The 57,671-nt window shown below is 54.6% G+C and carries 49 protein-coding genes, 2 other RNA genes and 2 pseudogenes; 35 read left to right on the top strand and 18 right to left on the bottom strand.

The window, feature by feature from the left end:
- Positions 1-418 precede the first annotated feature (418 nt).
- From FAZ14_RS04755 to FAZ14_RS04730, 6 genes are all read left to right on the top strand, one after another.
- Positions 419-1,519: a 5-methyltetrahydropteroyltriglutamate--homocysteine S-methyltransferase gene (locus FAZ14_RS04755; RefSeq protein WP_016941741.1), complete on the top strand. Its 1,101-nt coding sequence runs from the start codon at positions 419-421 to the stop codon at positions 1,517-1,519.
- A gap of 313 nt (positions 1,520-1,832) precedes the next feature.
- Entirely contained in the window at positions 1,833-2,879 is a 1,047-nt protein-coding gene (locus tag FAZ14_RS04750) for an asparaginase (protein ID WP_016941742.1), read from the top strand.
- A 154-nt stretch (positions 2,880-3,033) separates the two neighbouring features.
- Positions 3,034-3,183 (top strand): hypothetical protein, encoded by a 150-nt coding sequence (locus FAZ14_RS04745; RefSeq protein WP_153508112.1) that lies wholly within the window; start codon positions 3,034-3,036, stop codon positions 3,181-3,183.
- A 53-nt stretch (positions 3,184-3,236) separates the two neighbouring features.
- Positions 3,237-3,758, top strand: coding sequence for a shikimate kinase AroL (gene aroL / locus FAZ14_RS04740; RefSeq protein ID WP_016941743.1), 522 nt, complete (start codon positions 3,237-3,239; stop codon positions 3,756-3,758).
- Positions 3,759-3,793: 35 nt separating this feature from the next.
- A complete protein-coding gene (ppnP, locus tag FAZ14_RS04735) occupies positions 3,794-4,078 on the top strand; it encodes a pyrimidine/purine nucleoside phosphorylase (protein WP_016941744.1) in 285 nt (94 codons plus the stop codon).
- Positions 4,079-4,559: 481 nt separating this feature from the next.
- Positions 4,560-6,350, top strand: coding sequence for a methyl-accepting chemotaxis protein (locus FAZ14_RS04730; RefSeq protein ID WP_016941745.1), 1,791 nt, complete (start codon positions 4,560-4,562; stop codon positions 6,348-6,350).
- Positions 6,351-6,402: 52 nt separating this feature from the next.
- Here the strand turns inward: FAZ14_RS04730 and rdgC are convergent, their stop codons facing one another.
- On the bottom strand, positions 6,403-7,314 hold the full coding sequence (gene rdgC / locus FAZ14_RS04725; RefSeq protein WP_016941746.1) for a recombination-associated protein RdgC: 912 nt from the start codon (positions 7,312-7,314) through the stop codon (positions 6,403-6,405).
- 210 nt (positions 7,315-7,524) lie between these two features.
- On the opposite strand from rdgC, the gene mak reads away from it, so the two are divergent.
- The gene (gene mak, locus FAZ14_RS04720; protein WP_016941747.1) at positions 7,525-8,436 is read left to right on the top strand and encodes a fructokinase; all 912 of its coding nucleotides are present in this window, start codon (positions 7,525-7,527) and stop codon (positions 8,434-8,436) included.
- A 79-nt stretch (positions 8,437-8,515) separates the two neighbouring features.
- Here the strand turns inward: mak and FAZ14_RS04715 are convergent, their stop codons facing one another.
- Both FAZ14_RS04715 and sbcD read right to left on the bottom strand, forming a co-directional pair.
- Complete coding sequence (locus FAZ14_RS04715) at positions 8,516-12,199, bottom strand: AAA family ATPase (RefSeq protein ID WP_153508111.1); 3,684 nt, start codon at positions 12,197-12,199, stop codon at positions 8,516-8,518.
- On the bottom strand, positions 12,196-13,428 hold the full coding sequence (gene sbcD, locus FAZ14_RS04710) for an exonuclease subunit SbcD (RefSeq protein ID WP_016941749.1): 1,233 nt from the start codon (positions 13,426-13,428) through the stop codon (positions 12,196-12,198). Before sbcD ends, FAZ14_RS04715 begins: the two co-directional genes overlap by 4 nt.
- Positions 13,429-13,750: 322 nt before the next feature.
- On the opposite strand from sbcD, the gene phoB reads away from it, so the two are divergent.
- From phoB to proY, 6 genes are all read left to right on the top strand, one after another.
- On the top strand, positions 13,751-14,440 hold the full coding sequence (gene phoB / locus FAZ14_RS04705) for a phosphate response regulator transcription factor PhoB (RefSeq protein ID WP_012883719.1): 690 nt from the start codon (positions 13,751-13,753) through the stop codon (positions 14,438-14,440).
- Positions 14,441-14,467: 27 nt separating this feature from the next.
- Positions 14,468-15,790 carry a phosphate regulon sensor histidine kinase PhoR gene (gene phoR / locus FAZ14_RS04700; protein ID WP_038903649.1) on the top strand — a complete coding sequence of 441 codons (1,323 nt, stop codon included), beginning with the start codon at positions 14,468-14,470 and terminating at the stop codon, positions 15,788-15,790.
- Between the two features lie 97 nt (positions 15,791-15,887).
- Complete coding sequence (locus tag FAZ14_RS04695; protein ID WP_016941751.1) at positions 15,888-16,862, top strand: PstS family phosphate ABC transporter substrate-binding protein; 975 nt, start codon at positions 15,888-15,890, stop codon at positions 16,860-16,862.
- 247 nt (positions 16,863-17,109) lie between these two features.
- A complete protein-coding gene (locus tag FAZ14_RS04690) occupies positions 17,110-18,225 on the top strand; it encodes a cobalamin-independent methionine synthase II family protein (protein ID WP_029456384.1) in 1,116 nt (371 codons plus the stop codon).
- A 399-nt stretch (positions 18,226-18,624) separates the two neighbouring features.
- On the top strand, positions 18,625-19,944 hold the full coding sequence (gene brnQ / locus FAZ14_RS04685) for a branched-chain amino acid transport system II carrier protein (protein WP_016941753.1): 1,320 nt from the start codon (positions 18,625-18,627) through the stop codon (positions 19,942-19,944).
- Positions 19,945-20,042: 98 nt separating this feature from the next.
- Positions 20,043-21,392: a proline-specific permease ProY gene (gene proY / locus FAZ14_RS04680; protein WP_033581413.1), complete on the top strand. Its 1,350-nt coding sequence runs from the start codon at positions 20,043-20,045 to the stop codon at positions 21,390-21,392.
- Positions 21,393-21,488: 96 nt separating this feature from the next.
- Here proY and FAZ14_RS04675 read toward each other — a convergent pair whose 3' ends face one another.
- The gene (locus tag FAZ14_RS04675; protein ID WP_029456385.1) at positions 21,489-22,544 is read right to left on the bottom strand and encodes a zinc-binding alcohol dehydrogenase family protein; all 1,056 of its coding nucleotides are present in this window, start codon (positions 22,542-22,544) and stop codon (positions 21,489-21,491) included.
- A 20-nt stretch (positions 22,545-22,564) separates the two neighbouring features.
- Complete coding sequence (locus tag FAZ14_RS04670; RefSeq protein WP_038926513.1) at positions 22,565-23,755, bottom strand: serine hydrolase domain-containing protein; 1,191 nt, start codon at positions 23,753-23,755, stop codon at positions 22,565-22,567.
- A 138-nt stretch (positions 23,756-23,893) separates the two neighbouring features.
- On the opposite strand from FAZ14_RS04670, the gene FAZ14_RS04665 reads away from it, so the two are divergent.
- Positions 23,894-24,805: a LysR family transcriptional regulator gene (locus tag FAZ14_RS04665; protein ID WP_153508110.1), complete on the top strand. Its 912-nt coding sequence runs from the start codon at positions 23,894-23,896 to the stop codon at positions 24,803-24,805.
- Positions 24,806-25,025: 220 nt separating this feature from the next.
- Here the strand turns inward: FAZ14_RS04665 and FAZ14_RS04660 are convergent, their stop codons facing one another.
- Positions 25,026-25,628, bottom strand: coding sequence for a peroxiredoxin C (locus FAZ14_RS04660; RefSeq protein WP_016941758.1), 603 nt, complete (start codon positions 25,626-25,628; stop codon positions 25,026-25,028).
- Between the two features lie 188 nt (positions 25,629-25,816).
- Positions 25,817-26,422 (bottom strand): ACP phosphodiesterase, encoded by a 606-nt coding sequence (locus FAZ14_RS04655; protein ID WP_016941759.1) that lies wholly within the window; start codon positions 26,420-26,422, stop codon positions 25,817-25,819.
- A gap of 162 nt (positions 26,423-26,584) precedes the next feature.
- Between FAZ14_RS04655 and queA the strand changes: the two genes are divergently transcribed.
- From queA to secF, 5 genes are all read left to right on the top strand, one after another.
- Positions 26,585-27,652 carry a tRNA preQ1(34) S-adenosylmethionine ribosyltransferase-isomerase QueA gene (gene queA, locus FAZ14_RS04650; protein ID WP_016941760.1) on the top strand — a complete coding sequence of 356 codons (1,068 nt, stop codon included), beginning with the start codon at positions 26,585-26,587 and terminating at the stop codon, positions 27,650-27,652.
- 87 nt (positions 27,653-27,739) lie between these two features.
- On the top strand, positions 27,740-28,903 hold the full coding sequence (gene tgt / locus FAZ14_RS04645) for a tRNA guanosine(34) transglycosylase Tgt (protein WP_016941761.1): 1,164 nt from the start codon (positions 27,740-27,742) through the stop codon (positions 28,901-28,903).
- A 66-nt stretch (positions 28,904-28,969) separates the two neighbouring features.
- On the top strand, positions 28,970-29,305 hold the full coding sequence (gene yajC, locus FAZ14_RS04640; protein WP_012770768.1) for a preprotein translocase subunit YajC: 336 nt from the start codon (positions 28,970-28,972) through the stop codon (positions 29,303-29,305).
- A 28-nt stretch (positions 29,306-29,333) separates the two neighbouring features.
- Positions 29,334-31,181 carry a protein translocase subunit SecD gene (gene secD / locus FAZ14_RS04635; RefSeq protein WP_016941762.1) on the top strand — a complete coding sequence of 616 codons (1,848 nt, stop codon included), beginning with the start codon at positions 29,334-29,336 and terminating at the stop codon, positions 31,179-31,181.
- Between the two features lie 10 nt (positions 31,182-31,191).
- Positions 31,192-32,163: a protein translocase subunit SecF gene (gene secF, locus FAZ14_RS04630; RefSeq protein ID WP_016941763.1), complete on the top strand. Its 972-nt coding sequence runs from the start codon at positions 31,192-31,194 to the stop codon at positions 32,161-32,163.
- A 94-nt stretch (positions 32,164-32,257) separates the two neighbouring features.
- Here the strand turns inward: secF and FAZ14_RS04625 are convergent, their stop codons facing one another.
- Positions 32,258-32,827 carry a SadB/YajI family lipoprotein gene (locus tag FAZ14_RS04625; protein WP_153508109.1) on the bottom strand — a complete coding sequence of 190 codons (570 nt, stop codon included), beginning with the start codon at positions 32,825-32,827 and terminating at the stop codon, positions 32,258-32,260.
- Positions 32,828-33,005: 178 nt separating this feature from the next.
- Positions 33,006-33,434: pseudogene (locus tag FAZ14_RS04620) on the bottom strand (cation transporting ATPase C-terminal domain-containing protein); the annotation flags it as partial.
- 152 nt (positions 33,435-33,586) lie between these two features.
- On the opposite strand from FAZ14_RS04620, the gene nrdR reads away from it, so the two are divergent.
- The 6 genes from nrdR to pgpA all read left to right on the top strand — a co-directional run bounded on the left by nrdR (position 33,587) and on the right by pgpA (position 37,794).
- Positions 33,587-34,036 carry a transcriptional regulator NrdR gene (gene nrdR, locus FAZ14_RS04615; RefSeq protein ID WP_016941765.1) on the top strand — a complete coding sequence of 150 codons (450 nt, stop codon included), beginning with the start codon at positions 33,587-33,589 and terminating at the stop codon, positions 34,034-34,036.
- A gap of 79 nt (positions 34,037-34,115) precedes the next feature.
- Positions 34,116-35,228: a bifunctional diaminohydroxyphosphoribosylaminopyrimidine deaminase/5-amino-6-(5-phosphoribosylamino)uracil reductase RibD gene (gene ribD, locus FAZ14_RS04610; RefSeq protein ID WP_153508160.1), complete on the top strand. Its 1,113-nt coding sequence runs from the start codon at positions 34,116-34,118 to the stop codon at positions 35,226-35,228.
- Between the two features lie 121 nt (positions 35,229-35,349).
- Positions 35,350-35,823 (top strand): 6,7-dimethyl-8-ribityllumazine synthase, encoded by a 474-nt coding sequence (gene ribH / locus FAZ14_RS04605; protein WP_016941767.1) that lies wholly within the window; start codon positions 35,350-35,352, stop codon positions 35,821-35,823.
- A gap of 22 nt (positions 35,824-35,845) precedes the next feature.
- Positions 35,846-36,265, top strand: a complete 420-nt coding sequence (gene nusB, locus FAZ14_RS04600; protein WP_016941768.1) for a transcription antitermination factor NusB — start codon at positions 35,846-35,848, stop codon at positions 36,263-36,265.
- Positions 36,266-36,326: 61 nt separating this feature from the next.
- Positions 36,327-37,301 carry a thiamine-phosphate kinase gene (gene thiL, locus FAZ14_RS04595; RefSeq protein ID WP_153508108.1) on the top strand — a complete coding sequence of 325 codons (975 nt, stop codon included), beginning with the start codon at positions 36,327-36,329 and terminating at the stop codon, positions 37,299-37,301.
- Positions 37,282-37,794, top strand: coding sequence for a phosphatidylglycerophosphatase A (pgpA, locus tag FAZ14_RS04590; RefSeq protein WP_016941770.1), 513 nt, complete (start codon positions 37,282-37,284; stop codon positions 37,792-37,794). The genes thiL and pgpA overlap by 20 nt, the downstream gene beginning before the upstream one ends.
- Positions 37,795-37,880: 86 nt before the next feature.
- On the opposite strand, the gene dxs is transcribed toward pgpA, so the two are convergent.
- Genes dxs through xseB form a run of 3 tightly spaced genes read right to left on the bottom strand, consistent with a single transcriptional unit; the run spans position 37,881 to position 40,932 of the window.
- On the bottom strand, positions 37,881-39,743 hold the full coding sequence (gene dxs / locus FAZ14_RS04585) for a 1-deoxy-D-xylulose-5-phosphate synthase (RefSeq protein WP_153508107.1): 1,863 nt from the start codon (positions 39,741-39,743) through the stop codon (positions 37,881-37,883).
- A gap of 32 nt (positions 39,744-39,775) precedes the next feature.
- Positions 39,776-40,687: a (2E,6E)-farnesyl diphosphate synthase gene (gene ispA, locus FAZ14_RS04580; protein WP_016941772.1), complete on the bottom strand. Its 912-nt coding sequence runs from the start codon at positions 40,685-40,687 to the stop codon at positions 39,776-39,778.
- On the bottom strand, positions 40,684-40,932 hold the full coding sequence (gene xseB, locus FAZ14_RS04575; RefSeq protein WP_012883745.1) for an exodeoxyribonuclease VII small subunit: 249 nt from the start codon (positions 40,930-40,932) through the stop codon (positions 40,684-40,686). Before xseB ends, ispA begins: the two co-directional genes overlap by 4 nt.
- 266 nt (positions 40,933-41,198) lie before the next feature.
- Here xseB and thiI point away from each other — a divergent pair, with 266 nt between their 5' ends.
- Positions 41,199-42,647: a tRNA uracil 4-sulfurtransferase ThiI gene (gene thiI / locus FAZ14_RS04570; RefSeq protein WP_016941774.1), complete on the top strand. Its 1,449-nt coding sequence runs from the start codon at positions 41,199-41,201 to the stop codon at positions 42,645-42,647.
- Positions 42,648-42,761: 114 nt separating this feature from the next.
- On the opposite strand, the gene hemL is transcribed toward thiI, so the two are convergent.
- A complete protein-coding gene (hemL, locus tag FAZ14_RS04565) occupies positions 42,762-44,042 on the bottom strand; it encodes a glutamate-1-semialdehyde 2,1-aminomutase (RefSeq protein WP_153508106.1) in 1,281 nt (426 codons plus the stop codon).
- A gap of 177 nt (positions 44,043-44,219) precedes the next feature.
- Here hemL and clcA point away from each other — a divergent pair, with 177 nt between their 5' ends.
- Both clcA and erpA read left to right on the top strand, forming a co-directional pair.
- Positions 44,220-45,617: a H(+)/Cl(-) exchange transporter ClcA gene (gene clcA, locus FAZ14_RS04560; RefSeq protein WP_153508105.1), complete on the top strand. Its 1,398-nt coding sequence runs from the start codon at positions 44,220-44,222 to the stop codon at positions 45,615-45,617.
- Positions 45,618-45,696: 79 nt separating this feature from the next.
- A complete protein-coding gene (gene erpA / locus FAZ14_RS04555; RefSeq protein WP_012885775.1) occupies positions 45,697-46,041 on the top strand; it encodes an iron-sulfur cluster insertion protein ErpA in 345 nt (114 codons plus the stop codon).
- Positions 46,042-46,174: 133 nt separating this feature from the next.
- Here the strand turns inward: erpA and btuF are convergent, their stop codons facing one another.
- Both btuF and mtnN read right to left on the bottom strand, forming a co-directional pair.
- The gene (gene btuF, locus FAZ14_RS04550; protein ID WP_153508104.1) at positions 46,175-47,008 is read right to left on the bottom strand and encodes a vitamin B12 ABC transporter substrate-binding protein BtuF; all 834 of its coding nucleotides are present in this window, start codon (positions 47,006-47,008) and stop codon (positions 46,175-46,177) included.
- 55 nt (positions 47,009-47,063) lie between these two features.
- Positions 47,064-47,765 (bottom strand): 5'-methylthioadenosine/S-adenosylhomocysteine nucleosidase, encoded by a 702-nt coding sequence (gene mtnN / locus FAZ14_RS04545; protein WP_038926526.1) that lies wholly within the window; start codon positions 47,763-47,765, stop codon positions 47,064-47,066.
- A gap of 182 nt (positions 47,766-47,947) precedes the next feature.
- Between mtnN and dgt the strand changes: the two genes are divergently transcribed.
- From dgt to FAZ14_RS04510, 7 genes are all read left to right on the top strand, one after another.
- Entirely contained in the window at positions 47,948-49,465 is a 1,518-nt protein-coding gene (gene dgt / locus FAZ14_RS04540; RefSeq protein WP_153508103.1) for a dGTPase, read from the top strand.
- A gap of 164 nt (positions 49,466-49,629) precedes the next feature.
- The gene (gene degP, locus FAZ14_RS04535) at positions 49,630-51,078 is read left to right on the top strand and encodes a serine endoprotease DegP (RefSeq protein ID WP_016941781.1); all 1,449 of its coding nucleotides are present in this window, start codon (positions 49,630-49,632) and stop codon (positions 51,076-51,078) included.
- 203 nt (positions 51,079-51,281) lie between these two features.
- On the top strand, positions 51,282-52,439 hold the full coding sequence (locus FAZ14_RS04530) for a CdaR family transcriptional regulator (RefSeq protein ID WP_016941782.1): 1,158 nt from the start codon (positions 51,282-51,284) through the stop codon (positions 52,437-52,439).
- Positions 52,440-52,735: 296 nt separating this feature from the next.
- Positions 52,736-53,746: a sulfate ABC transporter substrate-binding protein gene (locus tag FAZ14_RS04525; protein WP_026358122.1), complete on the top strand. Its 1,011-nt coding sequence runs from the start codon at positions 52,736-52,738 to the stop codon at positions 53,744-53,746.
- 97 nt (positions 53,747-53,843) lie between these two features.
- The gene (gene cysT, locus FAZ14_RS04520; RefSeq protein WP_016941784.1) at positions 53,844-54,656 is read left to right on the top strand and encodes a sulfate ABC transporter permease subunit CysT; all 813 of its coding nucleotides are present in this window, start codon (positions 53,844-53,846) and stop codon (positions 54,654-54,656) included.
- A 17-nt stretch (positions 54,657-54,673) separates the two neighbouring features.
- Positions 54,674-55,558 (top strand): sulfate ABC transporter permease subunit CysW, encoded by an 885-nt coding sequence (gene cysW / locus FAZ14_RS04515; RefSeq protein WP_080647368.1) that lies wholly within the window; start codon positions 54,674-54,676, stop codon positions 55,556-55,558.
- Positions 55,548-56,540 (top strand): sulfate/molybdate ABC transporter ATP-binding protein, encoded by a 993-nt coding sequence (locus FAZ14_RS04510; RefSeq protein WP_016941786.1) that lies wholly within the window; start codon positions 55,548-55,550, stop codon positions 56,538-56,540. The genes cysW and FAZ14_RS04510 overlap by 11 nt, the downstream gene beginning before the upstream one ends.
- A 15-nt stretch (positions 56,541-56,555) precedes the next feature.
- Here the strand turns inward: FAZ14_RS04510 and FAZ14_RS04505 are convergent.
- From FAZ14_RS04505 to FAZ14_RS04495, 3 genes and pseudogenes are all read right to left on the bottom strand, one after another.
- Positions 56,556-57,019, bottom strand: a pseudogene (locus tag FAZ14_RS04505) (DoxX family protein).
- A gap of 358 nt (positions 57,020-57,377) precedes the next feature.
- A non-coding RNA gene (locus tag FAZ14_RS04500) (RtT sRNA) lies at positions 57,378-57,502 on the bottom strand.
- A gap of 46 nt (positions 57,503-57,548) precedes the next feature.
- A non-coding RNA gene (locus FAZ14_RS04495) (RtT sRNA) lies at positions 57,549-57,671 on the bottom strand.

Genomic DNA, 57,671 nt, shown 5'->3' with positions numbered 1-57,671 from the left:
TTGCGAGCAAGCGCGCACAATCGATATGAGATACAACAAGCTGATTGACGAAAATCATCCGTTGAATCATAAAGATGGCGGTCAGTTTGTGGGTATTTTTATCTTATAAATGCTTTACTGCGGGTAGACCAGCGGTTTGGCAACCCGCGATGGCAGGCAGTTATGATTTCACCAAGCGGCTTAATTGATGGCGGAAAAATAATTAATTTTTGTTATTTGTTCTGGTGAAGTAATCAATGCGACAATCACCCGCTTTCATCTATTGACCTCGGTGGGCTGAATGGTGACAGTTCACCAGCTCAATAATGATAACCCGAACAAACTAAAGCGCATTGAAGCGCTGACAATGTTGTGTAAACCCTCGTGTAAGCCAACAGTGTCGTCTAAACCAGTCGTCTAAACCAAAAGAACGCGTGAGATGCGCACAGTAAAGAAACCTTACCCGTCGTTTCATGCTGAACATGTAGGCAGTTTTGTGCAGCCACCTCGTTTAAAGCAGGCTCGTCTGGCATGGCGGCAAGGGCTCATGACCCGTGATCGGCTAACTGAAATCGAAAACGAAGAAGTGCTGAATGTGGTCGAGCGCCAGAAAGAGTGCGGTTTGCACGCGATTACCGACGGCGAACTGCGTGTTCACAATGGTATTGGGGATTTCTTCTCTTGTCTGACGGGGATCGAGGTTGATGAGACCATTTCCTCTGACGGTGATATGCCCCACCCATTACGTATCGTGGGCAAACTTGATTTTGGCGACAGTCACCCCTTTCTGACCCATTACCGCTTTTTGCATCAGGCGGTGGGTGAGGGCGGGGAAAACCTGGCGAAACAGACCCTGCCCAGCCCAAATATGCTGATGTACCCGGCGATTCGCACCAATGAGGTTTATCCGTCATTGGATGCATTTTGTGATGATCTGGCTGCGGTGTATCGCAAAATTATCCAGGTGTTTTATCGCCAGGGTTGCCGTTATATCCAGCTCGACGATCTGTTTTGGGCTCGCCTGTGCGACAGTCAAATGATGGAGCGGGAAAATGCCGCCGGGTTTGAATTATCTGAGTTACTTGAGCGTTGCACCCGTACTCTGAATCAGGCACTGGCGCAACGTCCACAGGATATGTTTATCAGCCTGCACATGTGTTGTCGCCGTTTTTCACCCAATTGGGTGCATGGCCGTGGGCGTGAGGTCATGGGGCATGCGATGGCGAACCTGTCGGTAGACAGCTTGTTTATCGAGTACGACGACCGCCGCCCGGTTGGGCTGGAGCCGTTACGCCAGGTGAGTTGCCAAAAGGTGGTGCTGGGGGTCATCGATTCCCACTGTGCTGAGCTGGATGCGCCGCAGTCAGTCAGGATGGCCGTTAATACCGCATCGTTGTATGTACCGTTGCAACAGTTAGCCATCAGCCCGAAGTGTGGCTTTGGACACGGCGAACAGCAGGGGATCACGGAAGAACAGCAGTGGGCCAAGTTACGGCATATGGTGGATATCGCTCATAACGTCTGGACCATGCCGGAATAGCCAGCCTGGTAAAATAGCTCTGCGATATCGCATCAGCGTTGATGACATGCGCTACCTGATGCAGGTTCGTCAATCGTTCGTCTTTTTCCTCCCCTGAAACGTGTTGGTTGAAAATAATTAGGTCATTCAGTGATCTGGCTCTCCTGTTGATTATTAGGTGATATACATAATTCTTATGGCACTGCAACATAAACGCCGATGCCAGTCCTGCAGACTGGCAGCTAATGCGTTTTACGAGAAAAAATGATCGGCTAGTGCTGGTGTTATGGCAAAACAGACCGATCATCCTCTGACCAAATAAAGAGAATCTGTTATGGAAAGATGGTTTAAATCTCTGTTTGTTCTGGTTGTATTTTTTGTTTTTACGGCGAGTGCCGCAGATAAACTGCCCAATATCGTTATCCTGGCGACCGGCGGTACAATTGCCGGCTCAGCGGCAACGGGTACCCAAACCACAGGTTACAAGGCTGGCGCGCTTGGCGTGGATACGCTCATCAACGCTGTGCCTGAGGTGAAGAAACTGGCCAATGTGAAGGGGGAGCAGTTCTCCAACATGGCCAGCGAAAACATGACCGGTGATGTGGTGCTCAAGCTGAGCCAGCGAGTGAATGAACTGCTGGCACGGGATGATGTGGATGGTGTGGTGATCACCCACGGGACCGATACTGTGGAAGAGTCGGCCTACTTTCTTCATCTGACGGTAAAAAGTGACAAGCCGGTGGTGTTTGTCGCCGCGATGCGTCCGGCAACGGCCATCAGTGCTGACGGTCCGATGAACCTGCTGGAAGCGGTACGCGTGGCGGGTGACAAGCAGTCTCGCGGTCGTGGCGTGATGGTGGTGATCAATGATCGGATCGGCTCTGCCCGCTACATCACCAAGAGCAATGCCTCAACGCTGGATACGTTCCGCGCGAATGAAGAAGGCTACCTGGGCGTCATCATTGGTAACCGCATTTACTACCAAAACCGTATCGACAAGCTGCATACCACCCGGTCTGTGTTCGACGTGCGTGGCCTGACTTCACTGCCGAAAGTCGACATTCTTTATGGCTATCAGGATGACCCGGAATATCTGTATGACGCGGCTATCCAGCATGGCGTAAAAGGTATCGTCTATGCCGGTATGGGCGCGGGCTCAGTGTCCGTTCGCGGTATTGCCGGTATGCGCAAGGCGCTGGAGAAAGGCGTTGTTGTGATGCGTTCTACCCGCACAGGTAATGGTATTGTGCCGCCGGATGAAGAACTGCCAGGTCTGGTTTCTGACTCTCTTAACCCGGCACATGCGCGCATTCTGTTGATGCTGGCATTGACTCGAACCAGTGATCCGAAAGTCATTCAAGAGTATTTCCATACTTATTGATTGTCTTTAGATTGATTGTCTTTATGTTGATTGCCTTCGCGTTGATCGCTTTAGCGTGTGAGTGCGATTTGAACTATGCAGGCCGCCTTTGGGCGGCCTTATTGTTGGTAACAGAACCATCAATAGCAGTCGATGTTTCATGGGAAGATTAGCCATGTCTGGTGTAAATCGTGGCGTGTTGTGCTGGATTTGTGCGGAAAGCTGGCGTGAAGTGGCTTTCCCCGTACCAGAGCCGTACGGAGGCTTTCTTAATGAGGATTATTGCCTGTATGATTCTGCTCTTGGTTCGACAGGCGCAGGCTGACGGCAACGTTGTTGCGCAGAGCTAGCCTGAGAAAAAGAAGGACAGGTCGTGACATGACAGAACCCATTTTTATGGTCGGCGCCAGAGGGTGCGGAAAAACCACCGTCGGCCGTGAGCTGGCACGGGCGCTTGGCTATGAGTTTGTCGATACGGATATTTTTATGCAGCACACCAGCGGCATGACAGTGGCGGACGTGGTGGCAGTGGAAGGCTGGCCGGGGTTTCGTCGCCGGGAAAGCGAGGCCTTGCAGGCTGTCGCGACACCGAATCGTGTGGTGGCAACCGGTGGCGGCATGGTGTTGTTGGAGCAAAACCGCCAGTTTATGCGTGCGCACGGAACGGTCGTCTATTTGTTCGCGCCAGCCGGGGAACTGGCGTTACGCTTGCAGGCAAGCCCACAGGCACACCAGCGGCCGACATTGACCGGGCGGCCTATTGCTGAGGAAATGGAGGCGGTACTCCGTGAACGCGAAGCGTTGTATCAGGATGTCGCGCACTATGTGGTCGATGCGACCCAACCCCCCGCCGCGATTGTCTGCGAACTGATGCAGACGCTGCGTCTGCCTGCGGCCTGACGGACAACTGATTTTTTAACAGAAGGGTTGGCATTATGCTGAATGTAAATGAGTATTTTGAAGGAAAAGTAAAATCCATCGGGTTTGACGGTAGCCGCATCGGTCGTGCCAGCGTTGGGGTGATGGAAGCAGGAGAGTACACGTTTGGTACCGGTCAGGCGGAAGAAATGACCGTCGTTAGCGGTGCATTGAACGTGTTGCTGCCGGGGGCACAGGAATGGCAGTTGTTCGAAGCTGGTGCCGTGTTCAACGTGCCGGGAAAAAGCGAATTCAAACTGAAAGTATCCGAGCCGTCCTCTTATCTGTGCCGCTATCTGTAATCCCTACTGGTTTCTTTTCGTGATAAGCGGCTGCCGTAATCGGTAGCCGTTTTCTTTTGGGGCCAGTGGTGCATTTTGCACATTCTGTGTCCCCGTAATCTGTTGATCATGTTGTTGTCATATTTCCGTCGAAACGTTTTGCTATTTCGTTTTATAGCGATAGTGACGTTTGGTTATTATCAGAAAAACCGATGGTGATAGTGAGAATATATATTTCCCTATATTGTTTTTTTGTTATTAATTTGGAAAGCAATATTCTTTTCTTATAGAAAAAATTTCAGATAAGTCTGTAAATCTGGTGTCAGCCATTGTATTTTCCTGTAACGATACCTTGCTTTGGGCTCCGATGTCGTGAGTCCGCGTGATGGTAAGTGATACTTATGGCTGATGGTTTCCTTTTTCTTCGAATGGAATGCCTCGTCACCAATGAGGCGATCGGTGTAGTTATCTAGGGAAGCATTTCAATAATAACGTGGTCATTATGCTCAAAACTATTCGCGCTCGAATTCTGGCTGTGTGTACGGCTATCATTGTGGTTGCCTTGGTCATTAATACGTTTTTAAATTACCGGGTAACCGATAAATATAACGATGAATCTATCAATAACCTGCTTGTTGCCGTAACCGCTGGTCATAGTCTGGCGATCAGTGATTGGGTTGCCTCTAAAAAACAAATTATTACTTCACTCAACGCCGTTGCGTTAACCAATGACGACCCCATCCCGGTATTCAAACAGATGGCGGCCGCAGGCAGTTTCATCAATGTTTACATGGGGTATGCCAATCACACGGCGAAATTTTCAGACCCTGGCGGTATCCCACCCACTTATGACCCGACCGTTCGCCCCTGGTATCAGCAGGCGGTGAGAGAAGGGAAGGCTGTCGCGACAGCACCTTATCTGGACATGGCCACCAATACCATCGTGGTATCGTTTGTTGCTCCGGTGCTGGATGGCGGTAACGTCAAAGGGGTGTTGGGCAGTGATGTGACGATGGACAGCGTCATCGCCAACGTCAAAGCCATCCATCCAACCCCGTCCAGCTATGGCATTCTGATTCAGGCTGATGGCACGATTATCGCCCACCCGGATGCCAAACTGACACTGAAAAAGCTGACTGAGATAGCCCCACAGTTGAATCTGGCACAGGTGCTGAAATCCAGCAGCCCGGCACAACTGAATATCAGTGGCCGTGACATGCTGGTGAGAACTCAGCCAGTAGCGGGCACCGACTGGTATGTGCTGGTCGCGCTGGATAAGGCGGAAGCCACGGCGGGGATGGGGTCGCTGTTGTGGACGTCGGTTATCGCGCTGGTGATCATCAGTATTCTGGGTTCGGTGGTGCTGGGGCTGCTTATCAGCGCGTCGCTGCGTCGTCTGCTGCAGATTCGTGACGCCATGGATGACATCAGCCACGGTAATAACGATCTGACCCAGCGTCTGCCGGATGAGGGCCACGATGAGGTGTCGCAGATCGCCCGTTCGTTCAATAGCTTTGTCGATAAGCTCAGCATGATCATGCTGCAGATTCGCGATATCAGTACATCGCTGCAAATGGCGACCGATGAAGTAGCGACCGGCAACAACGATTTGGCCTCCCGTACCGAAGCTGCTGCTGCCAGCCTGCAACAGACCGCTGCCGCGTTGGAGCAGATTTCCGCGACTGTTACCCAGTCAGCCAGTTCTGCCCAGCAGGTGAATGACCGGGCGCTGGCGCTGGCGAACGATGCCAGTGTCGGGGGCAAAGTGGTATCCGAAGTCATCAATACCATGGAAGAGATTGAGGTGGCGTCCGGCAAGATTGGCGACATCATCGGGGTTATCGACGGCATTGCCTTCCAGACTAACATTCTGGCGCTGAATGCGGCGGTGGAAGCGGCCCGTGCGGGTGAGCAAGGGCGTGGTTTCGCCGTGGTGGCCGGTGAGGTGCGTAATCTGGCGCAGCGCAGTGCGCAGGCGGCGAAAGAGATTAAGGCGTTGATCGAATCTACCGTTGAGAGCGTGAATGTCGGTTCGCGTCAGGTTCGCCAGGCCGGGAACACCATGACGGAGATTGTCGGCGGCGTATCGTCGGTAACGACGGTCATGTCAGAAATCACACATGCATCGGGAGAACAGATGCGCGGGATTCAGGAGATTAACAAGGCTGTCGCGCAACTGGATTCGATGGTGCAACAGAATGCGGCCATGGTGCAGGAAGCGGCGTCTGCGTTCGCATCGTTGCAATCGCAATCTGAAGAACTGCACTCCTCCATCAGCCACTTCAAGCTGTAAATCAACAGGGCGCCGGGTTACCCGGCGTCCAGAGGCTGACGTTGATTACCGGTCAACGTTGTGCCTCGCCACCTAAGGCTTCGGTGAGGCTGGCTATCAATGCGGCGACTTCACCGGTCATCAGCGTAAAATCTGCATCAAACCGTTGTGCCACGTCTTCCCGGTCGATATCGTCGTTTTGTTCACGTAGCGTATCGGCGAATTTCAGCCGTTTGAGTGAGCCATCATCCGCCAGCACCAGTTGGATGCGCTCCTGCCAGTCCAGCGCCAGTTTGGTGACCACTTTGCCAGCTTCGATGTGGGTGGCTATCTCGTCACTGACCAGTTCCTGCTTCTTACAGCGGATCACGCCGCCATCTTCCAGCACAGCTTTCAGTTCGGCTTCGTCCTGCAAGGTAAAACCGGCGGGCGTTTGACCGGAGCGGACCCATTCGGTCAACGTCAGTTCAATCGGGTTTTCCATCGTGAGTGGGACCACCGGCAGCGACCCCAGCGTTTTACGCAGCAGCGCCAGTGTATCTTCCGCTTTCTTGGCGCTGGCGGCATCCAACATAATCAGATGATTGACGGTGTCTATCCACAGCGAAATCTGGCTAAAACGACTGAAGGCGCGAGGCAACAAACTGTGCAATACGTCGTCTTTCAGCGCGTCTTTTTCAGTTTTCTTCAGTTTACGGTGCTGTTCACCTTCCAGTTTGTCGATTCTGGCCTGCAGTGCCTGTTTGATGACGGGAGCTGGCAGGATTTTCTCTTCTTTGCGCGCACAGATCAGAATCTGACCATTAGTCACGTGCGTCAGGGCATCACCGTGAGGGCCCATCGGCGATACCCAGCCGGTTTTGGCCATATCCTGACTGCCGCAGGGGGTGAACGCGAAGGAGGCCAGCTGTGTCTCCATGGCATCCGCAGAGAGGCTGATATCGCGACTCAGGCGATAGATCATCACATTTTTAAACCACAGCATTTTTCTTCCCAGACTGGCGCGTCTCTGGCGCGCTTTCTCGTGATAACACGAAGCGAGTTTCAAGACGCAAGGGTTAATCGCAGCGGGCATAATAACGAATTGTGGTGAGAGGCGGTACGATTACGATAATGTCATCGTCAGTCATACGTGAGTTTGGTAGACCATTATCGACATCTACCTAATGGGCTCGGTAGATAAACAGGAGACAACGTGCGAATAGGTATTGATTTGGGCGGCACCAAAATCGAGGTGATCGCGTTGACGAATGACGGTGAGGAAGCCTTTCGTTATCGAGTGGCGACGCCGCGCCACGATTATCGTCAAACCCTGCTTGCTATCGCCAACCTGGTCGAGATGGCGGAGCAGGCCACCGGGCAAGGCGGCAGTGTGGGTATTGGTATTCCCGGTACGTTGTCACCGGTAACCGGGCTGGTCAAAAACGCCAACTCGGTCTGGCTGAATCAGCAACCGCTGGATCAGGATCTGGCGCAACGGTTGGGCCGACCGGTACGGGTGGCGAATGACGCCAACTGCTTTGCGGTATCCGAAGCGGTGGATGGTGCCGCGGCAGGAGCCAGTAAGGTGTTCGCGGTGATTATCGGTACTGGCTGTGGCGCGGGTATGGCGTTGGATGGACGGGTACACAGTGGGCGCAACGGTGTTGCGGGTGAGTGGGGTCATAACCCATTGCCGTGGATGGATGAGGACGAATGGCGCGACCAGCAGGCCATGCCCTGTTATTGCGGCCGTACCGGGTGTATCGAAACGTTTATTTCCGGGACTGGCTTTGGCATGGATTATCAACGTTTGAGCGGTCATGCACGGCATGGTCATGAGATTATTGCGTTGGCTGAACAGGGCGACCGACTGGCGGAGCAGGCATTGCAGCGCTATGAACAGCGGCTGGCGAAGTCGCTGGCGCACATCGTTAATGTGCTGGATCCTGATGTGATTGTGCTGGGTGGGGGAATGAGCAACGTGAAGCGGCTGTATGACACCGTCCCCGCGCTGTTAAAGCAGTGGGTATTTGGCGGTGAGTGTGACACCCCGGTTCGACAGGCGATGCACGGCGACTCCAGCGGTGTGCGCGGTGCGGCCTGGTTGTGGCCGCGAGAATCATAACCGAAAATCATAACTGAGAAGCATGTCGATGACAGGGGACGTCGTCGACGTCCCCTGATGACTCATTTGACGGCATGACTCATTTTACTGCGTAGACGCTGTCGAGCTGGCTGATGCCGAGGCCGTTGCGCTTTTTGACCCGAATCTGTACCTGTATGCGCTCTTTCATCGCTTCCACATGGCTGATAACGCCGATGGTTTTGCCGGAAGCATTGAGGTTGTCCAGCACGTCCAGCGCGGTATCCAGCGTTTCGCCATCCAGTGTGCCGAACCCTTCATCAAGAAACAGCGAATCGATACGGGTTTTCGCGCTCACCAGGTCGGATAACGCCAGCGCCAGCGCCAGGCTGACCAGAAAACTTTCGCCGCCGGACAAGGTTCGGGTGTCGCGTACCGCGTCAGCCTGCCAGGTATCGACCACCTGCAACTCCAGCGTGTCAGACGCTTTGCGATGCAACAGGTAGCGCCCATGCAGCCGCGAGAGCTGGCGGTTGGCCAGGAACACCAGGTGATCCAGCGTCAATCCTTGTGCGAAGCGGCGGAATTTATCGCCTTTTTGCGAACCGATTAGCTGATTGAGATAGCCCCAGTCATCACACACGTGCTGACCACGTTCGATAGCTTCAAGTAACTGACGTTGCTTATCGCGGCGTTGCTGGTCACTGACCAGTTGCTGGCGTAACTCGCCTTGTCGTTCGGCTTCGACTTTTACCATATCGCCGAGTCCGGAAAGTAACTGGCGGATATCCCAGTCGTTGATGCCTTCCGGCATGGACTCCGGTCGCGACGCCAGATGGTGTTCCAGCGCGCTATTCGCCTGTTGTAGCAAGGCATCGACCTGTTGCTGGCGCTGGTTAAGACGCTCTTTTAAGGTGACGAGCTGCTGGCGTTCAGCCTCATCCAGCAAGGCCTGACGAAACGCGGTTTCGTCATCGAACCCGGCGGCGGCCAGTTCTTCGGCAAACTGGGCCTGAAGCTGTTGTAACGCCGTATCGGCATGCTGGCTTTGTTGTTCCAGACTGTCGATTTCCCCGCCAAGACGGCTTTGCAGTGACTGGCCTTGTTGCCACTGCTGCTGCGCTTGCAGGCCTTCCTGCTCCAGTGTCTGGCTGACCTGCCGCAATTGCTTGAGCACGTCGTTGACCGCCTGATTGCCCATCAATTGCCAGCGTTGTTGCTGTGCCTGTTCCAGCGTGTGTTGGGTTTCTGTCAACTGCAACTGGCCGGTTTTGATGGCGTTCTCGGTCTCTTCCAGTCGCCGCTGGCTGGCGATGATTTCCGCTTCCAGCGCGGCCAGTTGTGGGCGGCACTGATTCTGTTCGTGCTCGTTTTCCTGCCAGCGTAACCATTCTGTCTGGCGCTGGCGTAACCACTCTTCCTGCTGCGCCAGTGTCGGCGCGGTCAGCCCGAAGGTTTCCATCGTTTGGCTCAGGCTGTCGTGCAGCCGAGCCAGTTCACGTTCGGTTTTATCCAGTAATAACCGCAATTCATCCCGTGATGCCTGCAACGCCTCCTGCTGCTGGCTGTTCAGCGCCAGCTGTTGTACGGTTTGCGCCAGCAGTTGCTGGGCAGACGTGAGTAAATCCTTACTTTCCTGAATGTGACGTTGGTTGCGCTCACGACTGGCAATTTGCGCCTGCAGCGACTGTTCTTGAGCATCGCAGGATTCAATCCACTGGTGTAGCGTCGGCAATTGAAGTGGATCGAAGCTCACCAGTAAACGCTCACTCACCGACTGGCACTGTTGCCGCAGTGACTCGTAATCACGCTGGACGCTTTCAAGAGCGTTTTGTTGCTGCTGGCGGTGCTGTTTTTGCAACTGAAGCTGGGTTTCGGTTTGCACGACGTTGGCTTTCAGCGTCTCGACTTCCTGACGCAGCGCGTGCAATCGAATCTGGGTTTCTGAGGGGCGCAACGCCTGATAAAGCTCCACCGCCGGGTGATGCGTTGAACCGCACAGCGGACATTCTTTGCCCGGTTGCAATTGCTGGCGTTCTTTCTCCAGGCTAACGATGTGCAGTTCCAGCTCGTGACGTTTATCGAGATCCGCCAGATGGCTGGCCTGATTTTGATAATCCCGACGTTGCTGCACTTGCAGTTCTTCCAGCGTTTGAATCCGTTGTAGCGTCTCTAGCTGTTGCGCTTCCAGTAGGGTGCGCTGGCTAATCAACCGTTGCAGCACCGCTGCGCTGGTAGCCAGTTGCTGACGCTCCGGACGTTCCGCCATGCGCCGTGCCAACTGCTGACGCAAGCCTGCCAGCGGGTGTTCCGCTTCCATCTGTTCATCCTGCTTCAGATGGTCATTCAGCAGTTGTTGGGCGCGCTCACTGGCATTTTGCTGCGCCTGCTGTTTCTCAACCAGCGAAGCGCGCTGCTGGTCAAGGTATTCCGCCTGAATCTGCTGCTGCGCCGCCTTTTCCTGCACGACGTGCAGGTCCTGCTGCCATTTCTGCTGTTGCGGGAATTGCGCCTGCCACAGTGGAATATGGCTGCCCAGATACTGGTGGCGGCTATGCTGCTGGCGATAGGTATCAATATCTTCCAGCCGTTGCCGTGTTTGTTCTTGCTGGCGCTGCAATCGGGCCAGCGTGGTTATCAGCATTTTTTGCTGTTCAACCAGATTATCTGACGCTTGCTGTTGCTGGTTGCGCTGTGTCTGCAGGGTGGCGATGTGATGATCAAGCGGCAGAATTCGCTCGTTGATCAGGGTTTCTTGTTGCTGGCGGTAGTCCGCATGTTGCTGGCGTGCAGACAGCGCTTTTTCCAGCTGTGTTTTCAGTTGGTTCAGCGCTTCCTGCTGGCGGCTGATTTGCTGGCGCACATTCGTCAACTGTTGGCTCAGCCGCTGTTTTTCCCGTTGCGCCCGCCCACGCTCGTCGAAGCGGGGGCGTAGTTTTTCCGCCGGTTCGCCACGTTCCAGTTTATCCAGTTGCGGTTGTGACTGTTGCTGTAATTGTTGCTGTGCCGCATGCTGTTGTTGCGCGTGCTGTTGTGCCTGCTGGAGCTGTAGCAGCGTGTCGTACCAGCGTTGATGCGCCAGGACCTCTTCCCGGTGTATCGATAGGGATTGCTCCTGTTGGCGGATGGCCTCCAGTTGCTGTTCCAGCGCCTGGCGTTGCTCGTCGCTCAATAATTCCAGCGTGGCGACCTTCGCCCGTAAGGTTTCCAACTGGCTTTGGGCTTCTTTGTGTTTCTCAAAGACGCGTTCGGAGATCTGTCCATAAATATCGGTGCCGGTCAGCTCTTCGAGTAATTCTGCCCGTTGATTGGCATCGGCGTTGAGGAACGCGGCGAACTGCCCCTGAGATAACATCATCGACTTGGTGAAACGATCGAAATCCAGCCCGGTGAGGTCGGCTATCATCGTCAGCTTGTCATTCACTTTATCGGTCAGGATCTTGCCGTCGGCGCACAGTGCCAGCTCAACCTTGGGAGGCTGCAGATTGCCTTCCGGGCTGTTGTGGGCGCGACGCTGGCTCCAGAACGCACGGTAAGCGACATTTTTTACCTCGAACTCCACCTCAGCCAGGCATTCTGCCGTGTGGCGGGTCATCAATTCGTTATGGCTGGGGCTGACTTTCAGGCGTGGTGTCTGGTGGTAGAGCGCCAGACAGATGGCGTCCAGCAAGGTGGTTTTCCCGGCACCGGTCGGCCCGGTGATGGCGAAAAGGCTATTGCTGACAAACGGCTCGCGCGTGAAGTCGATTTTCCACTCGCCCTGCAATGAGTTGAGGTTTTTCAGGCGCAGGCTAAGAATTTTCATGCGGACGTCTCCTGTCGCTGTGCGTCAATCTCCTGCATAACCCGATTGAACAATCCTTTTAGACGTTGCTGGCGAGCCTCATCCAGACCGTCTTCCAGCGCCAGACGTCGTTCAAATACTTCAGCCGGTTGTAACTCTTCCAGCGTCTCTTTTTCCAATTGCACCAGCATTTGTTGCTGCTGTTCCCGGGCACGACGCAGCAGGATCACGTCCACATTGAGTGGCTCGGTCAGTGCCTGAATATGTTGCTGGATATCGCTCAGGTAGTCCTGTGTGGCGATTTCAATATCCAGCCATACCGGTTTGTCGCCATGATAATCGCGAAACCCGGCCAGACGGCGCTCTATCTCTGGCAGGTTGCCTTTCACCAGTTGCATCGGCTGTTCGCTCGGTATCGTCAGCGCGGTGACTTCTTGCAATTTCCCCTGCTCAAAGTGCACCAGATAGACCGATTTCTCATGATTGAGCTCATCAAAACTCAGGGGGATAGGTGAGCCGCTGTAGCGGATATGTTCGCATTGCGCCACACGCTGTGGACGATGAATATGCCCAAGCGCAATGTAGTCAGCCGGTGGGAAAGCCTGTGCCGGGAAGGCATCCAGCGTACCGATGTAAATATCGCGCACGGAATCGGAGGTGGCGACGCCCACGGTGGTGAGGTGCCCGGTGAGTACAATCGGCAGTTCTTTCCCCAAGGCGGCACGCTGCTCGCAGGCGAGCTGGTAGCAGCGCTGATAATGGCTGGCGATTGCGTCCTGTAACGCCTGCTGTTTTTGCGCGCCAGACTGGCCCGCCTGACTGGTGAGTACATCGCGCGGGCGCAGGAACGGAACAGCACACAGCATCGCGCCGGGCTCGCCGTCGCGGTTATTCAGTATCCGCACCTGCTCATGGATATCGCCGTCAAAACCGGCGAATACCTGGGTATTCAGGCAGGCCAGCAACGCGCGGGATTCGTTCAGGGTCGCAACGGAGTCATGATTACCGCCGAGTACCACCAACTGGCAACCGGTACGCTGCAACGCCACCACAAACTGGTTATACATTTCTCGGGCGTAGCTGGGCGGTGCGCCGTTGTCGAACACATCACCTGCTACTATTACTGCATCGGCCTGATATTGCTCAACCTGCTGCACCAGCCAGTGCAAAAAAGCCTGATGCTCAGGCGCACGGCTACGGGTATAAAAGTACTGACCGAGATGCCAGTCAGACGTATGAATAATTCGCATGAGACTCCCTGCAGGTGAGTGCAAACGAGATGTTGTTTTTGGCGGTGTTCAGACAACGGCACAAGGCGGGCACCGTAGTTAATGGCGAAACGCCGCGTCTTTATCATCGGCGATTATAGGCGTGCAGTTTAGGGCATGTCCCATAATATCTGTATGAACATGGCAACATAGCGTGGTAGAGCGGAGAAAATCAGCCGGGCGGAGGTGCTGGCAAGGCCGCGTCAGGGGCGTGGTTTGTCGGGGGATTTTTCATAAATCTGTCATAAAACTGACGCATAATGCACACCGCACGCTAACCGTGACGATTAACGGCAGGATTGATATGGCAAGACGTATTTTGGTGGTGGAAGATGAAGCGCCGATTCGCGAGATGGTGTGCTTCGTGCTTGAGCAGAACGGCTATCAGCCGGTTGAGGCCGAGGATTACGACAGTGCGGTAAACCGTCTGGCTGAGCCTTATCCTGAGCTGGTGCTGCTGGACTGGATGCTGCCCGGCGGGTCCGGTTTACAGTTTATCAAGCACATGAAGCGTGAAGCGCTGACGCGGGATATTCCGGTCATGATGCTGACGGCCCGTGGTGAAGAAGAAGATCGTGTTCGCGGTCTTGAAGTCGGTGCCGATGATTACATCACCAAACCGTTTTCACCTAAAGAGTTGGTGGCGCGCATCAAAGCGGTGATGCGTCGGATTTCGCCGATGGCGGTGGAAGAAGTGATCGAAATGCGTGGCTTAAGTCTGGATCCTTCCTCTCATCGTGTGACCACGGAAGAGCACGCGCTGGACATGGGGCCGACGGAGTTCAAACTGCTGCATTTCTTTATGACTCACCCTGAACGGGTATATAGTCGTGAGCAGTTGCTCAATCACGTGTGGGGCACTAACGTTTATGTTGAGGATCGTACTGTGGATGTCCATATCCGTCGTCTGCGCAAGGCGTTGGAGACCAGTGGACACGACAAGATGGTTCAGACCGTTCGGGGAACTGGATACCGTTTCTCAACACGTTATTGATAGCGTGAGTCCCGGAGAAAATCTGACGTGCTAGAACGTTTGTCCTGGAAAAAGCTGGCGCTGGAGCTGGCTTTTTTTTGTTTGCCCGGCTTATTGCTGGGGCTGATAATCGGTTATCTGCCCTGGTTTTTACTGGCGTCGGTGCTGGCGGCGCTGTGCTGGAACTTCTATAACCAACTGCGCTTGTCCTACTGGTTGTGGGTTGACCGCAGTATGACCCCGCCGCCCGGCCGCTGGAGCTGGGAGCCGTTATTCTACGGTTTATACCAAATGCAGTTGCGTAATCGCCGTCGGCGGCGCGAGCTGGCGTTGCTGATCAAACGTTTCCGCAGTGGGGCGGAATCGCTGCCAGATGCGGTGGTCATCACCACCGAAGAGGGCGTCATCATTTGGTGTAACCGGCTGGCGCAGCACCTGCTGAGTTTTCGCTGGCCGGAAGATAATGGACAGAATATCCTCAACTTGTTGCGCTACCCCGAATTTACCCAGTATATGCAACAGCAAGATTTCAGCCGCCCGCTGACGCTGACGCTGAAAAATGCGCATCATGTCGAATTCCGGGTGATGCCGTATTCAGAAGGGCAGTTGCTGATGGTGGCGCGTGATGTCACCCAAATGCACCAACTCGAAGGGGCGCGGCGTAACTTTTTCGCCAACGTCAGCCATGAGCTGCGCACGCCGTTGACGGTGTTGCAAGGCTATCTGGAAATGATGAACGACGAATCGCTGGATGGTGCTTTGCAGGCGAAGGCGTTGCACACCATGCAGGAACAAACCCGCCGGATGGATGGGCTGGTGCGGCAACTGTTGACACTGTCGCGTATTGAAGCGGCCGCGGCTATCGATCTTAGCGAGAAGGTGGATATTCCGCTGATGTTGCGGGTGCTCAAACGCGAAGCGGATACCTTGAGTCAGGGGCGTCATGAGATTGTGTTTCGCGTCAATGAACAGTTACAGGTGTTCGGCAATGAGGAACAGTTGCGTAGCGCGGTGTCGAATTTGGTATATAACGCGGTGAACCACACGCCGCAAGGCACGCGTATTGAGGTGTGCTGGCAGCAAACGCCGCAGGGCGCGCAGTTCCAGGTTAGCGATAACGGTCCGGGCATTGCCGCAGAACATCTTCCCCGTCTGACGGAACGTTTTTATCGTGTCGACAAAGCCCGTTCGCGCCAGACTGGCGGCAGTGGACTGGGGCTGGCTATCGTCAAACATGCACTCAGTCATCATGACTCTCGTCTGGAGATCCTCAGCGAAGAAGGCGCGGGATCCCGCTTCATGTTTACATTGCCAAATCGGCTGATTGTCCGCTCGGTATTAAATCAGAATGCCGCGAATCCGCTGCGCTAAGCCATGCGGCGGGGCTTGATTGTCCCCGCCGCAGTGCCGAGAATAGTGCGTTCTTGTCTTTCACTTCTTTCACTTTTCACTCCGATGGAAAGCGCACATGAGACCCATCTATTACCTGTTTGCTTTGCTGTTGTGCCTGTCTGGTCAGCTTGCTGCTGCGCCACAGGCGATGCTGGCGGGTAACCTTTCCAGTGCGGGTTCCGACACACTGGCGAATCTGATGACGTTCTGGGCGGCGGATTTCAGCCAGCATCATCCCGGTGTTAATCTTCAGGTTCAGGCGGCGGGGTCATCCTCAGCGCCAACGGCACTGGCAGCAGGGGCGGCGCAACTGGGGCCGATGAGTCGGCCAATGAAAAGTAGCGAAATCGAAGCGTTCGAGCAGCATTATGGCTATGCGCCAACGGCCGTGCCGGTCGCACTGGATGCACTGGTGGTGTTGGTCAATCAGGATAACCCGTTAACCGGACTAACGGTGCGTCAACTGGACGCCATTTTCTCCATAACCCGCCGCTGTGGCGCGGGGAAAACGGTGCAGCGCTGGCAGGAGTTGGGGCTAAGCGGCGTTTGGCAACAGCGCTCGCTACTGCGTTATGGCCGTAATTCTGCGTCTGGCACGTATGGCTTTTTCAAGCAACAAGCGTTGTGCGGTGGCGACTTTTTGCCGCAGGTCAATGAGCTTCCTGGCTCAGCTTCAGTCGTGCAGGCGGTGGCAGCATCGGTGAATGCCATCGGTTACGCCAGTATTGGTTTTCGCGCCAGTGGGGTGCGGGTGATGGCACTGGCTGCCAGCGACAAAGACGACTATGTGTTACCGACCGCCGACACTATCCGTAGCGGACGTTATCCTTACACCCGCTATCTCTATATCTACGTGAATAAAGCGCCGGGCCGGCCGCTGGAACCACTGACAGCCGCATTTTTGGACCGGGTGCTGTCAGTGTCAGGGCAGGCGCTGGTCAGCCAGGACGGCTATCTGCCCTTGCCAGAACAGGTACGTGAGCAAACCAGACAAGCACTCGGTCTTGATGACCTGACGTCTTCCTCAACGAGTGTTTCTGCAACAAATTGAAGATGAAAATGAATTTATTTCATGTGTCGTGAAAATTCCTCCATTGTCGTTGAGAAAAATGCATGACAGGATAGTTTTACTTCTAGCCGTCTGGATGGCTGTAAAATTCAGTGGCGAAATTATTTTTATTAAAAACTATTTATATAGAAAACTATTTCTACTGAAAACGCATTCATCTAAAAATCGACTTGTCTGAAACCAAACGCCTGAAGTCGGCCATTTGGGGTCAGACGTGCAGGAGCAAAACATGACACAAGCCCTTCCTCCGTTTCGTGCCGATGTGGTCGGCAGTTTGTTGCGTCCGGCGGCTATCAAGCAGGCACGTTTACAGTTTCAGGCCGGTGAGATCGATGCCGCCGCGTTACGCCATGTCGAAGATCAGGAAATCCAGCGTGCTGTGGAATTGCAGCGTGCCGCGGGTCTGCAATTGGTGACCGATGGCGAATTCCGTCGTGCCTGGTGGCACTTTGACTTTTTCGACAGCCTCAATGGTGTGGAACGTTATGAAGCGGAGCAGGGCATCCAGTTCACTGGTGTACAGACGAAAGCCCGTGGCGTAAAAGTCACCGGCAAAGTGAGCTTTAATCCCCAGCATCCGATGCTGGAGGATTTTCGTTTCCTCCAACGAGTGTCTGGCGATGCTGTCGCTAAAATGACGATCCCCAGCCCGAGCGTGTTGCACTTCCGTGGCGGTCGTAAAGTGATTGATAGCACTGTTTATCCTGATCTGGCCGACTACTTCGACGACCTGGCGCTGACCTGGCGTGATGCCATCCGTGCCTTCTATGATGCAGGTTGCCGTTATCTGCAACTGGACGATACGGTGTGGGCTTATCTGTGCTCTGAAGACCAGCGACGCCAGATCCGTGAGCGTGGCGATGACCCGGATTATCTGTGCCGTACCTATGCGCAAGTGCTTAATAAAGCGCTGGAAGGCAAACCGGCCGATTTAGTGGTGGGCCTGCATGTCTGCCGTGGTAATTTCCGCTCCACCTGGATTTCCGAAGGGGGCTATGAACCTGTGGCGGAAACACTGTTCGGGACAGTGAATGTGGATGCCTTTTTCCTCGAATACGATACCGAACGGGCGGGTGGATTTGAGCCGCTGCGCTTCATCAAGCCAGGTCATCAGAAAGTGGTGTTGGGGCTTATCACCACCAAAAATGGGCAATTGGAAAACGCCGATGAAGTACAAAAGCGCATTACTGAAGCAACACGTTATGTAGCGCTGGACCAACTGTGCCTGAGTCCGCAGTGTGGCTTTGCTTCTACCGAAGAGGGCAATACGTTGTCGGAAGAGCAGCAATGGGAAAAACTCAAACTGGTCGTGAATATCGCTAACCACGTTTGTCATTGCTGTTAGTCTGTGCGCTGTGCTTTTTTATAACGCCGATATACCCTATCGGCGTTTTTTATTACCATAAGTTTTTAATATGGTTGCTTGTTGCTCTTTGATGGAAATTTGAGCTTATCTTTCGCGCTGAAAACTGTTTTCATGCACAAATCATGTATAGTCTGTGGGTGAAAATATAAATTCTAATGCTGACTTTATATTGAAGATCAGATTAATGTTCTGGTTTACCGATCACGTATTGCCTTTTATTGCTATAAACGTTTTACTTAGCCCCCATTAACGCTGTGCAATAAAACCTCACATCATAATCCTGCACATCGCTTGGCTGTCTCGCTACTTGCGTGCGCCGCTTTACGCGCCCGGCTTGTGCCGGCAACACCATTTTTACAGGCAACAACAACATACATTATGAGTCATCGTTTAACTTCCAAAGATATCGTGGCATTGGGCTTCATGACCTTTGCCTTGTTCGTCGGTGCCGGGAATATCATTTTTCCGCCGATGGTGGGTCAACAGGCTGGCGAGCACGTGTGGGTAGCCGCACTCGGCTTTCTGATTACCGCTGTCGGCTTGCCAGTGTTGACGGTGATAGCACTGGCGCGTGTGGGCGGTGGTATTGATACGCTCAGTAGCCCGATCGGCAAGAAAGCGGGCGTACTGTTGGCGACGGTTTGCTATCTGGCTGTGGGGCCGCTGTTTGCTACGCCGCGTACCGCGACGGTCTCGTTCGAGGTCGGTATTGCGCCGCTGGTGGGTGAGGGGGCGACGCCTCTGCTGGTTTATAGCCTGATCTACTTTGCCATCGTGATCGCGATTTCGCTCTATCCCGGTCGTCTGTTAGACACCGTTGGCCACATTCTGGCTCCGGTGAAGATTATCGCGTTGACTGTACTGGGGATTGCGGCGTTGGTATGGCCGGCAGGTACGCCAGCGCCGACTGCGGAAGCCTACCAACAGGTACCATTCTCCACCGGTTTCGTAAATGGTTATTTGACCATGGATACGCTGGGGGCGCTGGTGTTCGGTATCGTCATCGTCAATGCGGCTCGTTCTCGTGGCGTGAGTGATGCTGGGTTGTTAACCCGTTACACCATTTTGGCCGGGCTGATTGCGGGGCTGGGATTAACGCTGGTTTATCTGAGTTTGTTCCACCTCGGCTCCTTCAGTGGCTCGCTGGTGCCGAACGCGCAAAACGGCGCTGAAATCCTGCATGCGTATGTACAGTACACCTTCGGTAATATGGGCAGCAGTTTCCTGGCGTTGCTGATCTTCATTGCTTGTATGGTCACTGCGGTGGGGCTGACTTGCGCCTGTGCTGAATTCTTCGCGCAGTACCTGCCATTGTCTTACCGTGCACTGGTGTTTGTGCTGGGATTGTTCTCGATGGTGGTGTCCAATCTCGGGTTGAGCCACCTGATTCAACTGTCTGTGCCTGTGTTGACCGCTATTTATCCGCCGTGCATCGTGCTGGTGCTGTTGAGTTTTACCCGTCGTTGGTGGAATAACAGCACGCATGTTATTGCTCCGGTGATGCTGGTCAGTCTGGTCTTTGGTCTGCTGGACGGTATCAAGTCATCAGCTTTTCAGTCATTACTGCCCGGCTGGACACAGAGCCTGCCGATGAGCGAGCAGGGGCTGGCCTGGTTGCCGCCATCCTTACTCGTTCTGCTGGTGGTCGGGATTTATGACCGTATCACTGGTCGTCAGGAACTCACTGCACATTCCTGAATGAAGTGGGATGGATGCTTTTCACCACAGGCGTTTGCCTGTGGTTTTTTCGTTTGTAAAGACAGGGTTGCTCATTTATGGAACAACAATCCAAACCTATGGAACAACAATCCAGACTCAAGCGTGGCTTAAGTACGCGGCATATTCGTTTTATCGCGCTGGGCTCCGCCATTGGTACCGGGCTATTTTACGGTTCAGCCAGCGCTATTCAGATGGCTGGCCCCAGCGTGCTGCTGGCGTATCTGATTGGCGGCGTGTTCGCTTATATCATTATGCGGGCACTGGGGGAGATGTCCGTCAACAATCCGCAAGCCAGTTCCTTTTCCCGTTATGCCCGCGACTACCTCGGCCCGTTGGCTGGCTATATCACCGGGTGGACCTACTGCTTTGAGATGCTGATCGTCGCGATTGCCGATGTGACCGCTTTCGGCATTTACATGGGGGTTTGGTTTCCGGAGGTGCCGCACTGGATTTGGGTATTAAGCGTGGTGCTGATTATCGGTGCCATAAACCTGATGAATGTGAAAGTGTTTGGCGAACTGGAGTTCTGGTTTTCGTTTTTCAAGGTCGCGACCATTGTTGTCATGATCGTGGCCGGGATTGGCATCATCGTTTGGGGGATTGGCAACGGCGGCGAGCCTACCGGTATTCATAATTTGTGGAGCAATGGCGGTTTCTTCAGTAATGGAGTAATAGGGATGATCCTGTCATTGCAGATGGTGATGTTTGCCTATGGTGGTGTCGAGATCATCGGGATCACCGCAGGTGAGGCCAAAGAACCGCACAAGTCCATTCCGCGCGCCATCAATTCTGTACCCTGGCGTATTCTGGTGTTCTACGTCGGCACCCTGTTCGTGATTATGTCGATTTACCCGTGGAATCAGGTGGGCACCAACGGTAGTCCGTTTGTACTGACCTTCCAGCACATGGGGATCACGGCGGCAGCCGGTATCCTGAATTTCGTGGTGATTACCGCCTCGCTGTCTGCCATCAACAGTGATGTGTTTGGCGTGGGGCGTATGCTGCACGGCATGGCGGAGCAAGGCCATGCACCACAGGTGTTCGCCCGATTGTCCCGTCGTGGAACCCCTTGGGTAACGGTGGTGGTGATGGTGATGGCGTTGCTGGTGGCGGTGTACCTCAACTACATCATGCCGGAGAAAGTGTTTTTGGTGATTGCCTCGCTGGCCACCTTTGCCACCGTATGGGTATGGATCATGATCCTGTGCTCACAGATTGCGTTTCGCCGCAGACTGAACCGCGAGCAGGTGAACGCGCTGGCGTTTCCTCTGCCGGGCGGTGCGGCGACCGCAGTGGTTGGCGTGGTGTTCCTGGTCTTTATCATCGGCCTGATTGGTTACTTTCCGGATACCCGCATTGCGTTGTACGCGGGGATGGCATGGATCCTGCTGCTACTGGCAAGCTACGCCCTTCGCCGTCGGCGCTGAGTGATAATCGTATTATCGTCGTTTACTTGCTGACCTGATACGACGGAGCCGCAAGCAGCAGCATGATTTACGGCGGGCGGTGTTGTGCAACGGCACTCATGCCAGGTTCTCTTTGGCGCCTTGCCGTTGCACATCCTGTGCGGAACGGGCTACCACCACTTTGCCGGTGATGCCTCCATGCTCCACCAGTCGATGTGCCTCGCGCAGCCGTGCTGCGTCTAGCGGATGCAGCACGCGGCAGGCAGTCGAACGCAGCACGCCTGCATCCACCAGCGCGGCGACGTCGTCGAGGATGCGGTGCTGCGCGATCATGTCCGGCGTACCGAACAACGGGCGTGTGAACACCATTTCCCAGTGTAGCGACACGCTCTTGGCCTTGAATGGCACTGCGTCCAGTGTCTCGTGATCAGTAATAATGCCCAGTTGCCCTTGTGGCGCGATTAAATCTGCCAGTTCGGTCCAGTGCTCGGCTGTGTTCGACAGAGCCGCCACATGCGTGACAGGCGTTACCGGCAGTGCGCGGATCTGTGCTGGTAACGGCTGCCGATGGTCAATGACGTGGTGGGCACCCAGGGCGAGGCACCAGTCGCGGCTTTCTTCGCGCGAGGCTGTGGCGATTACCGTCAGGCCAGTTAGCCGTCTGGCAAGCTGGATCAGCATGGAGCCGACCCCGCCAGCGCCGCCCAGCACCAGAAGGCTGCCGGCATTGGCCGGTTTACCCGGTGGCACGCCAAGGCGGTCGAACAGCAGTTGCCAGGCGGTTAGCGAGGTTAGCGGCAGAGCCGCTGCTTCGGCGAAACCCAGAGTTTCGGGCATGTGGCCGACGATACGCTCGTCTACCAGTTGAAACTGGGCATTGCTACCACTGCGATCGAAGGAACCAGCGTAGTAGACGGCCTCACCCGGCCGGAACAGTGTGACTGCTTCACCAACGGCTTCGACGATCCCCGCAGCATCCCAGCCCAGCGAGCGGACGCTGTCGGGGGCAGCCACTAAACCAGCCCGTATTTTGGTATCAACCGGATTGACCGAAACGGCACGGACCGCCACAAGCAGGTCGTGCGGTCCCGGTTTCGGGCGCTCGGTGTCGATGTCGGTCAGGCTGTCTGGATCGGTTAGGATGGTACCGCGGCGAAACGCAACGGCGGCCATGTGTGCAGGTATCGTTTTCATCAGCGCACCTCCAGCGCGCCATACACGGCATCGCGTAGCTCGGTGATGAAGCGGCCGCACATGCCTTCGTACAACGTGTTGGTGAAGGCCACGACGCACAGACCCTGCGCCCGGTCCATGAACCACGAGTGTCCGTAGGCACCGCCCCAGCGCCAGGTGCCTTCGGATTCTGGTGACGCCGCCAGACCGCGATCACGCAGTACCGAGAAACCCAGACCGAAACCGAAACCAGGGGCATCGGGCAATTCTAGTCCGCCGGTCTGGTCACGTCCCATTTCCTCGACCAGTTCAACGGGTAGCAGTGTGCCGCCGCCTTGTCGCAGGATTTCCAGCAAACGTAGAAAGTCACCCGCCGTACCGGCCATACCGGCACCCCCCGATGGGAAGGCCTGAGCGTCGAAGATGCGGGCCGGACTATAGGTAATACCAACGGCTCCTTCGAAGGCGGAGACGGTTTCGCCCTCGGCGAGCCGGTGCGGCTTCGGCGCATCGTTGACATAGGGGGTTGCCACGCGCAGCGCATCACAGGCAACGAAGCCCGTGTCGGTCATACCCAGTGGGCCAGTGACCAGTTCCCTTACCGCTTTGTCCAGTGGTGTACCGTATATACGCTCGATCAGTGCGCCCAACACATCGGTTGCCAGTGAATAACCCCAACCTGTCCCCGGCTCGTACAGCAGCGGTACGCTGCTGAGGCGTCGCAGGTTCTCCTCCAGGCTAATACCGGAAGCATCCATGCCATCCGAGACGCCAGCCCGCGCATAGGGGCCGTCTGCGTCGGCTTCAAAAAACCGATAACCCAGCCCCGCGGTATGGCTAAGCAGTTGTCGCGCGGTGATACGCGCCGGTTGGCCATTGACCAATGCAGGACGAAACGTCGGCAACCAACGTTCAATACTCGTATCCAAATCGAGCTGACCTTGTGCCACCAGCGCCAGGGCTGCGGTAGAGACGATGGGTTTGCTGACAGACGCCAGTCGAAAGACCGTCTCCAGCGTCATTGCCCGTGCGCTTTCATCGTCGGCTAAACCAGCGGCTTGCTGGTGGATCAGCTCGCCGTCGCGAGCTACCAGAATAACGGCACCGACCAGGCGCCGGTCGTCCAGCGCTTGCTGCACGGCGGTCTCGATACGTGCTGACAGGTGTGCGTGTGGAACACCCCGGCGCAGCGGGAATGACTGATTTGTCATGACAAATACCTCGATTCAATGGGTAACGCACCGACGATAGAAAATTTTTGATTAAAGAAAAAGTAGTCTACAGTTCCGTAATGTGCGGAACTTTATGTCCGTAATTGTGAGAGGAGTAACTGTGAGAGGAATAGTATAGTGGATAGCCTAAATGGCTTCGTGGTGTTTGTGCAGGTTGCCGAGACGCGCAGCTTCGTCGTCGCCGGTCGGCTGCTGGGGATCTCAGCCTCGGCTGTCGGCAAGAGTGTGGCGCGGCTGGAAGAGAAGTTGGGAGTGCGTCTGTTCCACCGCAGCACACGCAGCATCACGTTGACCGCTGAGGGCTCGCTATTTCTTGAGCGCAGCCGACGCATTCTGGCCGAGATTGAGGCGGCTGAACTGGAGTTGTCGCAAGCGACTGCCGCACCGCGCGGACGCCTGCGGGTGAGCCTGCCGCTGGTCAGTTCGCTGGTGCTACCGGTACTTGGCGAGTTCATGCGTGAGTACCCCGAGATAGAACTCGATCTGGATTTTACCGACCGGATGGTCGATGTGATCGAGGAAGGTTTCGATGCCGTGGTGCGTACCGGTGAACCGGCGGATTCGCGTCTGTCGGCACGCCGTCTGGGCACCTTTGAAATGCAGTTGGTGGCCTCGCCGGACTATCTGGCTCGCCGTGGTACCCCCATGCAGCCCGCCGATCTGCGTCAGCACTCCTGCCTGCACTATCGATGGCCCAACAGTGGCAAGCTGGAGAATTGGGCGCTGCGGCAAACACCCGGTGAGCCAGAATGGCAACTGCCCACCTCGATGATCTGTAACAATATTGAGACACGCGTGTGTTTTGCATTACAGGGACTGGGGATCGCCTATCTGCCGGACTTCGCCATCCGAGAACCATTGGCTGATGGACGGCTCAAGCCGATCCTGGCCGAGTATGTGCAGCACAGTGGGGTTTTTCATGTGCTGTGGCCCACGAGCAAGCACCCCTCTCCAAAGGTTCGGGCGTTGGTCGATTTCCTGTGCTGTCGGATATTCCCTGCCGTGAAGAGTAAGACACCCCGACCCTGAGATAAGCGCAGCCGATAACGAGGCGTGTCCCATGCCGCTTCATGAGAATGCCGGATCACGTTTCAGAGAGCGTCTGCGTAGGATGAACCTGCCTAATTTATTGATAAAAAGGCTGTGTCTGGTCTTGGTATCGTTCAGCGACGCGCCGGGCTGGAGTCATGGTTAAATAAAAAAGCCAGCGGCGAGACCGCTGGCTGATGCCTGAATAGCAGAGAGCTGATTACAGGTTGTTGGCGTTTTCTTTCAGGTATTTCGCTACGCCGTCCGGGGAGGCGCCCATACCGGCTTTACCTTTTTCCCACTGAGCCGGGCACACTTCGCCGTGCTCTTCATGGAACTGCAGCGCGTCGACCATACGCAGCATTTCATCGATGTTACGACCCAGCGGCAGATCGTTCACGACCTGATGACGCACGATGCCGTTTTTGTCGATCAGGAAAGAACCGCGCAGCGCCACACCCGCTTCCGGATGTTCGATACCGTAGGCTTTCTGGATTTCGCGTTTAACGTCCGCGACCATCGCGTATTTCACTTCGCCGATACCGCCGTTGTCGACCGGGGTTTTACGCCAGGCGTTGTGTACGAATTCAGAGTCAAAAGACACACCAACCACTTCAACGCCACGTTTCTTAAACTCTTCGTAGCGGTGATCGAAGGCGATCAGCTCAGACGGACATACGAAAGTGAAGTCCATCGGCCAAAAGAAGATCACAGCCGCTTTACCGTTGATGTGTTTCTTCAGATTGAAATTCTCAACGATTTCCCCGCTTCCCAGTACGGCGGCGGCAGTGAAGTCAGGGGCAGGACGAGTTACCAGGACCATAATTACTCCTGTAAATAGCTGTTAATGATAGGTGAATGTAGTAAACGCCGTAAGTATAGGTACGGCCTGTCAGTGAATAAAGCGAAAGCGACCAATCAATAAGATAGCTTTTGCCTATCGGATCAATTGATAATCCTTTTCACTGACGAGGGAACAGCCTGGCGCGCTGTCCCTCCTTTTAGCCTGTGTTACTGTGCGACGTTAGCCGGGCCATCCAGCTGACCTGTTTTTGCCAGATGCATCATACGAGGATAGAACTGCCAGAATAATGTTTCAAATTGATGGTAGCCACGCTCAATATCGATAAATGAGCCTGAAAGCGCTGCCAGCTTCGGTCTTCGCACTGACATACGGTGCAGCACCTCGGCAATAAACGGCAGCCCGGCATAGCGTTCCAGCCAGCGTTCCGACCACAAGTAATGATTCAGGTTACGAAAGCGCTCCGGGGTGTCGGGCAGGTGGGGGACGATTTGCTGTTCTGCCTCGCTGACGAAGTGCGTCAGAGGTGTAGCCGGTTCTATCATCGACCAGTGGCGCGCCAGAAAATGATCCCACAGCACATCGAGCGCGATGGGCGCGACCCGGCGATAGTCCGCGCTGAAATGGCGGCAGGCCGTACGCACCTCCGGCAAACTGTCGGTCAGTACATCAACACGCCGGTGCAGGCGAATACCGGCGACCATGTCGGGTGGGTAAAGCGCGTCGGGGTTACCACGTACAAAGTCTGCCATCAGGTTTCCGGTCAGCGAGCTTTGCGCCAGCGTGGCGAGATGCAGATGTGCAAGAAAATTCATAGCGTCGACGCGCACTCCCAGGGGACATAACGAATAAGGTTGGTGCGCCAAGTATAGAGGAAGGTGGGGGGATGTCCCGCTTATTTCTTGCAGCCGGTCCCGACGGGCTCTAGACTAAGCCGCTTCGTTTGTTCCACTGTGCCGAAATGTAAGTGAATAGTCATGCGTGTTGCCGATTTTTCGTTTGAATTGCCTGAATCCCTGATTGCCCGCTATCCGCAGGCACAACGCAGCGGTTGCCGACTGTTATCGCTGGATGGCCCTACAGGCGCGGTCGCGCACGGCGTTTTTACCGATCTGCTCGATAAACTCCAGCCTGGTGACCTGTTGGTGTTTAACAACACCCGGGTGATTCCAGCGCGCCTGTTTGGTCGTAAGGCCAGCGGCGGTAAGCTGGAGGTGCTGGTAGAACGCATGCTGGATGATAAGCGTGTGCTGGCGCATGTCCGTGCTTCCAAGGCACCTAAGCCCGGTACCGCGTTGTTGCTCGGCGAAGACGAGAGCGTGAAAGCGACGATGCTGGCGCGCCATGATGCCTTGTTCGAGATTCAGTTCGATGATAAGCGCGATGTGTTGACCATTCTCAATGACATCGGGCACATGCCGCTGCCACCCTATATCGACCGTCCGGATGAAGCCGCAGACCGTGAGCTTTACCAGACTGTCTACAGTCAGCGACCTGGTGCTGTGGCGGCACCCACCGCAGGTCTGCATTTTGATGAGCCGTTGCTGGCTGCTCTGAAAGAAAAAGGTGTGGAAATGGCCTTTGTGACTCTGCATGTCGGTGCTGGTACTTTCCAGCCGGTGCGGGTTGAGTCTATCGAAGACCATGTGATGCACGCTGAGTATGCCGAAGTGCCGCAGACGGTGGTGGATGCGGTGTTGGCCTGTAAAGCGCGTGGCAACCGTGTTATCGCCGTCGGTACGACCTCGGTGCGTTCGTTGGAAAGTGCGGCTCAAGCCAGTGCAAAAGCCGTAATCGCGCCGTTTTTCGGCGATACCCGCATCTTTATCTACCCCGGCTATCACTATCAGGTGGTGGATGCGCTGGTCACCAATTTCCACTTGCCGGAATCGACGTTGATTATGCTGGTGTCGGCGTTTGCCGGTTACCGCCATACGATGGAGGCTTACCATCAGGCGGTGGCTGAGCAATACCGCTTTTTCAGTTACGGTGATGCCATGTTCATCACCCGTAACCCGTCGGCGGAACAGGAGCAGGTGGGATAATCCGCCGCCGATCTTTTCATACCGCAGGCCAGGTTCTGTGGGTATATCAATGATGCCATCAGACTGTTTTCTGATGCTGGAGGTTAAGTGAAGTACGAACTGTTGCAAACGGACGGCCGCGCGCGCCGTGGTCGTCTGGTTTTTGAACGTGGTGTGGTGGAAACCCCGGCATTTATGCCCGTCGGTACCTATGGCACCGTCAAAGGGATGACGCCGGAAGAAGTTAAAGAGACCGGCGCCCAGATAATCTTAGGTAACACCTTCCACCTGTGGTTACGCCCGGGGCAGGAAATCATGAAGCGGCACGGCGATCTGCATGATTTTATGCAGTGGCATGGCCCGATCCTGACCGATTCCGGTGGTTTTCAGGTCTTTAGTCTCGGCGATATCCGCAAGATAACCGAAGAAGGGGTGCATTTCCGCAACCCGATCAATGGTGACGCCATTTTCCTGAGCCCGGAAAAATCCATGGAAATTCAGTACGATCTCGGTTCCGATATCGTGATGATTTTCGACGAGTGTACGCCTTACCCCGCAGACTGGGACTATGCCAAGCGGTCGATGGAGATGTCGTTGCGTTGGGCGAAGCGCAGTCGTCAGCGTTTTGACGAATTAAGCAACAAAAACGCGCTGTTCGGCATCGTTCAGGGCAGTGTTTACGAAGATTTACGTGATGTGTCGGTAAAAGGGCTGGTGGACATCGGTTTTGATGGTTACGCTGTGGGCGGCCTCGCGGTCGGCGAGCCGAAGGCCGATATGCACCGTATTCTGGAGCATGTCTGTCCGCAGTTGCCGACGGATAAACCCCGTTACCTGATGGGGGTAGGCAAACCGGAAGATTTGGTGGAAGGGGTTCGCCGCGGTATCGACATGTTTGACTGCGTAATGCCGACGCGTAACGCCCGTAACGGCCATCTGTTCGTGACGGACGGCGTGGTCAAAATTCGCAATGCCAAACATAAAGACGACACCGGGCCGCTGGATGAGCACTGTGATTGCTACACGTGTCGCAATTATAGCCGTGCCTACTTGCACCACCTGGACCGTTGTAACGAAATACTCGGCGCGCGCCTCAATACTATCCACAACCTGCGCTATTATCAGCGCCTGATGGCGGGTTTACGTCAGGCTATCGGGGAAGGTAGATTAGAGAGCTTTGTGTCCGAGTTTTACCAGTGCATCGGTAAACCGGTTCCGCCGTTGGCCGATAGCGCGGCGGGAAATGACCATGAAGGTCATGTACCGCAATAAGCACGTTTGCGTGGCATGAACGTTTTATAGATAACTGTTGTTTTGATAACTAAAGAGGACATTTAAATGAGTTTTTTCATTTCCGACGCTGTGGCAGCAACTGCAGGTGCTCCGGCTCAAGGAAGCCCGTACTCTCTGGTGATTATGCTGGCCGTGTTCGGTCTGATTTTTTACTTCATGATCCTGCGCCCTCAGCAAAAACGTGCCAAGGAACACAAAAAGTTGATGGATTCGATCAGTAAAGGCGATGAAGTGCTGACTAACGGCGGCTTGGTTGGGCGTGTGACCAAAGTGGCGGATAACGGATTTATCACCATTGCCCTGAACGATACCAACGAAGTCGTGATCAAGCGCGATTACGTGACGTCCGTACTGCCGAAGGGTACCATGAAGGCCCTGTAATTTTTCGACTTTCCCGAAGGGAACTACCGTGTTAAACCGCTATCCTCTGTGGAAGTACTTGATGCTGATCGTGACGATCGTCGTCGGTCTGCTCTACGCACTTCCTAACCTGTATGGTGAGGATCCGGCAATTCAGGTCACTGGCGCGCGAGGAACCGCCGCCAGTGAATCTACGCTGGTCCAGATCCAGAATGTTTTGCAAGAACAACATATCGCCAGCAAATCTATTGCGCTGGAAAACGGTGCCATTCTCGCGCGCTTCTCTACGCCGGACATCCAGCTTCGTGCTCGTGAAGTACTGGTGAGTGCGTTGGGCGAGAAATACGTGGTTGCCCTAAACCTGGCGCCTGCTACACCTACCTGGCTGAGAATGCTGGGAGCGGAACCGATGAAACTGGGTCTTGACCTGCGTGGCGGTGTGCACTTCCTGATGGAAGTGGATATGGATACTGCGTTAGGCAAGTTGCAGGAGCAGACCATGGATTCCCTGCGCAGCGATCTGCGCGAAAAAGGCATCCAGTATGCGTCTGTTCGTAAAGCAGATAATTATGGCGTGGAAATTCTGTTCCGCGACGGTCAACTGCGTGACAACGCCTTGAACTACCTGACTCCGCGCCATCGCGATCTGGTGTTCAGCAATAGCGGCAGTGACGCGATGCGTGCGGTGATGAGCGATGCGCGTCTGCGCGAAGCCCGCGAATATGCGGTACAGCAGAACATCAACATCCTGCGAAACCGTGTCAACCAGCTCGGTGTGGCCGAACCGTTGGTACAGCGTCAGGGTGCTGACCGTATCGTGGTTGAGCTGCCGGGGATTCAGGACACGGCACGCGCGAAAGAAATTCTTGGGGCGACCGCCACACTGGAATTCCGTCTGGTAAACAGCAATGTTGACCCGGCGGCGTTAGCCAGCGGTCGTGTGCCGGGCGATACCGAAGTCATGAACATGCGTGATGGTGGCCCGATCGCCTTGTACAAACGCGTGATTCTTACCGGCGACCATATTACCGACTCTACCTCCGGTAATGATGAGTACAACCGTCCGCAGGTCAATATTTCTTTGGATAGCGCGGGCGGCAACCTGATGTCCAATTTCACCAAGGACAACATCGGTAAACCGATGGCGACCTTGTTTGTGGAATACAAGGATAGTGGTAAGAAAGACGCCAACGGTCGCGCGATTCTGGAAAAACAGGAAGAGGTGATTAACGTCGCCACTATCCAGTCACGTCTGGGCAATAGCTTCCGTATTACTGGTATCGACAACCCGAACGAAGCACGCCAGTTGTCACTGCTGCTGCGTGCCGGTGCGCTGATTGCGCCGATTCAGATTGTAGAAGAACGTACCATCGGCCCGACGCTGGGGATGCAAAACATCACTCAGGGGCTGGAGGCTTGTCTGGCAGGTCTGGCGGTGTCTATCCTGTTCATGATCTTCTTCTATAAGAAGTTCGGCCTGATTGCGACTTCTGCGCTGTTGTTGAACCTGGTGTTGGTGGTCGGGGTGATGTCGCTGTTGCCAGGGGCCACGCTGACCATGCCAGGCATTGCGGGTATCGTGTTAACCCTTGCGGTGGCGGTGGATGCCAACGTACTGATTAACGAGCGTATCAAAGAAGAACTCAGCAACGGACGCTCTGTGCAGCAGGCGATCGATGAGGGGTACCGGGGGGCATTTAGCTCCATCTTTGATGCCAACGTCACGACGCTGATTAAAGTCATCATCCTGTATGCGGTGGGTACCGGCTCGATTAAAGGCTTTGCTATCACGACCGGTATTGGTGTAGCGACATCCATGTTTACCGCTATCGTTGGAACCCGTGCCATCGTAAACCTGCTGTACGGCGGCAAGCGCATCAAAAAGCTGTCTATCTGAGGAGTGCGTTGTGGCACAGGAATATACTGTTGAACAATTGAACTACGGCCGTAAAGTGTATGACTTTATGCGCTGGGACTACTGGGCCTTCGCGTTGTCTGGTCTGCTGTTGATCCTGTCTATCGTCGTGATAGGCGTGCGCGGTTTCAACTGGGGGCTGGATTTCACTGGGGGGACGGTTATTGAGATTTCGCTTGAGAAATCGGTCGATCTGGAGCAGATGCGCGAAGCGCTGCAAAAGGCTGGCTTTGCCGATCCACTGGTACAGAACTTTGGTAGCAGTCGTGACATCATGGTGCGTATGCCCCCTGCTCACGATGAATCTGGCGGCCAGGCTCTGGGTAGCAAGGTGGTTAACGTCATCAACGCGTCAACCAGCCAGAATGCGGTCGTTAAACGCATTGAGTTCGTCGGGCCAAGTGTGGGGGCGGATCTGGCGCAAACGGGCGCGATGGCGTTGATGGCGGCGTTAATCAGTATCCTTATCTACGTCGGCTTCCGGTTCGAATGGCGTCTGGCGGCAGGGGTGGTTATCGCGTTGGCGCATGACGTGATCATCACGATGGGGGTGCTGTCGTTATTCAATATTGAAATTGACCTGACCATTGTGGCGTCGTTAATGTCGGTTATCGGTTACTCGTTGAACGACAGTATCGTGGTGTCTGACCGTATTCGTGAAAACTTCCGCAAAATTCGCCGTGGAACGCCTTATGAAATCTTCAACGTGTCGTTGACCCAAACGCTGCACCGTACCTTGATCACATCAGGAACCACCCTGGTGGTGATCCTGATGCTATACCTGTTCGGTGGCGCGATGCTGAAAGGGTTCTCACTGACGATGTTGATCGGTGTGACCATCGGTACGGCGTCTTCTATCTATGTGGCTTCCGCGCTGGCACTTAAGCTGGGTATGAAGCGTGAGCACATGTTGGTACAGAAAGTGGAAAAAGAAGGTGCGGATCAGCCGTCGCTGTTACCGTAACCCTATTTACACTTGTGCTGTGGTAACTAACGCTTTGGTAACTACAAACCCGCCGTCTGGCGGGTTTTTTTATGGCTGTTTTCAGGCGAGGAAATCAAGGGTGAGACTGAGATGGTTCGCGGTGGCTTTGCCCGGAATCGGCGATGACATCATGGATGCGTACAAAACCGAGTTGCTCCGGCGTCAGGCCAGAAAGTCGCACTTCTATTCTCGCCTCTGAAACCGGGGTGAGCGCAGGTGAGAAGGTGATCAACTGCGTCTGCATGTCACCAGTCAACGGTTTGCCACTAACCGGGTCCAGCGACCCCCAGTCAAGTTGCGCCTGGAAGGCCGGTAACGTCAGTGTGTTCATGGTCTGGATAACCAGTAACGCCCGTGTGCCATTGGATTCCGACTCAACTTTGGTCAATTCCAGGCTTAACCTGCCGATGCTACTGTCGAGTAAGGCCCGGTTCTGCGCGGCGGGTAGCAGATAGACACCCGAGGTAGAGTTGGCGTTTAACGTATTTTGCTGTTCCAGCGCCATGGCACGGTTAGTGATGTCGTGTAATTTTTGATCTATCTGACCTAATTCGTTTGTTACGTGGGTAGTCTGCGGCTGTGCACATCCGGCGAGCAGCACAATGGCAGATAACATTGGGATAACGCGGTGGTACAAACGCATAGCCTGTTTCTCCCCGGGACCATAGCAGTGAGTCATGCTTCAATACGTAGTGTCAGTGTAGACGTGATTTACGGTCTCTTATAGTGAATGAGATGCGGGGAAAAAGATAAGCAGAACAGGCTGAATCAAGAGAGAAAAATCAGGGCGTAGTGGTCATTGACCACCACGCCAGTTGCGGTTATTGCCAGCCGTAGCGACGGGCGAAGAAGTCCTTCATGGCTTGGGTGAGTAGCAGGTAACCACTCAGAATCGCCAGCAGCCACGGGAAGTAGCTCATCGGCAGCGCTTGCAGTTGCAGGAAACTCGCCAGCGGTGAGAATACCAAACCAATGCCGGTTATCATGACCAGGAGCGTCATCACCATCACCGGCCAGGAGGGACGGCTTTGGACAAACGGAATCCGCCGGGTACGGATCATGTGCACAATCAGTGTTTGTGAGAGCAGCCCTTCAATGAACCAGCCGGACTGGAACAGGGTTTGTGCCTCCGGTGTATTCGCGTGGAAGAACCACCACATCAGTGAGAATGTCAGCACGCCGAAAATAGAACTAATCGGGCCGAAGAACACCATGAATCGACCAATATCGCCTGCATTCCAGCGCGGTGGCGGCATCGTTCTGGCGGCTGTTGGCTACTTTCAATCGAAGCTAAACCACCGTGCAGTCGACACAGAAAAAAGGCGTCGTACCGGCATTTGGGTTATAAGCGGAATTCGGGGTAAACTAGGTCAGGTTTATACGGCTAGGGTCTGGAAACGTTATGCATTGTCCTTTTTGTGCCGCAGTAGATACCAAGGTCATTGATTCTCGTCTGGTCGGCGAAGGGTCGCAGGTTCGTCGGCGTCGTCAGTGCCTGGTATGCAATGAGCGTTTTACTACCTTTGAGGTGGCGGAGCTGGTGATGCCGCGCGTCATCAAGAGTAATGATGTGCGTGAGCCATTCAATGAGGACAAACTGCGCAGCGGGATGTTGAAAGCACTGGAGAAACGCCCGGTCAGCTCTGATAACGTGGAAATGGCCATCACTCACATCAAATCTCAATTGCGGGCGACCGGTGAGCGTGAAGTAACAGCCAAGATGGTGGGTAATCTGGTTATGGATGCGCTCAGAAAGCTCGATAAAGTCGCTTATATCCGTTTTGCATCGGTATATCGCAGCTTTGAGGATATCCGCGAATTTGGCGAAGAAATCGCCCGTCTGCAGGATTAATCGTGCGTTGTTTTTTGCGTATCGCGCGCGTCCAACATGATTCTTAATCCAGGATAAGCACCGGATGGCTACACACTCTATGGCTACATACTCTGATGAATTCTATATGGCTCGCGCGCTGGAGTTAGCTCGCCGCGGCCGCTTTACTACGGCACCGAATCCGAATGTCGGTTGTGTGATCGTCAGAGATGGCGAGATAGTCGGTGAAGGGTACCACCAGAAAGCCGGTGAACCCCATGCAGAAGTGCATGCGTTGCGTATGGCAGGCGACAAGGCACGTGGCGCTACGGCCTATGTGACGCTGGAACCCTGTAGCCATCACGGACGTACCCCTCCTTGTGCCGATGCCCTGGTCGCGGCGGGTGTGGCGCGGGTCGTGGCTGCGATGCAAGACCCTAACCCGCAGGTCGCCGGGCGCGGGTTGCATTGCTTACAACAAGCCGGTATCGCTGTGCATCACGGCGTCCTGATGGATCAGGCAGAAAAAATTAACCGCGGCTTTCTAAAACGCATGCGCACCGGTTTCCCGTATGTACAACTCAAGCTCGGCGCGTCGCTGGATGGTCGAACGGCGATGGCTTCCGGTGAAAGTCAGTGGATAACCTCGCCGCAGTCTCGTCAGGATGTACAGCGTTTTCGTGCACAGAGTGCCGCTATCCTCAGTAGCAGCGCTACCGTGCTGGCGGATGACCCGTCGCTGACCGTGCGCTGGTCAGAACTGGATGCCGATACCCAGCGCCTTTATCCGCAAAGTGCGGTGCGCCAGCCGGTACGCGTCATCGTCGACAGTCAGTCACGAGTGACGCCGCACCATCGTCTGGTGAGTCAGCCGGGTCAGACCTGGCTGGCGCGAGCGAGTCAGGATGCACAGTCCTGGCCGGATGGCGTGGAGCAACTGACCATGCCGTTGCATGGCGGTGGCATTGATCTGGTGGCGCTGATGATGACGCTGGGTAAGCGTCAGATTAATACGGTCTGGGTGGAAGCGGGTGCTCACCTGGCCGGAGCACTATTGCAGGCTGGTGTGGTGGATGAACTGATAGTCTATCTGGCTCCGACATTATTAGGTGATGCGGCCCGGTCGTTGTGCGTATTGCCGGGGTTGGAACAGTTGTCGCAGGCCCCGCTGTTCGATATGACCGATGTTCGCCAGATAGGGCCGGATGTTCGCCTGACACTGAAGCCTCGTTAGCCTATTTCTGCGCGCGTTGAGGTGGCGGATATCCGTTACAGGGTCAAAAGCGGATACGCGCCCGGAAGAATATGATAGAATCCGCCCCCCTGCGGGGTCGTAAAACAATCAAAGGAAAGCTATGAACATTATTGAAGGTGTTGTTGCCGCTCCGAATGCCCGCGTGGCGATTGCTATTGCCCGTTTCAATCACTTTATCAATGACAGCCTGCTGGAAGGCGCGTTGGATGCGCTCAAACGTATTGGTCAGGTGAAAGAAGAAAACGTCACCGTGGTGTGGGTACCGGGTGCCTATGAATTGCCGCTGACCGTGCGTGCGCTGGCTAACAGCCAGAAGTATGACGCCGTGGTGGCTCTGGGTACGGTGATTCGCGGTGGTACAGCGCATTTTGAATTCGTTGCCGGTGAATGCAGTTCCGGCCTGTCTCATGTCGCGATGAACAGCGACATTCCGGTCGCCTTCGGTGTGCTGACTACGGAAAGTATCGAGCAGGCTATCGAGCGCGCCGGCACTAAAGCGGGGAACAAAGGGGCGGAAGCCGCTCTGACCGCGCTTGAAATGATCAATGTATTACACTCAATCAAGTCAGCCTGATTTATTTTGTAAGGGGTATTCCGTGAAACCTGCTGCTCGTCGCCGCGCTCGTGAATGTGCGGTTCAAGCGCTTTATTCCTGGCAGTTGTCCAAAAATGATATTGCCGATGTTGAACTCCAGTTCCTGAGTGAGCAGGATGTCAAAGGCGTGGACATCGCCTATTTCCGCGAGCTGCTGGCGGGCGTCGCCACTCAGGCGGAAAAACTGGATGCCCAGATGGCACCGTATCTTTCCCGTCAGTTAGATGAACTCGGGCAAGTTGAGCGGGCTATTTTGCGTCTGGCGGTGTATGAGCTTAGCAAGCGCGAAGATGTACCGTACAAGGTTGCCATCAACGAAGCGATTGAGTTGGCTAAAGTGTTCGGTGCCGAAGACAGCCACAAGTTTGTCAACGGCGTGCTGGACAAAGCCGGGCCACACTTGCGGCCGGGTAAAAAATAAGTCAGTCAGGGCCGGTTTTCCGGCCTTGGTTTTTTTTAGGTTACCACTATCTGGAAAAAGTATGGCTCAAGGTGAGTTTGACGTGATTGCCCGCTATTTCAATCGGGCTGGCTATTCACGACGGGGTGTTGAACTGGGGATCGGTGATGATTGCGCCCTGCTGAACATTCCGGACAAACAACTGCTGGCAGTCAGCACGGATACGCTGGTCTGCGGCATTCATTTTCTTCCCGATATTGACCCTGCCGATCTGGCGTATAAATCACTGGCGGTCAACCTGAGTGATTTGGCGGCAATGGGCGCAGATCCTGCCTTTGTGTCGCTGGCGCTCACGTTGCCGGGCATTGATACCGACTGGCTGGCTGCCTATAGCGACAGCCTGTTTGAACAGCTTTCTTACTATGATATGCAACTGATAGGCGGTGATACCACGCGTGGGCCACTTAGCATGACGCTGACTATTCAAGGGTTGGTACCAGTAGGACGCGCGCTCAAGCGTAGTGGAGCACGTATCGGCGACTGGATTTATGTCACCGGAACGCTGGGGGACAGTGCCGCAGGGCTGGCCATTTTGCAGCACAGTCTACAGGTGTCGGATGCTGACGATCGCCAATCGCTGTTGCAGCGCCACCTGCGTCCTCAGCCCCGCATTTTGCAGGGGCAGGCGTTGCGCGATCTGGCCAGTGCGGCTATCGATCTGTCTGATGGATTGGCGTCAGATTTAGGACACATCCTTAAAGCCAGTGATTGCGGCGCACGTATCAATCTGGAGGCGTTGCCTTACTCTGATGCATTGCTGCGTCACGCCGACCCTGAACAGGCTATGTGCTGGGCGCTGGGTGGTGGTGAAGACTATGAGCTGTGCTTTACGGTACCCGAACTGAATCGGGGCGCGTTAGAGGTAGCGATTGGTCATCTGGGGGCGAGTTACACCTGTATCGGCCAGATTGGGCCGGCGTCGGAAGGAATGAGTTTCTTTCATTCCGGTCAGCCGGTGGACGTCAATCTGAAAGGGTATGACCATTTTGACCAGTGAGAGCAAAGGATCGTTAGTTGCCAAACGCCGCCTGCGGATGAGTAATCCGTGGCATTTTCTGGCAACCGGTTTTGGCAGCGGTTTATCGCCGTGGATGCCTGGCACAGCCGGTTCGCTGGCGGCCATTCCTGTGTGGTATCTGTTGATGCTGCTGCCGTTACAGCTGTATTCGCTGCTAGTGATGCTCAGCATCTGCGTAGGGGTTTACCTTTGCCACCGTACCGCCAAAGATATGGGCGTGCATGACCACGGCAGCATCGTCTGGGATGAATTTGTCGGCATGTGGATCACCCTGATAGCGGTGCCTTCAACCCACTGGGGCTGGGTCGCCGCCGGGTTTGTGATTTTCCGGATCCTGGATATTCTTAAACCCTGGCCGATCCGTTGGTTTGATCGTCACGTGCACGGCGGTATGGGCATCATGGTCGACGATATTATCGCCGGTGTTATCGCCGCGGCCATATTGTATGTGGCTGGGTATGTGGTTGGGTAATAGTCCGCGGGTGGTTGCCAGCGATAATTGCCAGCGATAAAAAAACCGGGAAACCCCGGTTTTTTTCTGCCTGTTGGTGGCCAGTATCAGGCCAGCCAGTTTCGAATGCGACGTTCGATGCCAGCGGCATCCAGCGACAGCTCGGTGCGGATTTCCGCTTGTGAGCCTTGCGGAATAAAGATATCGGGCAGGCCCAGATTGAGTACGGGAACGGGCAGACGATTCGCCATCAGGTATTCATTCACACCGCTACCGGCACCGCCCATCACGGCGTTTTCTTCCAGCGTCACCAGCACATCGTGGCTGGCAGCCAGCGAGGCGACCAGCGCTTCATCCAACGGTTTGACGAATCGCATGTCCACCAGTGTGGCGTTGAGCGCATCGGCTGCCTGTTGTGCTTCTGGTAACAGCGTACCGAAATTCAGAATCGCAATCTTCTCGCCCTGACGTTTAACGACGCCTTTACCGATAGGCAGGGTTTCCAGCGGAGTGAGTTCCACACCCAACACATTGCCGCGTGGGTAACGAACTGCACACGGTCCCTGCTGATAGTGATAACCGGTATGCAGCATTAACCGGCATTCGTTCTCGTCGCTGGGTGTCATGATCACCATCTGTGGAATACAGCGCAGGAACGACAGGTCAAACGCGCCCTGATGTGTTTGACCATCCGCGCCGACGATGCCGCCACGATCGATAGCAAACAGCACCGGCAGGTTCTGAATGGCCACATCATGGATGACCTGATCATAGGCACGTTGCAGGAACGTGGAGTAAATCGCCACGACCGGGCGATAACCGCCAATCGACAGGCCAGCAGCAAAGGTCACCGCATGTTGCTCGGCAATAGCGACATCAAAGTACTGCTGCGGGTAGGTGCGCGAAAACGATACCATGCCAGAGCCTTCACGCATGGCTGGGGTAATGGCCATCAGCCGGGAGTCTGCTGCTGCGGTTTCTTTCAGCCATTCGCCGAAAACGGCGGAATAGGTCGGCAGCGCTTCTTTATTCTTCGGCAAGGTACCACTGGCCGGGTCGAATTTCGGTACGGCATGCCAGCTGATCGGGTCCTGCTCAGCGGGGGCATAGCCTTTGCCTTTCTTGGTCATGATATGCAGCAACTGCGGGCCTTTCAGACTGCGCATATTCTTCAGGGTATGCACCAGTGATTGCACGTCATGCCCATCAACCGGGCCGATATAGTTAAAGCCCAACTCTTCGAACAGCGTACCCGGCACCACCATTCCCTTCAGGTGCTCCTCGGTACGTTTAACCAGTTCTTTGATTGGCGGCAGGCCGGACAACACTTTCTTGCCACCCTCACGTAAGGTGGAGTAGAGCTTGCCGGAGAGCAATTGCGCCAAATGGTTGTTCAGCGCACCGACATTTTCGGAAATCGACATTTCGTTGTCGTTCAGGACCACCAGCATGTCTGGTTTGATATCACCAGCATGATTCATGGCTTCAAACGCCATACCGGCGGTGATCGCGCCATCACCAATCACACAGACGGTGCGCCGTCCCAGGCCTTCGCGCTCCGCCGCTACCGCCATACCGATACCGGCGCTGATAGAGGTAGACGAGTGGCCGACGCTCAGGACGTCATATTCACTTTCGCCACGCCACGGGAACGGGTGCAGCCCGCCTTTTTGGCGAATAGTGGCGATACGGTCACGCCGCCCGGTCAGGATCTTGTGGGGATAAGCCTGATGACCGACATCCCATACCAGATGGTCGAAAGGCGTGTTATAGACGTAATGCAACGCCACAGTCAGCTCGACTGTACCCAGACCTGAGGCAAAGTGCCCGCTTGAGCGGCTGACGCTGTCCAACAGATACTGTCGCAGTTCATCGCACAATTTAGGCAGGCTTTCCCGTGGCAGCAGGCGCAGTTCCTCAGGATTTTCCGCCAGCGCCAGCGTAGGGTATTTCGCTATATCAAAGGTCATTGGATACTCATCAAGCGGTATTGGTATTAAAATTATTTATCGCGTTCAACGACATAGTTCGCCAGTGCTCGCAGCGGGGCAATGGCTGCGGGCTTGTCCAGCGTCTCTTCCAGTTCATTCAGTGCCGAGAGTGATTCTTTGCACAATTCCCGGGCTTTTTGTTTGGCTTGCTCCAGACCCAGTAACGCTGGGTAGGTGCTTTTACCGAGTTGTTGGTCAGCGCCCTGGCGTTTGCCGGTGGTGGCGCTGTCGCCAATCACATCGAGAATATCGTCTTGCACCTGAAAGGCCAGGCCAATCGCGTTGGCATAACGATCAAGGTAAGGCAGGGCAAGACGACCACGCTCACCGGCAGCCAGGGCACCCAGCCGAACCGAAGCACGAATCAGCGCTCCGGTTTTATGGCGATGGATACGTTCCAGTGTTTGCAAATCGACCTGACGGCCTTCCGCTTCCAGGTCCAGCGCCTGACCGCCGCACATGCCTGCCACACCACTGGCGCTGGCCAGTTCGGAGATCATCGCCAGTCGGTCGCGGTCGCTGACCTGTGGCATCGGGGCGTCAGCCAGAATGGAAAACGCCAGCGTTTGCAGGGCATCACCTGCCAAAATCGCCTTATCTTCGCCAAACCTGACATGGCAGGTTGGTTGCCCGCGCCGTAGATCGTCATCGTCCATGGCGGGTAAGTCATCGTGGATCAGAGAATAGGCGTGAATACATTCGACAGCCGCCGCCGGTGCATCAAGGCTGTCTGGCGAGACCGCGAATAACTGGCCGGTGGTATAAACCAGAAACGGTCGTAGCCGCTTGCCCCCCAACAGTGCGCCATGCGCCATCGCTTCCACCAGTGGACTACTCTGAAAAGGCAGGCTGGAAATGAAATGGTTGAGTGCGGCGTCGATACGCTGATGATGCGCTGCAAGCTGCTTGAGAAAATCTGTCATAACGGCTCATTATCCGGCGTAAAAGGTGTCAGGGCGGTATCGGGATCGTCATTGAGCAGAATCTGAACGCGTTGTTCAGCCTGCTGCAGTTTTACTTGTCCCTGACGTGCAAGCTGGACACCCTGTTCAAAGGCATTCAATGCCTCTTCCAATGGAAGCTCGCCCGACTCCAGACGCGACACAATCTGTTCCAGTTCGGCGAGTGAGCTTTCAAAGCTGACGGGTTGTTCAGTTTTTTTCGGCATATTCGTTTCCGGATCCTGTTTATACGCGCCTGTCGGCGCCGACGCCACCGGATTGTCACGGTAAGCGCCCTCATGGTGCGCAATTATGCGCTTAATCTGCGCAGCTTACCGCAATATGGTGGTATACTCCGCGCCCTGGATGCTATTGGTAACGCCACCCGACTCGGGATAGTGTTACCAATAACGTAACTTTAGCGCTCAGGGTGCCCGCGTGTTGTCCGCGTACCCGTGTTTCACGCCTTCAGAATTAACTAACGATAGCCGCCATGAAGTTTATCATTAAATTGTTCCCGGAAATCACCATCAAAAGCCAATCTGTGCGGTTGCGCTTTATAAAAATCCTTACCGGTAACATTCGTAACGTTTTAAAACAGTATGATGAAACGCTGGCGGTTGTCCGTCACTGGGATCATATCGAGGTTCGTGCCAAAGAAGAAAGTCAGCGCGTGGTAATACGTGATGCGTTGACGCGTATCCCCGGCATTCATCATATCCTTGAGGTGGAAGACTGCGCCTATACCGATATCCACCATATTTTTGAACAAACGTTGGCCACTTACCGTGATCAACTGGAAGGCAAGACATTCTGCGTGCGGGTGAAACGTCGTGGTAAACACGATTTCAGCTCTCAGGATGTGGAGCGTTATGTCGGCGGCGGGTTGAATCAGCATATTGAGAGCGCTCGGGTTAACCTGACTGCGCCTCAGGTCACGGTGCATTTGGAAATTGACCAGGATCGCCTGTTGCTGATCAAAGGCCGCTATGAAGGTATCGGTGGTTTCCCAATCGGTACCCAGGAAGATGTGTTGTCGCTGATTTCAGGCGGGTTCGACTCTGGTGTTTCCAGCTATATGCTGATGCGTCGTGGCTGCCGGGTTCACTACTGCTTCTTCAATCTTGGTGGGGCCGCGCACGAAATCGGCGTACGTCAGGTCGCGCATTATCTGTGGAACCGATTTGGCAGTTCACACCGGGTACGTTTTGTCGCGATTGACTTCGAGCCAGTGGTCGGTGAAATCCTGGAAAAGGTGGACGACGGCCAAATGGGCGTGGTGCTCAAGCGCATGATGGTGCGCGCCGCGTCGCAGATTGCCGAACGGTATGGCGTACAAGCGCTGGTCACCGGCGAGGCGTTAGGACAAGTATCCAGCCAGACGCTGACCAACCTGCGTCTGATTGATAACGCCTCGGACACTCTGATCCTGCGGCCGCTGATTTCTCACGACAAAGAACACATTATTCGTCTGGCACGGGAACTGGGTACGGAAGACTTTGCCAAGACCATGCCTGAGTATTGCGGCGTGATCTCCAAAAGCCCGACGGTGAAGGCGGTGAAAGCCAAAATCGAGCACGAAGAAAGCCTGTTTGATTTCGCGATTCTCGACCGCGTCGTGTCGCAGGCGCGCAACATCGACATCCGCGAGATTGCTGAACAAACCCAGCAGACGGTAACCGAAGTGGAAACGGTCGATGCCTTTGTCGCAAGCGATATTCTGCTGGATATTCGTTCGCCCGATGAGCAGGATGAACACCCGCTGGCAGTGGAGCACGTTGAGGTAAAATCGCTGCCGTTCTATAAACTGGGGACACAGTTCGGCGATTTGGATCAGAGCAAAACCTATCTGTTGTACTGCGAGCGTGGGGTGATGAGCCGTTTGCAGGCGTTATACCTGCGTGAGCAGGGATTCAATAACGTCAAGGTCTATCGTCCCTGAGGCGATGTCCTGCGTTCGCTACCAGAAAAAAGCGCCATCATTTGGTAATGCCAGTCAGTGTCTTAACTGACTGGCATTACCGGCTATGCCGGAGGATATTTTTCTGAAGTTTGCTTACAGGGCGGCAAAACAGCGACGAGCGGCCGCTATTGTATGCTCGATATCCTCTGGGCTGTGTGCCAGCGACATAAAGCCAGCTTCGAACGCCGACGGCGCCAGATAGACACCCTCATCGAGCATCAGATGGAAGAAGTGTTTGAATCTTTCCACATCACATGTCAGTGCATCCTGATAGCAGGTCACCTGGGCCGCATCGGTAAAGAAGATACCAAACATGGCTCCGACATGGTTTACCACCAGTGGGATGTGTTGTGCTTTCGCGGCTGCCAGCAAACCTTCCGCCAGTTGCGTTGTCCGCTCGGTCAGTGTCTGGTGAACACCCGGTTTAGCCACTTCACTCAGGCAGGCGAAACCAGCCGCCATCGCGATCGGGTTGCCGGACAGTGTACCTGCCTGATAAACCGGGCCGGTCGGTGCCAGCGCTTGCATGACATCACGACGCCCGCCGAACGCGCCTACCGGCATTCCGCCGCCAATAATTTTGCCAAGGCAGGTCAGGTCAGGACGTACGCCGTAATGCGCCTGCGCACCGCCTAATGCCACGCGAAAACCGGTCATCACTTCGTCGATGATCAGCAGCGCGCCGAATTCGTCACACAATGCTCTCAGCCCCGGCAGGAACTCTGGCAGTGGTGGAATGCAGTTCATGTTGCCCGCGACTGGCTCGACGATAATCGCGGCGATATCTTGCGGATACTGTTCAAATGCCGCACGCACCGAGCTCAGATCGTTGTAGGTGCAGGTTAGGGTATGGCGGGCAAAATCAGCCGGTACACCGGGAGAGTTGGGTTGCCCCAGCGTCAGCGCGCCGGAACCCGCCTTCACCAGCAGGCAGTCGGCGTGGCCGTGATAGCAGCCTTCAAATTTGATGATTTTGTCGCGGCCGGTGAAACCACGCGCCAGACGGATAGCACTCATGGTCGCTTCGGTGCCGGAGTTCACCATGCGTACCATTTCCATGCTCGGTACCAGCGAGGTCACCCGTTGCGCCATTTTCACTTCCATTTCGGTGGGCGCGCCAAAACTCAGGCCGCGCTCAGCGGCTTCAATCACCGCCTGACGAATGGTTGGGTGGTTGTGGCCCAGAATCATCGGCCCCCAGGATCCCACATAGTCGATATAGGATTTGCCATCCGCGTCGTAGAGTCTTGAGCCTTCCGCCCGTTCAATGAACAAGGGAACGCCTCCAACGCCGTTAAAGGCGCGCACCGGCGAGTTAACCCCACCGGGAATCAGTTGACGGGCGGCGGCGTACAGACTTTCAGATTTATTCATTGCGGCTTCCTGATTGGATTTGCATAGCGAGTGACGCCCATTCTAATCGTCTGTTTCGCGTTGTGAAATCGTCGGACACACTTTAGCTTTACGCCATCAGTATTCCTGCTGGGCAAGTACGTCGTTACATGACTAGAATGAGGCTCTTGTCCGCTATGTTAACGTTGATTTGCTGTCATGCTTTCTTCTTTTTCTTTGCCTGCGGCGGTACGTCGCGCAGCTATCAGACAACTTGTTCGCCGTGATAAAACCCCTGTCACCATCTTAGTGATGGCGGCGTTGACCGGCACGCTGGTTGGACTGGTCGGGGTGGGGTTCAATCAGGCGGTCAATGCCGTACAGCACTGGCGGTTGTCCTCGCTGTCGTCTTTGTCTGGCAGTGTCTGGGTGTGGCCGCTGAGTATCCTGATATCCGCTCTGCTGGCAGCGGCGGGTTACGGGCTGGTGCGTCGCTTTGCGCCGGAAGCCGGTGGTTCCGGTATCCCTGAAATCGAGGGGGCGCTAGAAGATTTGCGCCCGGTACGCTGGTGGCGGGTGCTGCCGGTGAAATTCGTCGGCGGAATTGGAACGCTGGGAGCCGGTATGGTGCTGGGGCGTGAAGGTCCGACGGTACAACTGGGCGGAAACATTGGCGGTATGGTGGCGGCGTTGCTCCCGGCGCGTAAAGGGGATGTCCGGCATTCACTGCTGGCGACCGGTGCGGCGGCCGGTTTGTCCGCCGCGTTCAATGCACCACTGGCTGGGATCTTGTTCATTATTGAAGAGATGCGCCCGCAGTTTCGCTACAACCTGATTTCCATCAAAGCGGTATTTATCGGCGTTATTATGTCCAGTATTGTCTATCGGGTACTGGAAGGCGATCACGCGGTGATCAATGTGGGCCAACTGCCGTCCGCCCCAGTGGGAACACTGGGGTTATATTTGCTGCTTGGCATTCTGTTTGGTGCTGTCGGGGTGTTATTCAATGCGCTGGTGTTGGGGGCGCAGGCGCGTTTTTTGCGCTTTCACGGCCATTCGCTGCCACGATTTTTGCTCACCGGGCTGGTGGTGGGCGGAGTATCGGGGCTGTTGACGCTGGCATTCAGCGATGCGACGGGCGGTGGTTTTACGCTGATCCCGATCGCAGCGGCGGAGCACTATGGGGTAGGGATGCTGCTGGTGATTTTTCTGGCTCGGGTCGGAATGACCTTGCTCTGCTTTAGTTCCGGCGCGCCGGGGGGGATTTTTGCTCCCATGCTGTCGCTGGGTACGTTGTTGGGTGCCGCGTTTGGTATGGTATGCGCACATATTTTCCCCGACTGGGGACTCGGTGCTGGAACCTTTGCCGTCGCCGGGATGGGGGCGTTGTTCGCGTCATCGGTTCGCGCGCCGCTGACCGGTATCGTGCTGGTTCTGGAGATGACGGACAACTATCAGCTGATTTTGCCGATGATCATTACGTGCCTTGGCGCGACGCTGGTGGCACAGTTCCTTGGTGGTAAGCCGCTTTACTCGAGTATTCTTGCCCGTACACTGGAGCGTCAGGCGCAGCAAGAAGCACTAACGGCCGAAACCGGTGCTGGTATCAAATCTTGAACGTTGTCGGGTGCTGTTGGATAATAAAACCATAATGAGGGCTGTTGAGTTCCGCCCGGTATTGATTGGGAGTAAAAAAATGAGCGATGATGTAGCACTGCCCCTGCAGTTTACCGATGCGGCAGCTAATAAGGTGAAACTCCTGATTGCCGATGAAGAAAATCCGGAACTGAAACTTCGGGTTTACATCACTGGCGGTGGCTGTAGCGGCTTCCAGTATGGTTTCACCTTCGATGATAAGGTTAACGACGGTGATATGACCATTGAGAAACAAGGGGTCTCCCTGGTGGTCGACCCGATGAGTCTGCAATACCTGATTGGCGGCTCAGTGGATTACACCGAAGGGCTGGAAGGTTCGCGTTTTGTGGTAACGAACCCGAACGCTAAAACCACCTGTGGATGCGGTTCCTCTTTCAGTATCTGACAATAGCTCGCCTCTACCCCAAGTAATTCGAGTTGTCCTGCAACCTGAAGTATGACGGGAATATCAGAAAAACCCGTGGCCAGACTGGCTCACGGGTTTTTTTATGTCGGTACTCCAGCGGGTGGGATGGTCGTCAGCCTTGCCGGGCGGCGAATTGTTGGCACAGCTGTTCTGCTGCCAACATCAGTCGTGGGCCTGTGCGACTAAACCAGTCCTCATTAACTGCGATGACGTCAGGGCTTAGCTGCGGTTGCCAGAAGGCTTTGACCTGCTCTACCGCACCGGGTGGGCCGCTGATAACGACGACCTGAGGCTGACGTCGAATCACCTGTTCGCGGCTGACCTGTGGCCAGGGTACCGGGCTGTCGGCAAATATATTACTGCCACCACACAGGCTAATAACCTGGCTTTGTAGCGTTGCCTGCGATGACGTAAACAGCGGTTGACTGCCAAACTGCAAAAACACCTGTACCGGCGTACGGTGGCTATACTGCTGTGCCAGTGATTGTTGCTGCTGCCGAAACCGTTGGGCAGCTTCATGCGCCTGGTTCGGATGCGGGCTGTATTGCGCCAGCATGTCTAACTGGCGCGGAATGTCATCGAGTGTGGCGGGGTCAAGGTACAAAATGTGGATGCCGAATGATGCCAGTTGCTCCAGGGGGCGCTGGGCGTTGCCTTCCCGCCATGCCAGTACCAAGTCCGGCTTTAATGCCAGAATCCGCTCCAGATTGATGCCCTGCCAGTTGGCGACCTGTTCGATGTGTTTAGCCTCTGGCGGATAATTTGACCAGGCGCTGACGCCGACCAGTTGTTCGCCAAGCCCGGCGGCAAACGCCATTTCGGTAGCATGCGGTGCCAGACTAACAACACGCTGCGCTATCGGCTCAGCCCGACAGGGTAACAGCCATAACAGGAGCAACGGCCACAGGATGCGAGAATACCGTATGAGAGAATAAAAGGATGTCACGGCGCGGGTCTCGAAGATAAACGAACCGGGGCGTGGGTAGCCCCGGAGGCAGCAATTAATGGCTTTGCGCCAGTGCCTGCAGCATGGTTTCCACCATTTTGGTTGACTGCTGAGCGGCGGTGACCAAAAACTCGTCGAAACTGAGGTGTGATTCCTGATCGGCAACATCGGAAATGGCTCGTACCACCACAAAAGGTACGCCAAACTGATGGCAAACATGGCCGATGGCCGTGGCTTCCATTTCTACTGCGATAGCCTGTGGGAACGTGTGACGGATACGTTCCAGCGGTGCTTTACCGTTGATAAAGGCATCACCGCTGACGACCAGCCCGCGTACGGCGTTCAACTGTAACTGGCTGATGGCTCCCTGTGCCAGCGTGATCAGCTTTTCATCGGCGGTAAACGCGGCCGGGCAACCCGCCATCTGGCCGGGTTCGTAACCAAACGCGGTGACGTCAGCGTCGTGATAACGCACTTCGTCGGAAACCACGATATCCCCCACCTTGAGTGATGACGCCAGACCACCGGCGGAACCGGTATTAATCACCACATCCGGCTGGCAGTGTTCCAGCAGCAGCGTGGTGCCCAGCGCGGCGGATACTTTACCGATACCGGATTTCAGCAAGGCCACCTCCACTCCGTGTAACTGGCCGCTGTAAATTTCACAGCCCGCGCGTTGGAAGGTCTGGCGGTTTTGGATCTGCTCTCTTAACAGGGTTACTTCTTGTTCCATTGCGCCGATAATGCCAACTTTCATAGGGTTCCCCACCAATTTGTCAAAAGTCACAAAAGTTTAGTCTATCACGGCTTAAGGCGGGCAGCGATTGTACACCTGCCCGGGGACGTGCTATCACTGAAGTGATACCCGTACCAACGCACGTCAGTTATACGCTGCGTGTTTGCAGGCCCCTCTGATCAGGGCATTACATGGAGAACAGTATGTCTGCTATCGATTTCTCAACCAAACTCAGTTTCCAGCGACGCTTTGGCAGGAAAAGAGACAAAAAGGACGAATATGCCATTGTGCAGGAGTTTGAGAGCGATCGCGGGCGGATCATTAACTCTGCGGCTATTCGTCGGCTCCAGCAAAAAACGCAGGTATTTCCGCTGGAGCGTAACGCGGCGGTGCGTTCCCGGCTGACCCATTCCATGGAAGTGCAACAGGTCGGGCGCTATATCGCCAAAGAGATTTTCCGGCAGTTGCGTAAAAGCGGGCAACTGGATGTGCTGGGGTTGGAGCCACTGGAAACACCGTTCGAGAGTCTGGTGGAAATGGCGTGTCTGATGCATGACATCGGCAATCCACCGTTTGGGCATTTCGGCGAGGCGGCGATCAATAACTGGTTCCGGCAACGCTTATTACCGGGAGAAAAACCGCAAGACTCGCGGCCTGATCCCTGTCTGGTGTCTTGTCTGAGATTCGATGAACAAGATAGTGCAGAACTGAACGCACTGCGTGACCGTATCCGCCATGATCTCAGTAACTTTGAAGGCAATGCCCAGGCGATCCGGCTAGTGCATTCACTGTTGAAGCTCAATCTCACCTATGCGCAGATCGGTTGTATTTTGAAGTACACCAAACCGGCTTACTGGGCGCAGTCAACACCGCCTGCGTACAGCTACCTGATGAAAAAGGTCGGGTTTTACCTGTCGGAAGAGGCGTTCGTGCAGCAGTTACGCAGTGAACTGAATATGGCGGAGTTTCACCGTCACCCGCTGACCTACATCATGGAGGCGGCGGATGACATTTCTTACTGCATTGCTGATCTGGAAGATGCGGTAGAAAAGAAAATCATCACCTATCAGCAGCTTTATCACCGTCTGGAAGAGGCCTGGGGAGAACGGGCGGAGAAAGACGTCTTTAGCCGCACTGTCGATTTAGCCTATGAAGAGCGGCAACACTTGCCGGGGCGTAGTGAGAGTGACCAATTTTTCATGAAGTTGCGGGTCAACACCGTGAATACGATGGTGCGTTATGCCACGCGGCGTTTTATCGACAATCTGCCAGCGATTTATGAGGGGAGTTTCAACCATTCGTTGCTGGAAGAAGAGAAGGACGACTACGGGCGATTATTAAAGATCTTTAAAGATGTCGCCAGAAAGTTCGTGTTTAATCATCACGAGGTCGAGCAACTTGAACTACAGGGCGATCGCATCATCAGTGGCTTGCTGGAGATTTATAGCCCGCTGCTGAACATGCCGTACCGCGATTTCTGCCAGTTAGTTGCGGACGATACTCACAAGCGTTATCCCATCGAAACCCGGTTATACCACAAGCTCTCCAGCAAGCATTGTCATGCCTACCGTGAGGCGACCCGTCCTCTGGCGGCGCTATCTGATAAAGAGCAAGAGGTGTGGGAGTATTACTACCGCGCCCGGCTGATTCTCGATTACATCAGCGGGATGACCGATTTGTACGCTTACGATGAATATCGTCGCTTGATGGCGGTGGATTGACACAGGTGAAGACGGTCGGAGTTTTGTAAATATGGACAATATTTCCTTACCCTTCACCGTCTTGCACAGAACAGGCGCTGCTGCGCATAGTGGACTCACTGCTCCTGACCGCTGTGAATGGCTGTCAGAGTTCTCTCGTTGACTGAATTGTGAGACATATCGCTATGAAACAAAAATCATTGATGTTGAGCGCGTTAGCGCTGAGTCTGGCGATAGCGGTGGGGACGCTGCCAGCCACTGCTACTGCCGCTGAGTCGGTGTCATCGTCCAGCGCCCAGTTGCCGAGTCTGGCCCCCATGTTGTCGAAAGTGATGCCTTCGGTGGTGAATATCTCTGTGCAAGGGCATACCACGGCCAGCCAGGGTGCCCAGGTCCCGTCGCAAATGCAGCCCTTCTTCGGTGATAATTCGCCTTTCTGTCAGGAGGGATCACCGTTCCAGTCCTCGCCGATGTGTCAGGGCAGCGATGACGACGATGGTAGCGCAGACAATGCACCACGGCAGCAGGAGTTCCAGGCATTAGGGGCGGGGGTTATTATCAACGCGGCCAAAGGCTATGTCGTCACCAATAACCACGTGGTGGAAAACGCCGATAAAATTCAGGTTCGCCTCAATGACGGTCGTAAATACGACGCGAAAGTGATTGGTAAGGATCCTCGCTCGGATGTAGCGCTGATTCAGTTGAAAGATTTCCGCAACCTGACGGAGATTAAGATGGCGGATTCTGATCAACTGCGTGTGGGGGATTATGCGGTTGCTATCGGTAATCCGTACGGTTTGGGGGAAACCGCGACATCTGGGATCATTTCCGCGTTGGGGCGCAGTGGCCTGAACATTGAAAACTATGAAGACTTTATCCAGACCGACGCGGCTATCAACCGGGGTAACTCCGGTGGTGCGCTGGTCAACCTCAATGGGGAGTTGATAGGCCTGAATACGGCTATCCTCGCACCGGGTGGTGGCAATATCGGTATCGGTTTTGCTATCCCCAGTAATATTGTGAAGAACCTGGTTAGTCAGATCGTCGAATACGGTGAAGTGAAACGTGGTGAACTGGGCATTTTAGGTACCGAACTCAATTCCGATATCGCCAAAGCCATGAAGGTGGATGCCCAGCGTGGGGCCTTCGTCAGCCAGGTGCAGCCGAATTCCGCCGCTGCCAAGGCTGGGATTAAAGCCGGGGATGTGGTCGTGTCGATGAACGGGAAGACTATCAGTAGCTTCTCCGCGCTGCGTGCCCAGATTGGTTCACTGCCGGTAGGCAGCAAACTGACGCTGGGGCTGATTCGTGATGGGAAGCCGCTCTCGGTAGACGTTACGCTGCAGCAGAGCACGCAGTCGCAGGTCGAATCCGGTAATCTGAACTCCGCGATTGAAGGGGCCGAGTTGAGTAATACGCAGGTGGACGGGCAGAAAGGCGTGAAAGTCGAGAAGGTGAAACCGAATTCCGCCGCAGCGAAGATTGGCCTGAAACCTGATGACGTGATCCTCGGTGTGAACCAGCAACCGGTCGAAAATATCGGTGAATTGCGCAAGATTATCGACAGCAAGCCGCCGGTGCTGGCGCTGAATATTCGCCGCGGTGGCAGTGACCTGTATTTGTTGATTCAATAATCTGTTGGTTCATTAATGCTTTAATTCAATAGCCTGACCAGAAACATGACCGGATGATCACCGCCCGGTCATGTTTTTTTCGCTTGTTTTGTGAGTTATTCCACAGTTCCTGTGTGATCCCCCGGTTTTTGTTCATTTGCACAATGTCTGACGCCATATCCAGCGTTATGCTGGTGCGGTTGTCTCTATCCCTTGAGGTTGATATGGCGTCATACCACCTGAATGACAAACTGGCACAGGAGATTGTCGCACGCACCATGAAAATCATTGATAGTAATATCAATGTGATGGATGCGCGTGGGCGAATTATTGGCAGTGGTGATCGCGAGCGTATTGGAGAATTGCATGAAGGCGCGTTATTGGTGCTGTCGCAAGGACGGGTGGTGGATATTGATGACGCCGTCGCGCGTCATTTGCATGGCGTCCGGCCCGGTATCAACCTGCCGCTAAAAATCGACGGCGAAATCGTCGGTGTAATTGGTCTGACGGGTAACCCCGGGCAGTTACGCCATTACGGCGAACTGGTGTGCATGACGGCCGAGATGATGCTGGAGCAGGCGCGATTGCTGCACATGCTGGCGCAGGATAGCCGCTTACGGGAAGAACTGGTACTGAACCTGATCCGTACAGATGACCTCTCGCCTGCGTTGATGGAATGGGCGCAACGTCTTGGTATCGACCTGAATCAGCCGCGTGTGGCGGCCGTGGTTGAGGTAGATAGTGGTCAGTTAGGGGTGGACAGCGCCATGGCGGAGTTACAACAATTGCAGACACTGCTGACGACGCCAGAGCGCAATAATCTGATCGCGATAGTCTCACTGACGGAAATGGTGGTGCTGAAGCCAGCGCTCAGCAACCACGGTCGCTGGGATGCTGAAGATCATCGACGTCGCGTCGATACGTTGTTGTCGCGTATGGAAGAAAGCAGCCGGTTACGGGTACGGGTGGCGTTGGGTAACTATTTTACTGGCCCCGGCAGTATTGCCCGTTCTTATCGAACCGCCCGTACCACCATGAGCGTCGGCAAACAAAGGATGCCGACCCAGCGCAGTTACTTCTATCAGGATCTGATGCTGCCAGTGCTACTTGATAGCCTGCGTGGCGGTTGGCAGGCCAACGAACTGGTTCGGCCTTTAGCCAGGCTCAAGGCGATGGACAGTAATGGTTTGCTGCGCCGCACGCTGAACGCCTGGTTTCGCAACAACGTACAGCCGGGGGCAACGGCCAAGGCGTTATTTGTACATCGCAATACGTTGGAGTACCGCCTCAATCGGATATCTGAACTGACCGGGTTGGATTTGGGTAACTTTGACGATCGGCTATTGTTGTATATTGCGCTGCAACTGGATGAAGAGCAGTAAGCTGTACCCTCGCATACCATCACGAGCGATGACAGGTGGCAGGCTACAGGCCTGTCGCTTACCTTAGATTCAAAAGCGCTGTTAAGCCCTCAATAATATAACCCGAGAGCATAAATTATCTCGAAACAGTATTTTTTCCCCTCCGCCTTATCCTCTATTGTCCCTCTCATAGATAACACTGGCCGCCGTGGTGCGGTCTGGCCGTTGTGCCGGTAGCAGGATAACCGCCAATGGGTCTCTGGGCTTTTTTGATCGCTCGCGCAAGCAACGGGCAGACTTTGAGGGGAATCATCATAATGTCAATGCGTCGTTTGGGATGGTCGCTGGCTACTGCCGCGTTGTTATTGTCGGGGGTAGCGTCGGCTGCTACGGAATTGTTGAATGTGTCTTATGACCCGACCCGTGAGTTTTATCAGCAATATAACGCAGCATTTATCAAACACTGGAAAGAGACTACCGGTGAAACGATTACCGTGAAAAATTCCCACGGCGGTTCAGGTAAGCAGGCGCGCTCGGTTATTGACGGCTTGCAGGCGGATGTTGTGACGCTGGCGCTGGCCGGTGACATTGATGCGCTCAATCTGAATCAGCCATTGATTGACCCGAAATGGCAGGCGCGTTTGCCGGATAACAGCACGCCTTATACCTCGACCATTGTTTTTTTAGTGCGCAAAGGTAACCCGAAACATATCAAAGACTGGGATGACCTGATTAAGCCGGATGTGCAGGTGATCACGCCGAACCCGAAAACCTCTGGTGGTGCCCGCTGGAACTTTTTGGCGGCCTGGGCCTATGCCAAACACTTGCCGGGTGGAACCGATGAAAGCGCGCAAAAATTCGTGACCGAACTCTATAAGCATGCGCCGGTGCTGGATACCGGTGCGCGTGGCGCGACCATCAGCTTTGTGCAGCGCCAGTTGGGCGATGTGCTGATTGCCTGGGAAAATGAGGCGTATTTGTCGCTTAAAGAGCAGGGTGGCGACCAACTGGAAATCGTCACGCCGTCCCTGTCTATTCTGGCGGAGCCGCCGGTGGCAGTAGTCGATAAAGTGGTAGATCGCAAAGGAACGCGCAAACAGGCAGAAGCCTACCTGAACTACCTCTACAGCGACGAAGGGCAGCGTATCATCGCGCAGAATTTTTACCGCCCACGCAATGCGAAAATTGCCGAGGAGTTTACGTCCCAGTTTGCCCCCGTGAAGCTGGTGACGATCGACGATGAATTTGGCGGCTGGAAAAATGCGCAGCCCAAGTTCTTCGATGATGGTGGCGTGTTTGATGCCATCTTCAAACAGATTAATAAATAAACGGTATCCTGACCGTCAAAACCGCCTCCATCGGGGCGGTTTTGACATGTTGGTTGTCTGAGTCGGCAATCCGTGTTTTTTCATTGAAAGGCTTGTTATGTCGCGACGTATTTCACCGGTAATTCCCGGTTTTGGTCTGACTCTGGGCTTTAGCCTTACCTATCTGGGGCTGCTTGTCCTGATCCCGTTGGCCGCCATGTTCTTGTATGCCAGTCAGTTGACGCTTACCCAGTTTTGGGAGCTTATCACCAGCCGTCAGGTTCTTTTTTCTTTGCGCTTATCCTTCGGTTCTGCGCTGATGGCGGCCTTCATCAACGGTATTCTGGGTACGCTGCTGGCCTGGGTGCTGGTGCGTTATACCTTTCCTGGCCGGAAAATTATCGACGCGATGATCGATATGCCGTTTGCCTTACCTACTGCTGTCGCCGGGATTGCACTGACGTCACTGTATGCCCCACATGGTCTTATCGGTTCGCTATTTCCGTTTCGGATTGCTTATACGGGCATTGGTATTACGCTGGCGCTGATCTTCGTCACCTTGCCGTTTGTGGTGCGTACCTTACAGCCGGTACTGGCGGATATCCCCAAAGAAGTGGAAGAAGCCTCTGCCTGCCTGGGGGCAAACCCGTGGCAGACCTTCCGTCATGTTCTGGTACCGGCCATTTTACCTGCCTGGCTGACGGGTTTTGCGCTGGCATTCGCACGGGGTGTGGGGGAGTACGGATCGGTGGTGTTTATTGCCGGGAATATTCCGTTTAAGACAGAAATTCTGCCGTTATTGATCGTCTCTAAACTGGACCAGTACGACTACAAAGGCGCGACCGGTATCGGCGTGTTCATGCTGGTGGTCTCTTTTATCATGCTGTTGCTGATTAACCTGTTGCAGCGGCGCATTCAACCCTCGTTATAGAAGTATAAAGGATGAGCATGGATCACAGTATTTCTGCGCCTGTGGCGGAGCGCCCGTCCACCGCTAAGCGTCCGACAACGTTTTATGTGCTGACGACGCTGGCCTGGTTGGTATTTGTTCTGATTCTGGTCTTGCCGCTGGTGATGGTGATTACTCAAGGGCTGCATAACGGTATCAGTGCGTTCTGGAATGCGATTACCGAGCCGGATGCGGTTTCTGCGCTTAAGCTGACCCTGCTGGCGACAGTGATTTCGGTACCACTAAACATGGTCTTTGGGTTGGCTATCGCCTGGTGTGTGACGAAGTTTGCGTTCCGGGGGAAAGCGCTGTTGCTGGCGTTGCTGGATTTGCCCTTTTCGGTATCGCCGGTCGTAACTGGCCTGATGTATGTGTTGCTGTTTGGTGCACAGAGCAAGCTATATCCATTCCTGACGGAGCATAATCTGGAAGTTGTGTATGCCGTTCCCGGTATTGTACTGGCCACGATGTTCGTCACCCTGCCGTATGTGGCGCGTGAATTGATCCCATTGATGGAGCAGCAGGGGAGTCAGGAAGAGGAAGCGGCCAGACTGCTGGGTGCCAATGGCTGGCAGATGTTTTGGCATATCACGTTGCCGAATGTGAAATGGGCGCTGATTTACGGTGTGGTGCTGTGTACTGCCCGAGCCATGGGAGAGTTTGGTGCGGTTTCCGTGGTATCAGGCCATATTCGCGGCCTGACCAACACTTTGCCGTTGCATATCGAGATTCTTTATAACGAGTACAACATTGTTGCTGCATTCAGCGTGGCGATTTTGCTGCTGGCGATGTCGCTGGTGGTGCTGTTGCTGCGTCAGTGGAGTGAAGCGCATTTGTCGAAACAACAAGAGAAACAACAGGAGCTGGCCGGTAATGAGCATTGAAGTTCACAACGTTAACAAGCAGTTCGGTCAGTTCCGGGCCCTTAATCAGATCAACCTGTCGATTCAGAGTGGCGAGCTGGTGGCGTTATTAGGGCCATCGGGCTGCGGTAAAACGACGTTACTGCGTATTATTGCTGGTCTTGAAACGCCGGACAGCGGCAATATTGTGTTCCACGGTGAAGACGTATCGGGGCACGATGTCCGTGACCGTAATGTCGGTTTCGTCTTTCAGCATTATGCGCTGTTTCGTCATATGACGGTGTTTGACAATGTGGCGTTTGGTTTGCGTATGAAGCCGAAGGCGATACGTCCATCAAAGCGTGATATCGACACCAAAGTTCGCGAACTGCTCAATATGGTGCAACTCGAGTGGCTGGCGGATCGCTACCCGGAACAGTTATCCGGTGGGCAGCGTCAGCGCATTGCACTGGCCCGGGCGTTGATTGTGGAGCCGCGCATTTTGCTGCTGGATGAACCATTCGGGGCGCTTGATGCAAAAGTACGAAAGGAACTGCGCCGTTGGTTATCGCGCCTGCATGAAGACATCAACCTGACATCGGTATTTGTGACCCATGACCAGGAAGAAGCGATGGAAGTGGCTGACCGTATCGTATTGATGAACAAAGGCGTCATTGAACAGATTGGCACGCCTGATGAGGTGTATAACCGTCCGGCGACCGAGTTTGTTTATAATTTCCTCGGGGACAGCAACCGGTTGAAGCTCGCAGGTCATGACAAGGTGATTCAGTTCCGTCCGCATGAAGTGGCGTTGTCAAAACAGACGCAGACTGATTTCCAACCGGTGGTGGTGAAAGATATTCGCCCGCTGGGGGCGTTGACGCGTCTGGTTCTGAAGGTAGATGGCAACAATGAACTGATTGAAGCGGAAGTGGCGCATGATGACGCGGTGTTGACCGATTTACACCGTGGAGATGTCGTACAGTTCAAGCCGAAGCGTTATAACTATGACTGGGAAATTTGAGTATAAAAACGCCCGTCAGGGCGTTTTTTTAGAGATGTGGGTCAATTGACGGTAGTCTTCATTGGAAACCACGGAGTAGCGGTCGCTGCCCAGCAGCATGATGACCACGCTGCACAGGAAATAAAACGCTTCCCCTTCTAATCCCCACGCCCCACATTGGTGACGATGAACAATTTACCCAGCGTGACCAGCACTGTTGCAACCAACAGGTTAAATGCAACCACGGCGGCAGAAAGGCGGGTCAATATGCCGAGAATAATCAGGATAGGAGCCAGTACTTCGCCGATATAGGCGCCGTAGGCAATAAAGCCTGGCAAACCATGCTGTGCCAGCATACCTGAGATCCAACCTACGCCATTTTGGATTTTGGCAACACCGTGGAATAGCAGCAGAATGCTGACGGTCAAACGCAACAACAGTTTGCCGCCGTCCTGATGATTGGTTAAACCGGTAAAAAATTTATTGGCTTTCGCTATCATCGTCTTACCCTTAATTAGGAATAGGTTTTATTACGCCACCTAGTGTCATCTTTTGGGGGCGGAATAAAAAAACCAATACATTTGACGCTCCTTATCAGAAATTTTGCCTGATGATCCGCGCAGGCTTTACCAGGGGGAGCGCCTTTGAATGAGTAAAGGGGAATATTGGTTGGTTGTGGGGATGACTTTTAGTCGGGAGACAGAGGATGTTGAGGGGTATAGAAGCCGGGAGAAACGCAGGGAGTAAAATCACACAACTTCGCTCGACTCGAACCTGAACGCAGGTTCTCACCTGCACAACATCGTGTGCGTATGAAGCATCAGTGTGAATAAATGGGGAAGGTGACACATTTAGCGGTGGTGGGTCGTGCAGGATGACTCGGCCTGTGGCCTCGCCCTTCGGGCCAGCGCGTTGCGCTGTTGTCTCGCTTCGCTCGACTCGAACCTGAATGCAGGTTCTCACCTGCACAACATCGTGTGCGTATGAAGCATCAGTGTGAATAAATGGGGAAGGTGACACATTTAGCGGTGGTGGGTCGTGCAGGATGACTCGGCCTGTGGCCTCGCCCTTCGGGCCAGCGCGATGCGCTGTTGTCTCGCTTCGCTCGACTCGAACCTGAACGCAGGTTCTCACCTGCACAACATCGTGTGC

The sequence above is a fragment of the Dickeya oryzae genome, assembly GCF_009372235.1.
GTDB classification, from domain to species: Bacteria; Pseudomonadota; Gammaproteobacteria; order Enterobacterales; family Enterobacteriaceae; genus Dickeya; species Dickeya oryzae.
The sequence above is the reverse complement of the archived record's forward strand: the minus strand, read 5'-3'. Positions and strand labels throughout refer to the sequence as shown.

Bases quoted from the DNA above. Each gene is read 5' to 3' on its own strand.
- ppnP (WP_016941744.1), top strand. From the start codon at position 3,794: ATGCTGAATGTAAATGAGTATTTTGAAGGAAAAGTAAAATCCATCGGG.
- ispA (WP_016941772.1), bottom strand. From the start codon at position 40,687: ATGACAGATTTTCTCAAGCAGCTTGCAGCGCATCATCAGCGTATCGAC.
- FAZ14_RS04660 (WP_016941758.1), bottom strand. From the start codon at position 25,628: ATGGTCCTGGTAACTCGTCCTGCCCCTGACTTCACTGCCGCCGCCGTA.
- cysW (WP_080647368.1), top strand. From the start codon at position 54,674: ATGGATCACAGTATTTCTGCGCCTGTGGCGGAGCGCCCGTCCACCGCT.
- FAZ14_RS04745 (WP_153508112.1), top strand. From the start codon at position 3,034: ATGTCTGGTGTAAATCGTGGCGTGTTGTGCTGGATTTGTGCGGAAAGC.
- FAZ14_RS04530 (WP_016941782.1), top strand. From the start codon at position 51,282: ATGGCGTCATACCACCTGAATGACAAACTGGCACAGGAGATTGTCGCA.
- sbcD (WP_016941749.1), bottom strand. From the start codon at position 13,428: ATGCGAATTATTCATACGTCTGACTGGCATCTCGGTCAGTACTTTTAT.
- erpA (WP_012885775.1), top strand. From the start codon at position 45,697: ATGAGCGATGATGTAGCACTGCCCCTGCAGTTTACCGATGCGGCAGCT.
- aroL (WP_016941743.1), top strand. From the start codon at position 3,237: ATGACAGAACCCATTTTTATGGTCGGCGCCAGAGGGTGCGGAAAAACC.
- FAZ14_RS04755 (WP_016941741.1), top strand. From the start codon at position 419: ATGCGCACAGTAAAGAAACCTTACCCGTCGTTTCATGCTGAACATGTA.
- clcA (WP_153508105.1), top strand. From the start codon at position 44,220: ATGCTTTCTTCTTTTTCTTTGCCTGCGGCGGTACGTCGCGCAGCTATC.
- FAZ14_RS04510 (WP_016941786.1), top strand. From the start codon at position 55,548: ATGAGCATTGAAGTTCACAACGTTAACAAGCAGTTCGGTCAGTTCCGG.
- FAZ14_RS04695 (WP_016941751.1), top strand. From the start codon at position 15,888: ATGAGACCCATCTATTACCTGTTTGCTTTGCTGTTGTGCCTGTCTGGT.
- xseB (WP_012883745.1), bottom strand. From the start codon at position 40,932: ATGCCGAAAAAAACTGAACAACCCGTCAGCTTTGAAAGCTCACTCGCC.
- FAZ14_RS04525 (WP_026358122.1), top strand. From the start codon at position 52,736: ATGTCAATGCGTCGTTTGGGATGGTCGCTGGCTACTGCCGCGTTGTTA.
- dgt (WP_153508103.1), top strand. From the start codon at position 47,948: ATGTCTGCTATCGATTTCTCAACCAAACTCAGTTTCCAGCGACGCTTT.
- FAZ14_RS04655 (WP_016941759.1), bottom strand. From the start codon at position 26,422: ATGAATTTTCTTGCACATCTGCATCTCGCCACGCTGGCGCAAAGCTCG.
- nrdR (WP_016941765.1), top strand. From the start codon at position 33,587: ATGCATTGTCCTTTTTGTGCCGCAGTAGATACCAAGGTCATTGATTCT.
- dxs (WP_153508107.1), bottom strand. From the start codon at position 39,743: ATGACCTTTGATATAGCGAAATACCCTACGCTGGCGCTGGCGGAAAAT.
- thiI (WP_016941774.1), top strand. From the start codon at position 41,199: ATGAAGTTTATCATTAAATTGTTCCCGGAAATCACCATCAAAAGCCAA.
- FAZ14_RS04625 (WP_153508109.1), bottom strand. From the start codon at position 32,827: ATGCGTTTGTACCACCGCGTTATCCCAATGTTATCTGCCATTGTGCTG.
- mtnN (WP_038926526.1), bottom strand. From the start codon at position 47,765: ATGAAAGTTGGCATTATCGGCGCAATGGAACAAGAAGTAACCCTGTTA.
- FAZ14_RS04730 (WP_016941745.1), top strand. From the start codon at position 4,560: ATGCTCAAAACTATTCGCGCTCGAATTCTGGCTGTGTGTACGGCTATC.
- FAZ14_RS04675 (WP_029456385.1), bottom strand. From the start codon at position 22,544: ATGGCCGCCGTTGCGTTTCGCCGCGGTACCATCCTAACCGATCCAGAC.
- rdgC (WP_016941746.1), bottom strand. From the start codon at position 7,314: ATGCTGTGGTTTAAAAATGTGATGATCTATCGCCTGAGTCGCGATATC.
- pgpA (WP_016941770.1), top strand. From the start codon at position 37,282: ATGACCATTTTGACCAGTGAGAGCAAAGGATCGTTAGTTGCCAAACGC.
- ribH (WP_016941767.1), top strand. From the start codon at position 35,350: ATGAACATTATTGAAGGTGTTGTTGCCGCTCCGAATGCCCGCGTGGCG.
- queA (WP_016941760.1), top strand. From the start codon at position 26,585: ATGCGTGTTGCCGATTTTTCGTTTGAATTGCCTGAATCCCTGATTGCC.
- yajC (WP_012770768.1), top strand. From the start codon at position 28,970: ATGAGTTTTTTCATTTCCGACGCTGTGGCAGCAACTGCAGGTGCTCCG.
- FAZ14_RS04715 (WP_153508111.1), bottom strand. From the start codon at position 12,199: ATGAAAATTCTTAGCCTGCGCCTGAAAAACCTCAACTCATTGCAGGGC.
- FAZ14_RS04670 (WP_038926513.1), bottom strand. From the start codon at position 23,755: ATGACAAATCAGTCATTCCCGCTGCGCCGGGGTGTTCCACACGCACAC.
- proY (WP_033581413.1), top strand. From the start codon at position 20,043: ATGGAACAACAATCCAGACTCAAGCGTGGCTTAAGTACGCGGCATATT.
- FAZ14_RS04750 (WP_016941742.1), top strand. From the start codon at position 1,833: ATGGAAAGATGGTTTAAATCTCTGTTTGTTCTGGTTGTATTTTTTGTT.
- brnQ (WP_016941753.1), top strand. From the start codon at position 18,625: ATGAGTCATCGTTTAACTTCCAAAGATATCGTGGCATTGGGCTTCATG.
- phoB (WP_012883719.1), top strand. From the start codon at position 13,751: ATGGCAAGACGTATTTTGGTGGTGGAAGATGAAGCGCCGATTCGCGAG.
- thiL (WP_153508108.1), top strand. From the start codon at position 36,327: ATGGCTCAAGGTGAGTTTGACGTGATTGCCCGCTATTTCAATCGGGCT.
- hemL (WP_153508106.1), bottom strand. From the start codon at position 44,042: ATGAATAAATCTGAAAGTCTGTACGCCGCCGCCCGTCAACTGATTCCC.
- ribD (WP_153508160.1), top strand. From the start codon at position 34,116: ATGGCTACATACTCTGATGAATTCTATATGGCTCGCGCGCTGGAGTTA.
- FAZ14_RS04690 (WP_029456384.1), top strand. From the start codon at position 17,110: ATGACACAAGCCCTTCCTCCGTTTCGTGCCGATGTGGTCGGCAGTTTG.
- cysT (WP_016941784.1), top strand. From the start codon at position 53,844: ATGTCGCGACGTATTTCACCGGTAATTCCCGGTTTTGGTCTGACTCTG.
- degP (WP_016941781.1), top strand. From the start codon at position 49,630: ATGAAACAAAAATCATTGATGTTGAGCGCGTTAGCGCTGAGTCTGGCG.